Source organism: Sphaerisporangium sp. NPDC051017 (genome assembly GCF_040683095.1).
GTDB lineage: Bacteria > Actinomycetota > Actinomycetes > Streptosporangiales > Streptosporangiaceae > Sphaerisporangium.
This window is the reverse complement of record NZ_JBFBCI010000009.1, coordinates 115343-171044: the sequence shown is the minus strand read 5'-3', so window position 1 is coordinate 171044 and position 55702 is coordinate 115343. Positions and strand designations below refer to the sequence as shown.

The window sequence follows — 55702 nt, the reverse complement described above, 5'->3', positions numbered from 1 at the left end:
GCCGAGGGCCGAACCCAGCGCGCTCCCGTTGGCCACGGCGACGGTGATCGCCGCCCTCCGGTCGTCGCGTACCGGCTCGCGGGGGTCGACTCCGCTCCGCAGCCCCGGGGCGCGCAGGCCGACCGTGAGCGCGGAGACCGGGCCGGCCACGAACCCGGCCACGAGCCCCAGAAGCGGACCGAACGTGAATCCGACCAGGAGCGTGGACACCAGCGCGGGCGTGAGCGTGGAGGGAAGGTGCGTGAACACCTCGCGGGTCAGGAACTGGGCCGGCTTCAGGCGTGCCGGCTCGGGCCACGGCTTGATCCGCGGATGGGTCAGCATTCTGGTGGCGAAGCCGGGGTGGTCGAGGGCCAAAGGCCACAGTTCGTGCAGGACGAGGTCGGTGGTGGAAAGGGTCTTGCCGTACAAAGCCTTCCGCCGTCTGTTGGCGTGCAGGTAGCGGGCCAGGACGTGGAGCCAGCGGTGGATCTGCTCGGGCCGGTACCCGTGGGGGTTCGCCTCGGCGGCGGTGGCGGCGGCGGTGAGTGAGGGGATGAACAGGCTCAGCAGGTGCTCGCTGATCTGTTCGTCGGTGGTGAGGGAGGCCAGGTAGGCGGGATCACGCGGGTGTTCGCCGGTTTCCGGATCCGGCTGGTACACCGTGGTGGCGAGGGTCAGCCGCCAGGGAGTGCTCAGGGCGGCGGTCAGCGGGTGAACCGGGTCGTCCAGCGCGTCGAGCACCGGGCGCCACCGCGGCATCTGATGGGTTCCGGAGACGGACTCGATGAACGATCTCGCCTGGGCGGGGGTGACGGGAGCCAGCTCGACGCGGGCCGCGTCGTGGGCCCAGGCGCCGCCGCCGGTGAGGGTCTCGTACTGGGCGGTGCGGCAGGTCAGGACGAGGCGGGCCTTGGTGTTCCCGTCCTGGTACTTGTTGAGCGCACGCAGGGCCTTACCGGCCTCGGACTTGACGCCGCGGGCCGGGGACTCGTCCATCTCGTCCAGGCCGTCGATCACCGGCAGGATGCGATGCGCGTCGACCAGGGCGCGCGCGGTCACCTCGCTGAGGCGGAAGGTGCCGACGAGATGGCCGACCAGCCAGCGCTTGACCGGCACCTTGCCCGGGTTCCACCCCGCGGCGGGGATGCGGATCGGGACGGGGCCGCCGCCGGCCGAGCCGTGTATCCGGGGTTCGAGCAGGGTGAGGATGAGTTCGAGGGCCAGGACGGTCTTGCCCGAGCCGCCCGCGCCGGTGATGACCAGGCGCTGGGGCCGCAGATCCCGGAAGTAGGCGGTCACCGCCTTCAGGGTGCCCTCCGGCGCGGCGCCGTCGGCGGGGTGACCGGGTGCGGGAGTGAGGACGAAGCGGACGTCGATGCGGCGGCCCTGCCCGGCGAGCAACTGCGTCAGCTGGGTCGTCTCGGCCTGGTAGACGATGACGGCCAGACGCTGGGCCCAGGCGTCGACGTCCGTGTCGGCCATCCACTGGCTGCGCAGCGTCGGCCGGATCGCGACGACGGCCGCGATGGTCCCGATCACCGCGAGGGCCAGCCCGGCCAGGCCGAGCACGACGCCCGAGGGGTCGACGTCGCCCCACTTCGCACCGGGCAGCCCCCGCCACGCGAACACCCCGGCCACCACGAGCAGCGCCACACCCGCGATCCACGCCCATTTCCGCATGCACCGCATCGTCACGCACAGAGAACGCGCATGTACCGAACTCCACCAATCCGTTAGCGACGGCCGAGACGGCACCAGATGGACGGCAAAACCCCACGTCGTCCTGGCTAGAAGTAACGAGCCGCCTCGGTGATCGATCTGTCACTCTCGGTTACGATGGGGAGCGGTGAAGATCAACGGCCGAGGAGAATGCCATGCGACGTGCCCTGACCACCCTCACCGTCCTGCTCGCCGCCGCGCCCATTACCCTCGCGGCCCCGTGGCCGGCCACGGCGTCCGGCGTCGTACCCGGCACCGCGCCCGGCATCGGATCCGTACCCAGGTCCGCGGCCGGCATCGGGTCCGGCACTGTGGCCGGCACCGGGTCCGCGGCCGGACGCGGGGACGACAACACGGCCGGCGAGCTCCTCGTGGAGACCGAGCGCCTGCCCCGCACCAAGCTGGTCCACCCCAAGCCCGGCTGCTACGTCCTGCCCCGGTTCCCGCTGATGAGCCTGGTCACGGTGACCAACGGCACCAACGCCGACGCCATCCTCTACTCCGGCGAGAACTGCAAGCCGGGCTTCCTGCGCGCGGCCTCCCGGGTGCGCGCGGGAACCACCTCCCGGCACACCCTCACAGGGACCTACAGCCTGCTGGTCGACCAGCCCTGACCGGCCCCGGCCGGCGGGGGCCCGGCGGTCAGCTGTCGGCGGCGGGCGGGATGTTGTGGTTGTGGCGCAGGACGTTGCCGGGGTCGTAGGCCTTCTTCACGGCCGCCAGTCGCCGGTGGCGCGCGGTCCCGTACACCTCCAGGACCCTCCCCTCGTTCTCGTCCTGCAGGTGGTTCACGTACCCGCCGCGTGAGGCGAACGGCCTCAGCCGGTCCGCCGTCCGGCGCGCCCAGGCGGTGTTCTCGGCGTCGGCCTCCGGGGCGGTCCACTGCGCCGAGACGGTGCACATGTATGCGGCGTCGCGGCGCGGGAACGCGGAATCCTCGTCGGGGACGTCGGTGACGGCGCCCCGCAGGTACTCGAAGCCGATCGACGAGAGCGGCGAGGGCATCTCGCGAGCCGCGTCGGTGAACCGGATCGCCGCGCCGGGCGGAAGGTCGTCGAGGTAGGACGACCGTATGAAGTACCGGTGCCCGGAGGGCTCGCCGTGGTCGCCGAGGGCCTGCAGTCCGGCGTGGGACATGACCCGGGCGACCGCCCTCGCGGGGGGCGCGGTGGCGAACAGCGGCGTGGTCGCGGCAGGGCCGTCCGCCGGGTCGCCGAACCAGGCGGCGGTGAGGAACAGCGCGGGGGTCCCGCGCAGCCGGGCCGGGATCCAGTCCTGCCGCCCGGCGTACCGGAACGACCCCGTGGTGCGCAGGTCGCGCGGCCGGCGCGGGGCGAACGCGCGGTAGGCGGCCAGCGCGCTCGCCGCCTCCTTCAGCGGGTACACGGCGACCTGGTGGTGCACCGGGCCGGCGGGGCGCAGGCGCAGGGTGAAGCGGGTGACGACGCCGAAGTTGCCGCCGCCGCCGCGCAGCGCCCACAGCAGGTCCGGGTGGCGGTCCTCGGTGGCCTCGACGATCGACCCGTCGGACAGGACGACCTCCGCCGCCTCGATGTGGTCGCAGGTCAGACCCCACCTGCGGGCCAGCCAGCCGTACCCGCCGCCGAGGGCCAGGCCGCCGAGCCCGGTCCGCGAGTGGGTCCCGAGGGGGCAGGCCAGGCCGTGCGGCGCGGTCGCGGCGTCGACGTCGCCCACCAGGCATCCGCCCGCCGCGTGCGCCACCCGGGCCACGGGGTCGACGGTGACCGCGCGCATCGGCGACAGGTCGATCATGAGGGTTCCGTCGGCGACGGCCGTCCCGGCGACGCCGTGTCCGCCTCCCCGGACGGTCACCTCCAGCGTCTCGTCGGCGGCGTGCCGCAGGGCCGCGCTGACGTCGGCGGCGGTGTGGCAGCGGGCGACGAACGCGGGGCGGCGGTCGTACATGCCGTTCCACATGGCGCGGGCCGCGTCGTAGCCGGGGTCGCCGGGGCCCAGCCGGCGTCGGCGGTGGTCGGTCGTGTCCATGGCGTTCCCTAGGCTCGTGGTCCCCGGTCGCGACGTCCGGCGAGGCGACCGGGCGCACCCGCGTTCACTCGTGCATGAGCACATAGGCGCGACGGATGATTACTCGGGTCATGACAGCCCATGCGATCCGCGCGGGATCTCCGGCCGTTTACGGGCCGGTACGCGACTGCCGGCTCTCGCGGTCCGCCGGCACCCCGTATACGCCGCCTGAATGGTCGCCGATCAGGCCGGTGGCCGCCCTCGGCCCCATTCGGCGTGGTCATCCCCGTGATGACATGCGGCCAATCTCTTGGCCCGTTCGGGCCCGTTCCCCGGTTACCGGATCTTTCGGTGGTGGCCACCATAGGACGAGTAAATGGGTGTCCGCAAGGCCTTTCTCGCGGCTGGGCGGGGAACCGGCCGGGAGTGTTCTCGCGGCACGGGCACGGCCGTACGCGGCGATCTTTCTGGGCCCCCTCAATTCCGAACCGAATTCGGATGACGATCCCGCGTCCGCAGACCCGGCACCCGGCGCCTTCAGAAAAGCGCCGTTAATATCGGTCGGCTCGTATTTTCGGTTATGAGGATGATTCGCCTGTGGACCGTGACAGCAGCCTTGACAACCCGTTATTCGCTGGCCGCCACGGCGGCCCGGTGGTCGCGGGGGCTGATCCCGCGCACCCGTTTGAAGGCGGTGCTCAGCGCGAACGAGCTGCCGTACCCGACCCGCCGGGCCACGGCCTCCACGGTCGCGTCCGTCTCGCGCAGCAGGTCGGCGGCGAGGTCGAGCCGCCATCCGGTCAGGTACGCCATGGGCGGCTCGCCGACGAGCCCCGTGAAGCGGCGGGCCAGCGCCGCGCGCGAGACCCCGGCACGCGCGGCCAGTTCGGCGACCGTCCAGGGATGCTCGGGCGCGTTGTGCATGAACCGCAGCGCCCTGCCCACCACGGGGTCGCCGTACGCGCGGTACCAGGCGGGGGCGCCGATGCCCGCACGGGCGAACCACGCGCGCAGGACGGCGATCAGCAGCAGGTCGAGCAGCCGGTCCAGGACCGCCTCCTGCCCCGGCTCGTCCTTGACGATCTCGGCGGCGAGCAGCGGGATGAGCGGGCCGTCCCAGGCGTCGCCCGCCAGGACCAGCAGGCCCGGCAGGGCCGCGAGCAGCCGGCCGCTGATCTCGCCCCGCATCTGGTAGGTGCCGGTGAGCATCATGACCGGCCCGTCGGGGCTGTCCCCCCAGGTGCGGACGCCGAGGTCCATGACGCCGGTCAGCGGCTCCCCCTCGGGGGTGGTGCAGCGCTGCCCCGGATGGATGACGGCCCTCGGCGGCGTGGCCGGGTCCCCCGCCATCGTGTACGGCTCGGGCCCGAGGATGACGGCGGCGTCCCCGGGACGCAGCAGGACCGGCGCGCCCGTACCGGGCGCCACCCAGGCGTCGCCCCGCACCATGGCGACCAGGGTCAGCGGCGCGCGGTCCTGGACGCGGAGCGACCACGGCGGGGTCATGATCGAACGCATGAAGAAGGCTCCCCGGGCCCTCGGCCCGTCCAGCAGGCTCGCGAGCGCGTCCATGGCCACATGGTAGACGCTCGAACATGCCGCCGCGCTTCTCGGCCATGGTCCGTCTCCGGGGACGGCCGCTTGAATGGCAGGGCCGGGCGCCGCGCGGGGCGCGCCCGCGCGGTGAGGAGGCGAAAGTGGACGCGCTACGGCAGGCCGTGCTGATCGCGGCGACGATCACCACAGGGCTGGTCGCGGGCCTGTTCTACGCCTACGCGTGCTCGGTGATGCTCGCGCTGAGACAGGTGGACGACCGCACGTACATCCGGGTGATGCAGCGGATCAACGTCGTCATCCTGAACGGCTGGTTCGCCGCCGGGTTCGCCGGCGCTCCCCTGCTCACCGCTGCGGCCATCGTGGTGCACCTGGACGAGCGGCACCGCGACGCGCTGCCGTGGATCGCGGCGGCGCTGGTGGTGTACGGGGCGATGCTGGCGATCACCTTCGCCATCCACATCCCGCTGAACAACGCGCTGGACGCCGCGGGGGATCCGGCGCGGATCGCCGACCCCGGGGCGGTGCGCGGGCGCTTCGAGCCCAGGTGGGTCCGCTGGAACGTCGTGCGCGCGATGGCGTCCACCGCCGCGCTGGGGTGCCTGTCCTGGGCCCTGATCATGTACGGGTGAGGGGCGCGGCGCCGTCCTTCGCGGGCGCGTCACGCCGCGCGGGGCACGATCGCCGAATCCGGCGGCGCGTTCACACACTTCGTTCAAGAACACCGGTTTCACCACCACACGAGCGGCCGGATCCAGGCAGAACGAGATATTCGACGACCCGGAAGTGGCCTGGAGGGCCGGATAACGGCGCTTCAATTCGCGAATGGCCTTGATCGCGTCGGGCCGCGTCTCCTCCTGACCGGTGACGATCGGGATGGCGAGGCGGTCGATGATGTCCCCGGCGGCCATTCCCTATCGGCTGTCGGATTCTCGATCAACCACGTGGCGACGCGCGGTTTCCACTTCCTGCCCATCCTCGCCGATGGCCATGGCCACCACCGCGCCGCCGTTGCTCCTTCACCAGGCGCGTGATCCCGGTGAATCGGGACTCGGGGTCGTCACCGTCCTCGTGGTTCACCGAATTGACGATCGCGCCGCCGCCGGGCATTTCCAGGCCGGCCTGGAGCACGGCCGGTTCGGTGGAATCCAGGACGATCGGCGGCGCGGTCCGGTCACCGATGGCGAGGTTCGAGGCCGGCGACGAACCCCGCGTGCGCGGCGCCCGGTTCGCCCGGAGAGAGCGGATACCGGGCGCCTCGGGAGGTACATCACGACCCGCCGGCTCCACCGCACGACGCGCCGCCGCCTTCACCTGCGACAGGTCCTGACACGTCTCCACGATCGACGCATTGGTGTCCACGCGGCCGACTCGGCGTGGCGCCCATCGCGTCGCCGGCGATCAGGAAACGCCGGGCCATGTGCTCGCGGAAGCCGGTTGGGGTGCGCTCCTAGACGGCCTGACGCAGTGCCTCGGCGCGGTCGGTGGACTCCCAAGGGAACTCGTCGCGGCCGAAGTGGCCGTAGGCGGCGGTCTGGGAGTAGATCGGGCGAAGCAGGTCAAGGTCACGGATGATCGCGGCCGGGCGCAGGTCGAACACCCGCAGGATGGCATCCTGGATACGCGACACCTCGACCGTCTCGGTGCCGAACGTCTCCACGAACACACCCACCGGCTGCGCCTTGCCGATCGCGTAGGCCACCTGGACCTCGGCCCGGTCGGCCAGCCCCGCCGCCACCACGTTCTTGGCCACCCAGCGCATCGCGTACGCCGCCGAGCGGTCCACCTTGGAGGGGTCCTTGCCCGAGAACGCCCCGCCACCGTGACGGGCCATGCCGCCATAGGTGTCCACGATGATCTTCCGCCCGGTCAGGCCCGCGTCACCCATCGGGCCACCGATCTCGAACTTGCCGGTCGGGTTCACCAGCAGGCGGTACCCCTCGGTGTCGATCTCCAGCTCGGCCAGGACGGGGTCGACCACGTGCTCCTTGATGTCCGGCGTGAGGAGGTCGGCGAGGTCGATGCCGGGGGCGTGCTGGGTGGAGACGACCACGGTGTCCAGCCGGACCGGACGGTCACCGTCGTACTCGATCGTCACCTGGGTCTTGCCGTCGGGACGCAGGTAGGGCACCGTGCCGTTCTTGCGCACCTCCGACAGCCGCCGCGCCATGCGGTGCGCCAGCGTGATCGGCAGCGGCATCAGCTCCGGCGTCTCCCGGCAGGCATAACCGAACATCAGGCCCTGGTCACCGGCGCCCTGCCGGTCCAGCTCGTCCGTGCCCTCGCCCTCACGGACCTCGTAGGCGTCGTCCACGCCCTGGGCGATGTCGGGGGACTGCGCCCCGATGGACACCGACACACCGCATGAGGCGCCGTCGAAGCCCTTGTGCGACGCGTCGTACCCGATCTCCAGGATGGTGTCGCGGATCAGGCCGGGGATGTCGACGTAGGTCTGGGTGGTGACCTCACCGGCGACGTGCACCTGGCCGGTGGTGATCAAGGTCTCGACGGCGACGCGGCTCTTCGGGTCGCCCTTGAGCATGGCGTCGAGAACGGCGTCACTGATCTGGTCGGCGATCTTGTCCGGGTGGCCTTCGGTGACCGACTCGGAGGTGAACAGACGGCGGGGCATCTTCACTCCTCGGGTTTGACGGGTGCGAGCTGCGGTCCTCGCATCGGGAGAGGTGCTGCGGGCGAGGCCGTGCCTTCCGGAGACTCGTTCCTCCTGGGCCTCGCTCGAGAATGGATCGTCACCGCCACGAGCGCGGGCGGTGAAATGGCGCTCGGAGCCCGGCCGCGTCCGGCCGCGTTGATTTCACGACGCCCGTTTCCGTGATATTCACCGCGCGAGGCCGCCCGATCGGAGAAACGGATTCCCGGCCTGTCGACCGGCCGTTACGTCTCCGTTTCCTCATTCCGGCGGCCCCGTTCTCGGTGACGGTGTTCTCACAGTCGCGGTTCGCACGTGAAAAGCAAGGCCACCGCGCGAGTGGCGTTCGCACGATGGCCCTTGCCCGCGTGGGGACTTGCCGCGAATAAACCGCCCAGACACACCACCTCATTCGCCCGGATAAATCCATGCAAGCTCGATCGATCCGATGCTAAGCCGGTGCCGAACCGCCCAGAAACCCCAGCGGAACCCCTACCGTTTCCGACGATCGAATCGGCGGTCAGGGCCTGGAAAGAGGTGGTGGCCGAGGTTTCCCGCCAGGGCAAAGGCTACATCGGGCGATCACCCGCGGGAGCTCTCCCACGCGCCCGGAGTTCCGTGTGGCCCCCGATTTCCGCGTCGCACTTGACAGACGACCCGCCATCGCCTCGCGTCCGGAAGCGCGCGAGGAGGCGGATTACGCAGCGTTTCGGAGCCGACGCGAAACGCGACAACTGGAGCTTCCTCCGGCTTCCCGGTCGCGAACCCGGCTCTTCGTGCGCACGTTCCCCACGGTTATCCGGAAAGCCGCGCTTTCCCCGGTTTAACAGACCATCCCAGATGGGATATCTGGTGCGTAAATACCCCTCCAGTTGCTGTAACGGCAAACTTGTAGTATACGGGATTAAGCGGTAGTGGTTCGGAAGGAGAGGGATAGGGCTTGATCCCTGCGCGCCTCACCAGGCGGTCCTCTCCACGACCCGGCCCGGCCCGCCCTGAGGTGGCGCACCTGATACTTGCCCCAGTAGGCCTGAGAGCGTGAAGACTTCGGGTGGGTCCGTAGGTTTTCTGGCAAGGAGTAAGCAGGTGGAGTTCCGCATTCTGGGACCACTTGAGGTGTTCGCGGGCACGGAACGGCTCGATATCGGAGGGACGCGGCAGAGGATCACCCTGGCCAACCTCCTGCTGGACGCCAACCGGGTGGTCACCGTCGACCGCCTCGCGGAGGCCATCTACGGTGACGACCTGCCGCCGACGTCACGGGCCCAGGTCCAGATCTGCATCTCGTCCCTGAGGCGGCTGTTCGCCGCCAACGGTGATCCGGACATCATCTCCACCCAGTCGCGCGGCTACACCATCCGCGTGGACGAGGGCCGACTGGACATGCGGCGGTTCGAGGAACTGACCTCCCGCGCCCGCCGCGCCCGGGAGGCCGGCGCCGCGGACGAGGCCGTCAACCACTACCGCGAGGCCCTGGCCCTGTGGCGCGGGGAGGCCCTGGAGGGCATCGACAGCAGGCCGGTGCAGGCGGCGGCGAGCCGGCTGAACGAGGAGCGCATCCTCACCAACGAGGACTGCGTCCAGCTGGAACTCGACCTCGGCCGGCACCAGCAGCTCGTCGGCGAGCTCACCCGGCTCGTGGAGGGGTACCCGCTGCGTGAGCGCCTGCGCGGCCAGCTCATGCTCGCCCTCTACCGCTCCGGCCGCAGGGCCGAGGCGCTCCAGGTGTACCGGCTGGCCCGCGAGACGATGATCGAGGAACTCGGCATCGAGCCCAACGAGCAGCTCCAGCGCCTGGAACAGGCGATCCTCACCGCCGACGACAGCCTGGACGCGCCCGCCGAGGTCACCAGCGTCCCCGCCGAACCGCCCCCCGCGCCGTCCTTCCCGGTGCCGGGCCTGCTGCCGAACGCCATCGCCGACTTCACCGGCCGCGCCAAGCAGGTCGACGCCATCCAGCGGGAGCTGGCCCTCGCCTTCGAGGACCCCTCCCGATTCGCCGTCCCGGTCATCGTCATCGCGGGCAAGGCCGGCATCGGCAAGACCACCGTCGCCGTGCACGCCGCGCACGCCGTCGCCGACCGCTTCCCGTTCGGCCAGCTCTTCGCCGACCTGCACGGGGGTGCCTCCCGGCAGGTCAGCCCGATGCACGTGCTGGAGCGGTTCCTGCGCGCGCTCGGCGTCCCGGGCAACTCCATCCCGGACGGGCTGGAGGAGCGCGCCGAGATGTACCGCGCGCTGCTCGCCGACCGCAGGACCCTCATCGTCCTGGACGACGCCGCCGGCGAGAGCCACGTCCTGCCACTGCTTCCGGGCACCCGCAGTTCCGCGGTCGTCATCACCAGCCGCAGCCGCCTGGCGGGGCTGGCGGGCGCCATCCACATCGACATGGACATCTTCGACACCGACCAGTCGATCGAGCTGCTCGGGCGCATCGCCGGCACCACCCGCGTACGGTCGGAGCCCGAGGCCGCGAGGGCGCTGGCCGAACTGTGCGGGCATCTGCCGCTCGCGCTGCGCATCGCCGGGGCCCGGCTGTCGGCCCGCCCGCATTGGCGCATCGAGCAACTCGTCAGCCGCCTGGAGGACGAGACCCGGCGGCTCGACGAGCTCAACCACGGCGAGATGGGCATCCGGGCGAGCATCTCGCTGACCTACGAGAGCGTCGGCGAGGAGGCCAGGCGCCTGTTCCGGCGGCTGGCGATCCTCGACACCGGCACGTTCTCGGCGTGGAACGGCGCCGCCCTGCTGGACCGCTCGTACGACCAGACGGCCGACCTGTTCGACGAGCTGTCCGACGCGCAGCTCATCGACACGGCGGGCGGCAATGGCGTGCACGGCATGTACCGCTTCCACGACCTGATCCGGGTGTTCGCCCGCGAGCGCCTGGCGGCCGAGGAGACGCCCGCCGAACGCAAGGCCGCCCTGGAGCGCGTGCTGCGGGCGCTGCTGTTCCTCGCCGAGGCCGCCCACCGCCGCGAGTACGGCGGCGACTACGTGCAGATCCACAGCGACGCCCCGCGCTGGCCGCTGCCCCCGCGCCTGGTCGCCGCGCTGGTCACCGAACCGCTCCCCTGGTACGAGCGGGAGCGCCAGCTGCTGGTGTCCGGCATCCGACAGGCGGCGCAGGCCGGGTTCGCCGACCTGTGCTGGGATCTGGCGATCAGCGCCGTGACGCTGTTCGAGTCGCGCGCCTACCTAGACGACTGGCGCGAGACCCACGAGACCGCGCTCGCCGCCGCCCGCCACGCGGGCAGCGTCCGGGGGCAGGCCGCGATGCTGTACTCGCGGGGGTCCCTCCACATCACCGAGAAGCGGTTCCCCGAGGCGCGCCGCGACTTCGACGAGGCGATCAGCCTCTTCACCGACATCGGCGACGACCAGGGCACCGCGCTGGTGCTGCGCAACATCGCCTTCCTGGAGAGGATGAGCGGCCACTTCGAGGAGGCGGCGGCCCACTACGAGCGCGCGCTGGCCATGTTCGCCGGCATGGGCGACCAGGTGGCCTCGGCGTACGTGCTGCACAACCTGGCGCAGCTCCGCCTGGAGACCGGCGACCCTGAGGGGGCCAGCAACCTGCTGTCCGAGGCGCTGGCGCTGAGCCGCGAGGGCGGCAGCAGGAGGGTCGAGGCCCAGGTGCTGCACCGGATGGGCGACACCTACCTCGCCTGGCAGGAACCGGCCCTGGCCGCGGAGATCTTCGAGACGGCCCTCACGATGGTGCGGACGATCGGCGACCCCATCGGGGAGGCGTACAGCTTGAACGGGCTCGGCCTGGCCCGGCTGCGGCGGGGCGAGACGGCCCGCGCGGACGAGGCGCTGCGCCATGCGGTGCGGCTGGCCCGGTCCACCGGCGACCGGCTCGCCGAGGCCCGTTCCCTGCTCGGGCTGGGCGAGCTCGCCATGGCCTGCGACGACGCCGAGCACGCCGTCGTCCACCTCGAGCAGGCGCTCACCCTGTTCCGGTCGATGCACGCGCCGGCGTGGGAGGCACGGGCCACGTCCATGCTGGAGAGGGCCGGTGCCGCGCGGTGCGGGGGCGACGACGGGGAGGCGCCGGCGGGGGACGGCCCGGCCGCCGGGGTGCGCCACGGGGAGCGCATGGGCGAGTCGGGCGAGCTCGTCGGCTGAGGAAGGCCGGGAAGGCGGGGACGCCCGCTGACGAAGACGGGCTCCCCGGCCGAGGAGGGCGGCGGCGCGGCTCCGGTCACCCGTTCGGGTGCGTACGACACGCGGATACCGCTTTTCCAGACAATGCGGACGAGCAGTAGGTCCGCGCGGTAAGATGCGGGCACGCCGCGGCGCAGCCGGGGGGACGCCCGCGGCGATTACCCCGCACCGCCGTCTAAATCGCGCGGGCGGCACGGTTCCCCGGCCGGCGGATCCGCCCGGCCGCCATTCGGTCTCGATTTCATTCCGGGCCTTTGTCTCATGGAATACCTGATATACGATGGCGCACGCATCTCGCAGAGAGCTTTTTCCGTGGCGGGCCGAATGCCGGACGGCACGCAAAGGCCCGCACATCGGACGAAGGCCCAGGTCACGGCCATTCGCCGAGGGAAACCGAAACGGCGGCGAGCCTCTCGGGAGCGACGGAATTCCGGCCGCCGATCCCCTGCGAGAACCCTTACCCACCGCCCGCGCCGCCCTAGCGGGACGTGATCGCGCACCCCAAGAAACACGGGTATTGATTTCCGCTGGAACTTCCGCGTCGATACGCTGGGAACGTGAACGCTACCCATGTGAGCATTCAAAGGTCCCCGGGGGCCGCCATTCTCCCTTTACGCGTTTCCCGCGGCCGGGAGACCGCTGAGAGGCCGTCGCTCCGGCCGGGGTTCGGCGGCTTGCGCCAGGGCGATCCGCTCGGGCGGTTCTTCACGGGGTGCGAGATACCATGATCAAGTCTATTCTGCCGGACAGTGTCGTCGCCGTCGACGTGTTCACCGATCCGCCCGATCCGATTCTCTTCCCCGAGGAGGAGATGTCGATCGCGCACGCGGACGAGGTCCGGCGCAAGGAGTTCAGCACCGTACGGGTGTGCGCGCACGACGCGATGCGCAAGCTCGGCATGCGTCCGAGCCCGGTGCTGCCCGGCCTGCGGGGCGAGCCCCAGTGGCCGCCGGGCGTCGTGGGCAGCATGACGCACTGCACCGGCTACCGGGCCGCCGTGGTCGGCGTCTCGGCGAAGGTGACCACCATCGGCATCGACGCCGAGCCCAACGAGCCCCTCGTGGGCGGCGTCCTCGCGGCCATCTCGCTGCCCGAGGAGCGTGAGAGCCTCGCCAAGCTCGCCGCCCGCCATCCCCGCATCCACTGGGACCGGCTGCTGTTCTGCGCCAAAGAGGCCGTGTACAAGGCCTGGTTCCCGCTGACGAAGCGGTGGCTGGACTTCGAGGACATCATGATCAACATCGACCCGCTGCACGGCAACTTCTCGGCGTGGCTGCGCGTGACCGGCCCCCGGGTGCGCGGCCAGCGGCTGACGGCCTTCTCGGGGCGCTGGTCGGCCGAGGGCGGCCTGATCATGACGGCCATCGTGGTTTCCAGCCCCGGACGCGGCGGGCCCTCGCGGCACGGCGCCGAGCGGCCCGCGGCCCACGCGCGCCACCCGCAGACGACGGGCGCGGGCGGGCGCTGAGCGCGACCCGCCACGCCCTCGCCCGGCCGCCCGCCACGCGACCGGGGCATTGATCGAATGTGTGTTTGAATACATGCCGTATGCTGGGCTTATGACCGCACCATTCCAGGCCTCGCTGCTGGACATGTGCGACGAGCCCGGCCCCGGCCCCCTCGGGCCGACGGTGAAGCGCACCCTGCTCGACCACGGCGCGTGGGTCGACGTCCGCCCAGGCTGGATCGCCGGCGCCGACGCGTTGTTCGCCCGGCTGGAGCGGGTCGTGCCGTGGCACGCCGAGCGGCGCCACATGTACGACCGCGTGGTCGACGTCCCCCGGCTGCTGAAGTTCTACGACGAGGACGAGCCCCTGCCCGACCCGGTGCTCGACCAGGCCCGCGACGCGCTCAACGCGCACTACGCGCGGGAGCTCGGCGAGCCGTTCCGCACCGCCGGGCTGTGCCTGTACCGCGACGGGCGCGACAGCGTCGCCTGGCACGGCGACCGCATCGGGCGGGGCGCCGATGAGGACACGATGGTGGCGATCATCTCGGTCGGCGCGCCGCGCGCCCTGCTGCTGCGCCCGAACGGCGGCGGCCACGCGCTGCGTCACGACCTCGGCCACGGCGACCTGATCGTCATGGGCGGCAGTTGCCAGCGCACGTGGGAGCACGCCGTGCCCAAGTCCGCCCGGGCCATCGGCCCCCGCATCAGCGTCCAGTTCCGCCCGCGCGGGGTCCGCTGACCTCGGCCTCCTCAGCAGGACGGCTTCCGCGGCGTAGCCGCGCATCACCTCCTCGTAGGCGGCGAACCCCGCCCGGTGGTCTCCCCCGGCGGCGGCGAGCTCGCCCGCCAGGACGTACGCGCCGACCCGATTCCCACCCGCACGGACCCGATTCCGCCTCAAATATCCGGACATGGCGGGCCGGATGGCGGGTCCGGCGTACCGAACGGACACGCGACGGGACGGGCATCTTCGTCGGACGTTTCCCCGAGGGTCACCCATGATCGGCAGGTTGGCGGATGCACCGAGATCCCGATCAGAACGGATGCGACTCACGATGATCAGATCCCGTACCCTGGCCACCGCCGCCGTCCTGGCCGGCCTGCTCGTCCCCGCCGCCCAGGGAGCGGCGCTCGCCGACCCCGCCACGCCCCCGACCGGCGTCCCGCAGGACACCGCGCCCCTCGCCGGCGGCCAAGGCGACCAGGGCCGGCAGGGCGAGCAGGGCGAGCAGGGCGACCGGGACGAGCAGGGCGACGCGGGCCGTCACGGCGTGCGTAAGCGGTTCGACCTCCAGGCGCACCGCGGCGGGCTCGGGCTCGTGGTGGAGAGCACGCTGGACTCCTTCGCCAACGGGCTGCGCGTCGGCGTCAGCACCCTCGAACTGGACATCCAGATCACCGAGGACGGCAGGGCCGTCGTCACCCACGACCGCAAGGTGGACGGCCGCAAGTGCCAGGACACCGGCCCCGTGACCCCGGGCGACCCGGAGTACCCCTACGTCGGCAAGTACGTCAACACGCTCACCCTCGCGCAGGTCAGGACGCTGGACTGCGGGTCGAGGACGCTGCCGGACTTCCCCGTGCAGCGGCCCGCCCCCGGCGCGCGGATGCCGCTGCTGAGCGAGGTGTTCGACCTGGTCAAGAAGTTCCGCGCGCACGACGTCAAGCTGAACGTCGAGACCAAGGTGGAGGCCGGGGCGCCCGCCGAGACCGCGCCGCGCGAGCAGTTCGTCCAGGTGGCCGTCAAGGAGATCAGGCGGGCCCACATCGAGCGTCAGGTCACCATCCAGAGCTTCGACTGGGGCGCGCTGATGCGGATGCGCCAGGTCGAGCCGCGCCTGCCGCTCGTCGCGCTGACCAACTACGACTTCCTGCAGACCGGGAAGCCGGGGGCCTCGCCGTGGCTCGGCGGCATCGACATCGACGACTTCGGCGGCGACCCGCTGAAGGCGATCAAGTCCTTCGGCGCCTCCGCGTTCTCGCCGGTGCACGGCTTCCCGCAGAACGGCAAGGTCACCGACCCCACGTACGTCCCCTACGTCACCAAGGCCATGGTCGACCAGGCCCACCGGATGGGCATCAAGGTCATCCCGTGGACGATCGACGACGAGCCTACGATGAACAAGCTCATCGACGACGGCGTGGACGGCATCATCACCGACTACCCCGACCGACTGCGCGAGGTGCTCGCCGCCCGCGGTTACGAGCTGCCCCGGCAGTACCCTGGCCCGCGCCACTGGTGACCCCGGAACGGCCGCGCGGCCCTGTCTCGCCGTCGCGGCCGGAAATATCCTCGAACCGACGCGCCCAGGGCGGGCGCGGCGAACGAGGAGCACCGACATGGCACCCCTGGGGCACGACCGGTACTGCGACGAGATCATCGACCAGAGCGGCATGCTCCGGGAACTGGTGAAGGGGTCCGAGCCGTCCGTGCCGGTGCCGACGTGCCCGGGCTGGACGCTCGCCTCGCTCGTCCGGCACATCGGGGGCAACCTGCGCACGGTCGGGACGGCCGTGCGCACCGGCACGCCGGTGAGCGACCCGGCCGCGCAGGTGGCCGGGCTCGCGGGGCCCGGGACCGACGACTGGGCCGAGCTGGACGCCTGGTTCTCCGAGGGCGCCGAGACCTACACCGCCGCCCTGCGCGCGGCGGGCCCGGACGCCGAGGCGACCGTGTGGGGGTTCCAGGGGAACACGACCTTCTGGGTCCGCCGCGCCGTGCACGACATCGTCGTCCACCGCGCCGACGTCGCCCTCGCGGTGGGCGGCGGCTACGCCCTGGCGCCCGAGCTGGCCGCCGACGCGATCGACGAGCTGCTGGAGCTGTTCAAGGGCCAGCAGGCGGGCGGGATGCCGGCGCTCGCGGAGCTGCGCGGCTCCGGGGAGACCATCGGGCTGAAGGCCACGGACGCGGACGCCGCCTGGCTGATCGAGCTGGGCGCGGACGGCTTCACCTTCGGCCGCGCCGGCGGCGGGGAGGCCACCGTCACGATGCTCGGCCCGCTCACCGACGTCCTGCTCACCCTCTACCGCCGTCTGCCCTCCGGCGGCGGCCGGGTGAAGGTCGTCGGCGACTCCGCGCTGCTGGACTTCTGGCTCACCCGCGCGTCCCTGAGCTGACCCTCCGCGTCACGCCGCCCCCGCCCCCGCGCGTCTGGTCATGTCGAGGCGGACGGGGGGCCAGGGACGGCGAGCGACCCGGGCGGGCCGGCGGTGCCCCGCACTTACGCTTCGCGTCGAGCCGGGTGAGGACTGACCTGGTGACCGGGGCTCACAACCGCCGCCCTTCCGGTTGAGATGAGTGCACTCAGGGACGAACGGCTCCAGATGGAACTTCCCGTCATTCGGCCGCATCAGACGGGAGCCGCGACGTGGCGGTGATCACGGGCGCGGGCGGCTTGGGCGTGGCGGTCGCCCGCCGCCTCGGCGATGGCCCGCATGTTGGAGTGCGGGACCGGGTCGGGTGGGGCGATCAGAGGTCGGGGGTGGCGGGGCGGATGAGGCCGCTTTCGTAGGCGAAGACCACCACCTGGGCGCGATCACGCAGCCCGAGCTTGACCAGCACGCGGCTCAGATGCGTCTTGACCGTCGCCTCGGCCAGATGCAACGCCGCGGCGACCTCGGCATTGGACAGCCCGCGCGCCACCTGCACCAGCACCTCGTGCTCGCGCGCGGTCAGCCGCGCCAGCCGTTCGTCCCGCTCGGCGGGCCCCGGCGTCATCTGCGGCGCGAACCTCTCCAGCACGCGGCGGGTGACGCGCGGCGACAACGCCGCCTCTCCCGCCGCGACGCTGCGGATCGCGCTCAGCAGCTCCTGCGGTCGCGTGTTCTTCGGCAGGAACCCGGCCGCTCCGGCCTTCAGCCCGGCGAAGGCGTACTCGTCCAGATCGAAGGTGGTCAGGATGAGCACGCGCGAGCGGGGGCTGTCGCGGACGATCCGGCGGGTGGCCTCGATGCCGTCCAGTCCGGGCATGCGCACGTCCATCAGCACCACGTCCGGGCGCAGGTGCCGCGCCAGCCTGGCCGCCTGCTCACCGTCGTCCGCTTCCCCGGCCACCTCCATGTCCGGCTCTGCCTCGAAGACCATGCGAAAGGCCATCCGCAGCAGCGACTCGTCGTCGGCGATCAGCAGCCGGATCATCGTGGCGCTCCCAGGTCCAGCACGGCCAGCACCCGCCATCCGCCGCCCGTCACCGGCCCGGCGTCCAGGGTCCCGCCGTACGCGGCCACCCGTTCCCGCATGCCCGCGATCCCGCGTCCATCGCCCCGGAGCCCGGAGCGTGGCCCGGACACCCGGGTCTCGGCGTCGAGGGGCCCATGGGCGCCAAGCACGACCGGGTCGCGAACGTCGGTGACCTCCACCTCGGCACGACCCGACGATACGTCGACCCGCACATCGGCGCGAGCCCCGGGCGCGTGCCGCAGCGTGTTCGTCAGCGCCTCCTGAACCAGCCGGTAGATCGTCAGCTGGGCGGCGGCGGGAACCGCCTCGGTGTCACCGGCCACCCGGACACACGTCGCCAGCCCGGCCGCGCGCATCCGCTCGGCCAGCGGACCGAGCTCGGCGATCCCGGGCGCAGGCTGAAGCATCTCGTCGAGGCGGTCCTCGCCCGAGGTGGCGCGGCCGCCGCCGGTGCTCAGGGAACGGCGCATGTCCTGCAGGGCTTGGCGTCCCGTCGCGGCGATGTGCTCCATCGCCGCCGCGGCCCGATCCGGCGCGCTGTGGCGGACGTAGGCGGCGCTGTCGGCCAGCGCCACCATCACCGACAGGTTGTGGGTGACGATGTCGTGCATGTCGCGGGTCATCCGTGCGCGTTCCTGGGCGACGGCCAGCCGTGCCCGCTGCTCGCGGTCGCGTTCCAAGAAGGTCACGTACGCCCGCCGTACCCGCATCCACAGGCCGGTCATGAGGGCGGCGGCCGCCATCGCGCTCAGCGCGCCCGCCGTGAGGGGGAACAGGCCGGGCGGCGCCCAGCGGGCGGCGGCCAGCAGCACCCCGGCCTGCAGCGCGAGCGCCGCCGTCAGGGTGTGGCGCCACGGGCGGCGCGCGGCGACCGTGTACAGGGCCACCAGGAGGGCGGCGTCGGCGGGAAGCTGCACGTCCAGCGCCCACTGGACGGCGGCGGCGAGGCCGATCGCGCCCAGGACCGTCATCGGGGCGCGCCGTCTCCAGGCCAGCGGCGCCACCAGCGCCGTCTGCAGCGCGAGCAGCCATGGGGGGCCGGACAGCACCCGGCCGGGTCCGAGCGTGGCCAGGAACAGCGCGGCGGCCGGCAGCGCGTCGGCGGGCACGGTCGACCATCGGCTCATCGCGGTGAGGCGAGCCACCAGACGGTCGGCTGGTTTCATGCACTTGACCCTAGTTGTGCTGCGGGTTCGCCCCCGCTCCTTCCTGGGGATGACCGTCATCCGAAAGTCGCATGCGCGCGTGCGACCTCCGCCGCTGGCCCGCAGGCGTGCCAGGCTGCCAGCCTCGTCGGACATCCTTTTCCGTTTGAGGAGCTTTCGCATGTCCTTTGTCACGAAAAATACGGATCTGACCATGGGGGCCAGGGCCACCGGTTCGTCCGCCGTCTCCAAGAACCCGGCGTCCACCGTCTCGAAAGCCGCAGGCAAGGTCGCGGGGCTGGCCGTACTGGTGCTTGCGGTCTCCCTGCCCGCGGCCCGCGCCGACGCCGGGAGCCCGATCGGAGTGAACCTGCCCGCGCCCGGCGGCCCGTATCCGATCGGGACCGTGGCCATGCGGCTGGTCGACCGCTCGCGGCCCGATCCGCTGGTGGCGGCCAAGCCGTACCGGGAACTGATGATCAGCCTGTGGTACCCGGCGGTGGCGGACGGCGGGCCGCTCGCGCCGCACATGGCGCCGCTGGCCGCCGCCGACTGGGACCGGCACTCGGCGCCGCCCCTGGGCATCGCCAAGGGCGCCGTCGCCTGGGCCGCCACGCGCACCCATGCCCGCGTGGGCGCGCCGGTCGAGCCGCGTGCGGGCAAGCTGCCGGTGGTGCTGTTCGGTTCGGGGGACGGCGGGCCGCGCACGCTGGGCACCAGCCTGGTCGAGGACCTGGCCTCGCGCGGCTACCTGGTCGTCACCGTCGACCACACCTACGAGGCCGAGCAGGTGGAGTTTCCCGGCCGACGCCTGGTGCGCGCCCTGCCGCTGCCCGCGAAGCTGACGCCGAAGGTCATCGCCAAGCTGCTGGCCGAGCACACGCGGGCGCGCCTGGCCGACATGCGCCACGTCCTGGACCAGGTCACCGCCCTGGCCCACGGCCGCCCGATCGGCGGCAAGCTGCCCGAGGGGATGCTCGGCGCGCCCGACACCTCGCGGGTGGGGGCGCTGGGACAGTCGCTGGGCGGGTCGGTCGCCGCGCAGCTGACCCGCGACGACGCCCGCGTGGACGCGGGCGTCAACCTCGACGGCGCCTATGTCGGCCCGGTGGCCACGCGTGGTGTGACCAGGCCGTTCCTGCAACTGGCGGCCGAGACCCACACGCGTGACAGCGAGCCGAGCTGGAAGTCGTTCTGGCGGGCCTCGACCGGATGGAAGCGGGAACTGCGCTTCAAGGGCGCGGCCCACGGCTCGTTCACCGACCTGCAGCCGCTGCTGCCGCAGATCGCGGCCAAGCTCCCCACGGTGCCGCTCGCGGACTACGTGGGCACCATCGATCCCGGCCGTTCGGTGGCGGCCCAGCGCGCCTACGTCGGGGCCTTCTTCGACCTGCACCTGCGGGGCAAGCCGACCCACCTGTTCGACGACCCCGACACGCGCTTCCCGGAGGTCTCCCTCATCCCCTGACCGGTCCCCGGCTCCCCGCTCACGCGGCCGGCTCCCCGGTCAGGCGTCCGAACACGCGGGGCCCAACGACCCGGGCGTGACCTTAGACCCCCGCGCCCTCGGAGCCGCCCGGGCCGATGCGGTGGATCCCGCTCATGGCCTCGGCCAGGGCGGCGCGGTCCACGTCCGCCATGCGCCCGCTCAGGCGGATGACGTGGCCCTCCCCCGCGGCGGCGTACTCGTGGCGGTCGCCACTGACGCGGTACCAGCCGAGCTCGTCGGCGTCGCACCCGACCGGCCCGGCGAGCCACTCGGCGTCGTGGACGGGACGCTCGGGGCACAGGGCGTCGCTGAAGTCGCCGCGCTCGACTCCGAACCAGACCTGCCGGCCGCCGGGCGCGGCGTAGTACGCCTGGAGGCCCTCCTCGCCGTACACGCTCATCGTCCGCTCGGCGAGCCTGTACCCGGGCAGGTTCACCACGAAGAGCAGATCGGGCGCGACGCCCTGCGCCCGCAGGTCGGCGATGCGTTCCGGGCCGACGACCTCCCCGCCGCCGCACCCCGCCGGCACGAGCAGGCCCAGCAGCCCGAGCAGGCCGAGCAGACCAGCCGGCACGACCGAAACCCCGCGTCGGATCACGGCGAAAACCTCCCTCCCGCCGCACCCCCGCCAAACCTCTTCCACCACCGGGCACTCCAGCCTTCTCGTCCCGCGCGCTCCGGGGAACGCCCTGGAGGGGTGCGGACCTGGTGTGGTTACGGTGAGACGTGACGTTCGCCCTCGAATGCGAGGGTCTCCACGCTCAAGGAGCTTCGATGACGTGCCGGGGGCTGTTCGCGGGGTTGTGCACGCTCGACCTGGTCCAGTCTGTGGACCGGATGCCGGCCGCGAACCGGGCGCGGGCGATGTCCTGCACGGCGCGCTGACCTTCGCCCTGTGCCGCGCTCTCGGGGAAGACCCCGGCGTCGGCCCGCTCACAGGTCCCGCCCCTGGTCCCGGCGGCTGTGGCTCCGTCGCCGAGACCTTCACCGAGGAGGCCTTCGCGGCCGCCCTGGGCTTCGCGATCCCCATCGCCTCGGCGGCCTGCGCGTCCTTCGGTACCCGCGCCTGGATGCGCGTCTGACGCGGGCTCAGCCGGTGTTCTTGGCGTCGTCGTGGGCGGCGCGGGACTTCAGGACCTCGGGCATCTCGCCCTCCAGCCAGTCGATGAGGTCGAGCAGGCGGCGGGCGGCCTCGCAGCCGAGCGGGGTGAGGCTGTACTCGACCTTGGGCGGGATGGTGGGCTGGGCGGCGCGGTGCACCATGCCGTCGCGCTCCAGGGCCTGGAGGGTCTGGGCGAGCATCTTCTCGCTGACGCCGTCCACGCGGCGGCGCAGCGCGTTGAAGCGGTAGGTGCCGTCGGCGAGCGCGGCCAGGGCGAGGATGCCCCAGCGACCGGTGATGTGCTCCATCGTCTCGCGGGAGGGGCACCCACGGGCGAACACATCGAAGATGATCCGCCCGTGCTCGTCCCGCGCGCCCGCGTCGCCCGGGCCGTCCCCGGCGATCGCGTCCCGCTCGCCCTCGGTGACAGGCTCGCGCGCGTCCGAGATGACCGTGCCCTGCTCGTTCATACGCCAAGCGTACGTTCTCAGCGCCACTTTCTTGAAGCACGTACCCACAAACTGGGTAGCACTTTCTGAAAGTTAGTACTAACCTACGGGCGAACCCACTTCTGAGGAGAACCGAATCATGATCGTCGTCACCGCCGCCACCGGACAGCTCGGCCGGCTCGTCGTCGAAGGGCTGCTGGCCGCCGTCCCCGCCGACCAGATCGCGGTCGTCGTACGCGACCCGGGCAAGGCCGCCGACTTCGCGGAACGCGGGGTCCACGTCCGTGAGGCCGACTACGACCGGCCCGCCACGCTGGAGGGCGCCTTCGCCGCCGGGGACCGCGTGCTGCTGATCTCCAGCCCGGATGTGGGCGCGCGACTGGACCAGCACAAGGCCGTCGTGGACGCCGCCGCCGCGGCCGGCGTCGCGCTGCTCGCCTACACCAGCCTGCTGCACGCCGACACCAGCCCGCTCGCGGTCGCCCCCGACCACTTGGCGACCGAGCTGTACATCCGCGCCTCGGGCGTCCCCTTCAGCTTGCTGCGCAATGGCTGGTACACCGAGAACTACGTGTCCGCGGCGCTGAACGGCGCCGAGCACGGCACGGTCGCGGGCAGCGCGGGCGAGGGCCGCGTCGCCGGGGCGACCCGCGCCGACTACGCCGCCGCCGCGGTGGCCGTGCTCACCGGCGAGGGCCACGAGAACACCGTGTACGAGCTGTCGGGCGACACCACGTGGAGCATGCCCGAGTTCGCCGCCGAGGTCTCCGCCCTGGCCGGGCGCCCGGTGACGTACCAGGACCTTCCGCAGGAGGAGTACGCCCGCGTCCTGGCCTCCGCCGGCCTGCCCGAGCCGGTGGCCGCGATGCTCGCCGCGATGGACGCCGACATCGCCAAGGGGGTCCTCGCCGACACCCCGGGCACCCTGTCCAAGCTCATCGGCCGTCCCACGACACCCCTGCACGAGACGCTCGCCACGCTCTTCCCCGGGGACTGAGCGCGGGTAGACGCGCCGAGCGAGCGCGGGCGCGGTCAGTCGAGGGCGCCCAGGGTGATGCCCTCGATGATGTGGCGCTGGGCGGCCACGGCCACGAGCAGGACCGGGACGACGGTGACGAGCGACGCCGCCATGATCAGGTTGTACTGGGTCGTGAACTGGCTCTGGAAGACCGACAGGCCCTGGGACAGGACGGACATGTCCGTCGTGTTCACCACGATCAGAGGGAACAGGAAGTTGTTCCAGTTCTGGAGGAACAGGATGATGGCCAGCGCGGCGATCATCGGACGGGCCAGCGGGGCGTAGACGCTCAGGAACACCCGCGGCTCCGAGGCGCCGTCGAGGCGGGCGGCCTCGCCCAGCTCACGCGGGGTGCCGAGGAAGAACTGGCGGAACAGGAAGGCCCCGAGCGCGGAGGCGATGTTCGGGACGATCAGGCCCTGGTAGGTGTTCAGCCAGCCGAGGTCGCCGAGGAGCTGGGACATCGGGACGATGATCGCGCTGAACGGCACCATCAGGCCGCTCAGCGCGACGAGGAAGAGCAGCCGCCTGCCGGGGAACTCCAGCAGGGCGAAGGCGTACCCGGCGAGCAGCCCGGTGGTGAGCTGCCCGGCGGTGGCGGCGACACCGAAGATCGCGGTGTTCAGGTACCAGCGGCCGAACGGCGCCTGGGACAACGCCTGGCCGATGTTGGACCACTGCGGCTCGGCCGGCCACAGCGGCGCGGCCGGGTTGACGATCTCGGCGTCGGTCTTGAGCGCGCTCACGGCCATCCAGAACAGCGGGAACGCCACGATCAGAACGGCGAGACCGAGGAGCAGGTACACCACCGCGCGGCGGGCGAGCAGGCTAACGGGCACGGTCGGCCCGCCCTGCCAGCCAGAGCTGCGCCATGGTGACGAGCAGGGAGAGCAGGAACAAGGCGACCCCCATGGCGTTGGCCCGGCCGGTGTCGAACTGGACGAACCCCTCGTTGTAGACGTAGTAGAGGGCGGTCGAGGTCGCGCCGTCCGGGCCGCCCTGGGTGAGGACGTAGATCTGGGTGAAGGTCTGCAGGCCGGTGAGCGTGGTCACCACCCAGATCAGCAGGGTCTGGCGGCGCATCATGGGCCACTGGACGTGCCGGAACCGCCGCCAGGCCCCGGCGCCGTCCACGCTGGCCGCGTCGAGGACGTCCCGGGGCACGGACTTCAGCGCGGCGACGTACAGGATCACGTTCTGCCCGAAGAACTGCCACGCGCCGAACGTGAGGACGGCCAGCAGCGCGAGGCCCGGCGAGGACAGGAAGTCGGCCTGCGGCAGGTTCAGGGCGCCGAGCAGCCTGTTGACGAGCCCGAACCGCGGCGCGAACATGTTCGCCCAGATCAGCGCGGTGGCCACCACCGGCACGACCAGCGGGATGACGAACGGGGCCCGCAGCCGGGCCACGCCGGGCGCGCGGGAGTTGAGCAGCAGTCCCAGGCCGAGGCCCGCGCCCATCGTGAGCACGATGAACCCGGCCGTGTAGAGGCCGGTGACGCCGAGCGCGCGGCCGCCGTCCTCGGCCAGCATCGCCGTGTAGTTGTCCAGGCCGACGAAGGTCGGCGCGAAGTCGAACACCCCGCCGCTGTAGAGGCTGCGCCACAGCAGCATCCCGAGCGGGACCAGCGAGAACAGCACCGTGAGGACCACGGTCGGCGCCACGAACGCGTACCCGAGGACCCACGCGCCGCGCCGGCTCGGCCGCCGGACGGGGCCCGCGCCCTCCCCCGGAGGGGCGGCGCGGGTCCCGCGCGCGGTGTCGCGTCCGGTGCGCGTCATGTCAGCCGAGCTTCTTCAGGGCCGCGTCCCCTTCTTTGGCGGCCTGCGTCAGGGCCTCGGCCGGGGTCTTCCGTCCCTTGAGGGCGGCGTTGATCTGGGTCCACAGGCTCTGGGAGATCGCGGTGTAAGCGGGGGTGATCGGGCGCACCTTGCCGGTCTTCTCGGCCTCGGCGAAGACCGCGTAGGTCGGGTCCTTGGCGATGTGCTCCTTGAGCGCCGGCTGGTCGAGCTGGGCGGGGCCGGAGGGCAGGCCGCCGCTCTTGACGGCGAGGTAGGCGCCCTGCGCCGGGGTGGCGAGGAACTTCAGGAACGCCAGGCCCGCCTTCTCGGCCGCGGGGTCGGTCTTGAGCAGGGCTGCCACGCCGATACCGAGGCTCGTCGAGGTGCCGGACGCGCCCGCCGGCATGGGGGCCACGCCGAAGTCGACACCGGCCTTCTGGAAGGTGGGCACGGCCCACTGCCCGTTGACGATCATGGCGACCGTCCCGCTGGCGAACGCCGGGGCGCCGTCGAAGCTGCCCGCCTGGGCGAAGCCGGTGCTCGGGGCCGCCTTGTTCTTGAGCAGGTCGACCCAGGTGGTGAGCGCCTTGACGCCCTGCGGGCCATTGAAGGCGGTGGCGGTGCCGTCGGCGTTGAGGAAGGAGCCTCCCTCGGCGTACAGCAGGGGAGCCCAGGCGAAGGAGATCCACTCGGCCTCGCCGAGCGGCACGTAGAAGCCGTACTTGTTCTTGGCCGGGTCCGACAGCTTCTTGGCATCGGCGGCGAGCTCGTCCCAGGTCTTGGGCGGGCCGTCGATGCCGGCGTCGGCGAAGGCCTTCTTGTTGTAGAAGAGCACGATGTCCCCGACGCCGCCGAGCGCGATGCCGAGCTGGTGTCCCTTGTAGAACAGCGACTCCTTGATGCCCGGGTACAGCGCGTCGGTCTCGGCGGTGAGCTTGCCGTCCAGCGGGATCAGCTTGCCGCTCTGCTGGACGACCGGCAGGTCGGAGGGGTTCTGGGTGAGCAGGACCGTGGGGTGGGTGCCGTTCTTCAGGGCCGCGATGACCTTGGGAAGGTACTGGTCGGAGCTCGCGATGTACTCGCCCTTGGACCGCATGCCGGGGTTGGCCTTGGCGAACGCGGCGTCGACCTCGGCGATCTGGTCCGGCTGCCACGCGCTCGTCCAGTACGTGAACGTGCCCCCGGCCGCGCCCGGCGTGCCCGTGCCGCCGGAGGAGCCGGTCTGTCCCTGCCCTCCGCACGCCGCGGCGGTGAGGACCAGGCCGAACGCGACGGCGCCGGCGGCGGCCTTCTTCCTGATCATAAGCATCCCCGTTCCGCCGCTCCCTGACGGCGCGGCGTGCTCGTCGCGGCGGGTCCCGGATGGAGACCTCCGGCCCCGCCTCCGCTCTCGATCTTGACGCCATAATAACCAAGCGACGCGGTAGGTAAATGGTCTTCCACCGCCGGCCTTCTCTGCGCCGCACGGCTCGACGAGCCGACCTCGCCCGCGGCCCCGGGAGTCGCGCCCGCCTCAGACCTCGACCACGCCGCCGGTGCGCCAGTAGACGTTGTTCTCGCGGCCCAGCAGGCCCTCCACGACCAGGTAGCGGCGCAGGGCCGCGTGGTCGTCGTGGAAGGCGCGCAGGGCCACGTTGACGTCCTTCTCGGGGTAGCGTACGCCGGGTTCGAAGACCTGGGCGATGTACCGCAGGACGGCGAGACGTTTCTCGCGGCGGGTGGGGATCGCCCGCAGGCGGCCCTCGACCAGGAAGGTCTGGACGACGCGGGCGTCGGCGTCCGCGGGCGGCGGATCCGCGGGCGGGGCTGTGGCGTGCAGCAGCTCGCGGAAGCGCTCGGGCCTCGGACGCCAGGCGTCCTCGTCGCGGACGATCAGGCCGCCGCGTTCCAGCCGGTCCAGCGCGCGGCGCAGCGCGTCCCTGCCGAGCCCGGCCTCCTCGGGCGTGCCGTGCAGGACCAGGGCGGAGAAGACCCGCAGCGTGTCGTCCTGGTAGAGCAGGCCGAGCACGCGCCTGGTCTGTTCCTCGCTCATGATCGTCCAAGCCCTCACCGGTGTCCTCGATGGCCATCCGGGCGGACGGCACCGATCATTCTGGCCCATGTGCCGGGGCCGGACGCGACCCGTTTTCCGGACGCGGCGGCGCGGGAGGCGTCCGCTCGCGGGCGGATGTCCGGGATGTCGGCGTCTTCCTCTTGCTAAGCGGCCAGGTGTGGGCAATTATTTTCATCTGATCACTCGGTGATGAAGGGAATAATTTTGGACATCAGCGCCGCCGCCTATGCCCGGACCGCCGAGAGGCTGGTGCACGAGGTCGCCGCGAGCCAGGCGCGGGCCGTCCAGGAGGCCGCCGCCCTGCTCGGCGCCTGCCTGCGCGGCGGCGGGGTGATCCAGGCGTTCGGCTCGGGGCACTCCGAGGCCATCGCGATGGAGATCGCCGGCCGCGCGGGCGGCCTGGTCCCCACCAACCGGCTCGCCCTGCGCGACCTTGTGCTGTACGGCGGGGAGCCCGCGAGCGTGCTCGGCTCGGCCGAGCTGGAACGAGACCCCTTGGTCGCCCGCCGCGTCTACGAGCTCGCCCCCGTGCGACCTGAGGACGCCTTCGTCCTCATCTCCAGCTCGGGGGTCAACGGCTCGGTGGTGGAGCTGGCGTCCATCGTCAAGGAGCGCGGCCACGGCCTGGTCGCGCTGACCTCGGTGCGGCACAGCACCGAGATGAAGTCGCGGCACCCCTCGGGCCTCAAGCTGATGGACCTCGCCGACGTCGTGCTCGACAACGGCGCCCCGTACGGCGACGCGGTGGTCCCGATCCCCGGGGGCGGCACGTTCGGCGCGGTCTCCACCATCACCTCGGCCCTGCTCGCGCAGATGGTCGTCGCCGAGATCGTCCGGGGCCTGCTGGAGGCCGGCGAGACGCCGCCGATCTACCGTTCGGCCAACGTCGTCGGCGGCGACGAGCACAACCGCGCCCTGGAAAGCCGGTACGCGGGCCGCATCCGGCGCGGGGGCTGACGCCCGCCTGCCTGCCACGCGTCACCGACCAGGTTCGACCAGAGACCTCCGCGCCCGGGCGGGCACAACTCGCCGGCGGCGCGGCGACGCTCCAGCCCCCAGGAGGACCAATGGCGGACAATTCCCTATCCCGGCGTGAGTTGCTGCGCAGCGCCGCCGTCACCGGGCTGCTGCTCCCCGGCGCGCTGGCGGCGTGCGCGTCCCCGGGCGGCGGCGGGTCCCGCACGCCCGCCCCCGCGGCCACCGGCGCCACGTCGGCGGCCAACCCGCTCGGCATCGCCGAGACGTCCCCGCTCGAGGTGGTGATCTTCGACGGCGGGTTCGGCGACGCCTACGCCAAGAACATCCACGAGCCGCTGTTCGCGGCCAAGCACCCGAGCGCGCGGATCAGGCACTCGGCCACCAAGGAGATCGCCAAGACGCTCCAGCCCCGGTTCGCCGGCGGGAACCCGCCCGAGTTCGTCAACAACAGCGGCGACAACGCGATGGACTTCGGCGCCCTGGCGCAGGACGGCCAGCTGCAGGACCTCGGCGCGCTGCTGGACGCCCCGAGCTGGGACGACCCCTCCGTGAAGGTGCGCGACACGATCCTGCCCTCGGCCGTCGAGCTCGGCACCTACGACGGCACGTACTGCGTGCTGAACTACGCCAGCACGGTGTGGGGCATCTGGTACTCCACCAAGCTGTTCGGCGACAACGGCTGGCAGGTGCCGAAGACCTGGGACGAGTTCACGGCCCTGTGCGAGACGATCCAGAAGTCGGGAAAGTGCGCGCCGTTCACCTACGCGGGCAAGCACCCGTTCTACATCTACGAGACGATCCTCACCCTGGCCGCCAAGATCGGGGGCGTCCAGGTGCTGAAGAACATCGACAATCTGGCGCCGGACGCCTGGAAGGCCGAGCCGGTCGCCAAGGCGGCGGAGGCGTTCGCCGCGCTCGGCGCGAAGTACCTGCTGCGGGGCACCGAGGGGCTGGACCACATCCAGACCCAGACGGCCCACAACAAGTACCAGGTCGCCATGCTGCCGTGCGGGTCGTGGCTGGAGAACGAGCAGAAGGACACCACTCCGGCGGACTTCGGCTACGCCATGTTCCCGCTGCCCTCGTTCTCGCAGTCCGACGCCCTGCCGTACGGCACGCTGCACTCCCGTCCCGGCGAGGAGTTCTTCGTCGCGGCGAAGTCGGCCAACCCGCGGGCCGGCATGGAGTACATGCGGGCGATGCTGTCCAAGGAGGGCGCGGGGAAGTTCAGCGAGCTGGTCAGCACGCTCACCGTCGTCAAGGGGGCCGCGGACGGCCGCACTTTGAAGCCGGGGCTGCGGAGCGCGGCGGGACGGCTGCAGGAGGCCGGGGAGAACGTCACCTACTTCCGGTTCCGCCAGTGGTACAAGGAACTGCACGACGAGGTCGCCGCGGCCACCGGCCAGCTGATGGCGGGCCGCCTCCAGGTCGCGCAGTGGGCCGACCGGGTCCAGCGGAAGGCGGACGAGATCAAGAACGACACCTCGGTGAAGAAGTTCACCCGCACCTGACCCGTCCGGGGCGCCCCGAACACGCCGTGCCGGAGGCGCGGCAATAGGCACAGAGCTGAAACTACCGCTATTAGACCCCAATTACCTGCGGAAACGCTACCTTTTCGACCCGGGAGGGCACATCGAAGGCACAGTGCTGAAGACAGCCTCGATCGCCGCCCTCGTTGTGTCCTCCTCGTCCGGCCACAGAGGGACCCTTCGGTGAGAGGAGCATTGCCGTCACCAACCTTCGATGACACCGCTCAACCTTCGGCGCGATGCAACAGTGACGGGATCGCTCGCGGATTCCGTCGATCACCGATCGGTGCGTGTGCTACGTTCCGTAGTCCAATCGAAAATAGGCGACCCCGGCGGTGCTGTAACACCCCGGGGTCCGGCACCAGGAGCAGGAACTCCCGATGCGCGTCCATCGTAGCGCCCATGTGCGCAACTTCACCGTGCTGCCCAACTGCGTCTTGCAGTACCGGCAGCTGTCCTACACCGCCCGCGGCCTGCTCGCGGACCTTCTCTCCCGCCCAGACGGCTGGCGCGAGGACGGTCGGCATGAGCCTCGGCGGCCTGGCCACCGCCGGGTAGTCGGATGCCGCCATGGGTCGGGGACGGTACGTTCCGAGCGCTTCCCGTCGATGTCTGGGCGGTGCATGCTTCGTCAGAGTGCCGCAGAGCCGAGTGCCTTCTGCTTGAGGCGGAGGTAGGCCGGTTCGTCGCCGAAGAGGTCAGGCTCGGGGGTCAGCTGGATCCCGGTGGTCTCCTGTACGGTGTCGGCGACGGTCCGGGCTGCTTCCGCGAACGCGCTGGCGGTGGCCTGTCCGTCGGCGACGAGAGTGAAGTGCTTGGTGGACATCCGGATGCCTGGGGCGACGGGTTGGCCGAGGGCGAAGCCGGTGGCCTTGATCAGCCAGCTGGCGCTGACCCTGGTCAGACCGTCGGGGAAGTCGTTCACGGGTGCCTGTTCGGCCCGGAGCTTCTCGGCCTGCTGGTCGTTGACGACGGGGCTGAGGAAGACGCTGCCAACGTTGCGGTTGTCAGCGTCTCCGGGGTCGAGGACCATGCCCTTGCTGCGTCGCACCACCAGCACCGCGGCAGCAGCATCGGACAGGGGGACGGGCGTGCCCTTGGGGACGTCGAGAACCTTGGCGACCATCCCGTACGTGATCGGCGTGCTCAGGTTCGACCGCCGCAGCCGGAACGTCACCGTCAGGAGCGTCCAGCGGGTGGAGTGCTTGAAGATGCTGGTGCGGTGTGCGAGCCGGCAGTCCTCGGCCGACAGCGTGACCTCGCTGCCTGTGGCCCAGTCCCAGGCGGTGACGCGCACGAGGGTGTCCGCCACTTCCTGCCCGTAGGCGCCGACGTTCTGGACCGGAGTGGCGCCAACCGTGCCGGGGATGCCGATCAGCGTCTCCATCCCGGTCAGGCCGCCGTCGACGGTCTGCTCGACAAGGTCCTGAAGGGCGTGCCCGGCCTGGACGGTAACGGTGACCGTCTCGCCGTCCTCACTGTGCTCGAACTCCGCACCCTGGGTGGCCATGCGTACGACAGGCACGCCGCACCCAACGTCGGCAACCAGGATGTTGCTGCCGCCGCCGAGGACCAGGGGCCGAACGCCCTCCCGACGTGCCAGGCCGACAGCGTCGGGGAAGTCGCTGGACTCGGTCAGCTCGGCGAGGATTGCGGCGTTACCGCCGATGCCGAGCGTGGTGAGTGGAGCCAGCGGGACCTGTGTGCGAACGTACATGCGGTTCCTCGGGTGCGTGCGGGAGTCAACGTCTTCGCAACCGAACGCGTGCTGGCCGCCTGCGAGGACGTCCGCGTTCCGCGGCTGGTCTACACCTCCTCCTCGAGCGTCTACGGGACCACCCGCGGCGGCGCGACCGACGAGGAGAACCCGCCGCGCCCCGAGTCGCCGTACGCGATCAGCAAGCTCGCCGGAGAACAGCTGTGCCTGGCCAACGCTCGAAAGGCCGCCTCCGCCGTCACTGCGGTGGCGCTTCGACTGTTCACGGTCTACGGGCCCCGCCAGCGCGGCGACATGCTGATCGGCCGCGCGCTCACGGCGGCGCTCGGCGGACCCACGCTGAACCTCTACGGGAACGGCAGCCAGCGCCGGGACTTCACCTACGTCGGCGACGTGGTCCGTGCCGCCGTCGCCGCCGCGACCGCTCCGATCGGCACAAGGGTCCTCAACATCGGTGCCGGCGTCAGCACCAGCGTGCTGGACGTGCTGAACGCGGTAGAGGAGCTGACGGGCCACCCGGTGCCGCTCAACCGGCTGCCCGCCCAGGCCGGCGACGTGGACGCCACCCTCGCCGACCACTCCCGGGCGGCCGATCTCCTGGGCTGGAAGCCCCGCACCGCGCTCACTCAGGGCATCGCCCGTCAGCTCGCCCACCTCACCGCCAACTCCCCACAGCCCGTGGGCGCCTGAACGATCCGCCCCGCCGTTTCACCGGAGGAATCGTGTTCGTCACCACCGCGGACAGCGCGAACGGGCTGTTCACCCGCGCCAGCAAGGCCATCCTGAGCCAGGGCCGCAGTGTCGCGCCGCGCGGCATGGCCACCGCCGAGCTCATGGGCGCCTACCTCAAGCTGACCCACCCGGCCGCCCGGATGGTCCACCTCGGCCCGTACCGGGTGCTGAACCCGGCGTTCGCCGCCGCCGAGACCGTGTGGATCCTCTCCGGCTCCAGCGCCGACTGGATCCACGACTTCAACAGTCGCCTGGCCTCCCTCACCGACCACGGCGCCCTTCAGGGCGCCTACGGGCCGCGTCTGCGGCGCTGGCGCGGCCGGCTGGACCAGCTCGACTACGTGCGCCAGCAGTTGACCCGGGACGGCGAGAGCCGCCGCGCCGTCGTCCAGATCTTCGACCCCGCCCGCGACACTGCCGGCCACAAGGACGTGCCCTGCACCCTCGGCTACCGCTTCTACCTGCGGGAGGGCCGCCTGGAGATGCACACCAGCATGCGGAGCCAGGACGTATGGCTCGGCCTGCCGTACGACCTAATCACTACCACCGTCCTGCACGAGCTGATGGCCGGCTGGCTCGGTGCCGACATCGGCGTCTACCATCACCACGTCGACTCCCTGCACCTGTACGCCCAGCACCAGGACACGGCTTGGAGCCTCGCCGCCGACGCGCCCGCCTCGCCCGCGTGGCAGCCGCTAGGCATCCCGTGGGAAGACTTCGACCTGGTGTTGAAGCAGGTCACGGTAGGCGAGGCAGTCGGCCAACCGGTCTGGGACGGCTTCGCTGGCGTCCTGGCCAGCTACCGGCTTTGGAAGGCCGGACGCCGCGACGAGGCCCGCGCCAGGGCCGCCGAGGCGGCCGGGCCGCTGCCCGAGGCCCTGGCGCTCTGGTACGACCAGCGCGAGCAGAAGATCCCGCTCGCGGCCATGCCCATCCCGGCGAAGAGGTGACCGAGGTGGACGCGAACCGCAACATCGTGCTGGGCCTGTGCTCCTACACCCACGACTCCGCCGCCGCCCTGCTCATCGACGGCCAGCTCGTCGGGTTCGTCGAGGAGGAGAGGCTCAGCGCGGTCAAGCACGACAAGAGCTACCCGGCCAAGGCCGTCGAGTGGCTCCTCGACGAGGCGGGCCTGGCCAACGCCGAGATCGGCACCGTCGCGTACAACTTCACCCCGCAGCACTACCTGCGGGCGATCCCCTCGGCTCTCGCCCACAGCCTGCGGCCGGTCACGGCCGCCAGGGCCCTGCCCCGGGCCCGCTCGTTCGCTCAGGTCGCCGCCAACACCCGCCAGCGCCTTGCACGTCTGGCCGGCGCCTTCCCGAACGCCGCCGTGCAACCCGTCCTGCACCACCGCGCCCACGGGCTGTACGCCTTCGCAGCCTCCGGCTACGAGCAGGCCGCCGTCCTCGTGGTGGACAGCCTCGGCGAGACCCAGACCACCACCATCGGTCACGCGCGGCAGCGCGCGAGTGGATGCTCGTACCGGATCGTCCACGCGCTCAACGACCCGGCCTCCCTCGGCTACGTGTACGGCGCCGTCACCGAACACCTCGGCTGGCGGCGCGGGGACGAGGAGGGCACCGTCATGGCGCTCGCTGCCCTCGGCGATCCGAAGCGGTTCCGCGCGCTGTTCGCCAAGGCTGTCCGGCTCACCGCCGCCGGCTTCGTCCTCGACCACCGGATGATCGGCCTGCGGGTCATGGACCGCCGCTACCCCCGGCTGACCGCCGCCTTTACCGCACTCACCTGCCCGCCCAGGCTCCCGGACGAGGAGGTCGCCCCGGTCCACGCCGACCTCGCAGCCGCTCTTCAGGAGCGAACTGAGCAGGTGATGCTGCACCTGGCGCGGATCGCCCGCGAACGCACGAGTGCCCGGCTGCTGTGCGTGGGCGGCGGGGTGGCGATGAACTGCGTGAGCATCGGCAAAATCATCGCCTCCGGACTGTTCGACGAGGTCGCCGTACCGCCCGCGCCCGGGGACTCCGGCACCGCGATCGGCGCCGCCGCCGCGGTCCACCTCGACCGGCACGGGGATCTCCCGGCCGGGCTGGGGCGGGCCTGCTACCTCGGCCCGTCCTTCGCCGGCCTGGAGTTGCCGGCCGTGCCGTGGCCGGGGATGACCGCCCGGCGCCTGAACGACCCGGCCGGCTTTGCGGCCCGCGAGCTGGCCAAGGGGACGATCATCGGCCTGTTCCAGGGTGAGCTGGAGGCAGGCCCGCGCGCTCTTGGCCACCGCTCGATCATCGCCTCACCGCTGCTGCCCGGGGTCGCCGACCGGCTCAACGCCACGGTGAAGTTCCGCGAGCCGTTCCGGCCGTTCGCCCCCGTGGTCTTGGCCGACAAGGCCGCGGACTACTTCACGCTCGGCCAGGAGGCCCCGTTCATGTCCATGGCCTCCCCGGTCACCGACCTGGCCCGCGAGACGATTCCGGCGATCGTCCACGCCAACGGCACCGCCCGGGTGCAGACCCTCGCGCCCAGGGACAACCCACTCCTCGCCGACATCCTGACCGCCTTCGCCGAGATCACCGGCGTGCCGGTCCTGATCAACACCTCTCTGAACGTGAAGGGCAAGCCGATCTGCGGCACCCCGGAGATGGCGCTGGACTGTCTGGCCGAGTCCGGGCTGGACGCGCTCCTCATCGAGGACTGGTGGGTGACCAAGGCATGAGGATCGGGTACAGCTTCTGGGGCTTCCTCGGCTCCGGGATCACCGACACCCCTGACGGCGGCCGGAGCCACCGACGCACTCTGGCGGACGGCCTGATCACCGCCGGCCACGAGATCGTCTTCCTCCAGCCCAACCGGGATCTGGCCGAGGCCGGCACAGACCTCACCGGCACCTACCGGTGGGACGAGGGGTTGCCGGGGATCGACGCCCTGTTCCTGGAGTGGCGCTGGCCGATCCCCGGCCGCAACACCACCGCCTGCGGCGCCGACGGGCACACCTGCGACCTCCACCGGCAGCAGGAACTGCTCGACCACTACACCCACCGGCTCGCCATCCGTACGGTGCTGTGGGACAAGGACCAGCAGCTGCCCGCCGACGACCCGCTGCGGACCATTGGACACGCCCAGGTGTGCGAGGCGGCCCTGTATCCGTCGCCGGGGGCGGCCAGCCTGCTCTTCCCGGTCGCCGACGACACCCTCGACCGGGCCGACCCGGCAGCCCTCGCGGCCGAGAAGCGCCTGCTGCCGCTGGTCTACATCGGCAACCAGTACGACCGCGACGCCGCCTTCGGCGAGTTCTTCGCCCCGGCCGCCGCCCAGCTGCCGCACCAGGTGGCCGGGAAGTGGAACGACATCGCCCGCTGGCCTCAGGTGAACTTCACTGGCCGCATCCCCTTCGACGAGGTCACCCTCGCCTACCGCTCCGCTGTGGCCACCGTGCTCCTCGCCCCGCACCGCTACGCGCGAAGCGGCCAGTTCACCCAGCGGCTCTTCGAGGCCGTCCTCGCCGGATGCCTACCGCTGACCCCGCGCACCCTGCGGGGCGCCGAAGCGGTCGCACCGCGCGAGCTGATCGTCACAAGCGCCCCCGACGTGGCGGCCACGGTCACCGCGCTCACCCGGATCGCGGGAAGCCAGGCCCACGCCGACCTGATCGCCCGCTGCATCGACCATCTCGACCCGTTCCGCCTCAGCCGCCAGCTCCGCACCCTCACCGCCGCACTGGCCGGCACCGCCATCCCGCCCCTGCTGATCCAAGGAGCCCGCGCATGACCCAGACCTCAGCCGTGCTTCCCGGCATCCAGCGGGTCGACAAGCTCTACCTGGAGCTGCTGTTCCGTTGCAACTTCTCCTGCACCACCTGCTACCACGGGGAGGAGCTCAAGCGCCCCGACACCGTAACCGTCGAGCAGGCCGCCGCCGCCCTCACCTACTTCGCCGCCGCCTACGACTGCCACTGGGTGTGCCTGCTCGGCGGTGAACCCCTCCTGTTCGAGGGCCTACCGACCGTGCTCCTCACCGCCAAGTCGCTCGGCTACCGCACCGAGATCTGCACCAACGGCTACAAGCGCAGGGCCTTCCTCGCCCAGGCCAGCGAGCACCTCGACATGCTCCGCGTCTCCCTGGACGGCGGCACCGCCGATGCCCATGACCGCATCCGCCGCCCCGGCTCCTTCGACGCCGCCTTCGACACCCTGACCTGGGCCACCAGGCAGCAGCTGCCCATCGGCGCCACCTGCACGCTCACCGGCGAAAACATCGCCACCATCCCCGCCCTGGCCGAGCGGCTGCGCGATCTCGGCGCCAGCGACCTGATGCTGCACCGCGTCCGACTGGTCGGCAATGCCGCCGACAGCGGCATCAGCGCCGTCACCTGGGAACAGACCAAGTACCTCCACGAACAGCTGACCGCCATGGACCTGGGCCAGATGGAGGTCAACACCGACATCCTGTTGCCCGAGCGGTGCCCGCCACCCAGCGATGTCGTCGAGAAGCTGGAGGTCTCGCCCGACGGGCGGGTCTACCTGTCGTGCGCCGAGGTCGCCGGCCCCGGCCGCGAGGTCCGCTACGACTTCGACCAGGCCGCCCTGGTCGCCGTCGCAGCGTGACCGGCGCGAAGCGTCCTGGGCCAGGCCCGGGACACACGCCCTACCACTGCCTCGGCAAGTCGGAATCGAACTCGGTCCGGCCCGTCGCACGGCTCGGTAGCCTGTGACGACATGGACAGGATCGCCATCATCGGCTGCGGCGGCAGCGGCAAAACCACCCTCGGACGCCAGCTCGCAGACAAGATCAACGCCCCCGTCACCCACCTCGACGGCGTTTACTATGACTCCGACTGGAACACCCTGCCGCCGGAGAAGTTCGCCGCCATCCAGGAGGAGCTGGTCGCCGCACCGCGCTGGGTGATCGACGGGAACTTCTCCTCCACGCTCCCCATCCGTCTCAAACGGGCCGACACCGTCGTCTTCCTCGACATCCCCCCGATCGTTTGTCTGTGGGGCATCCTCCAGCGCCGCCGCCGCTACCGCGGCGGCCAGCACACCGAGCAGGGCGTCTTCGATCGCATCCACTGGGGCTTCATCCGCTACGTCCTCGGCTACCGGCGACAGATGCGGCCCAAGGTCCGCGGGCTGATCGCCGAGCACGCCGCCCACGCCCGGGTCGTCACCCTCACCAGCCGCCGGGCCGCCCGCGCTTTCGTGGCCACCGTGCCCCGGCAGACATGACCTGACCCACTTCGCACCGGGAAGGCTCCACCTGTCCATGACCGCCAACCCGTTCCTCGACACCGACCGCGTCCGCCACAGCCTGTACGGCGACGCCGACCGCATCGCCCAGCGCACCAGCGCCCTGGCCCGCGCCAAGACCGCGGGCCCCCACCCCGCCAGTGTCATCGCCGACCTCGCCGCCACCGGCCTGCGCGGCACCGTCATCGACATCGGCTGCGGACGCGGCACCACCACCGTCGCCCTGGCCGAACGGCTCGACCCGCCGAGGCTCGTCGCCTTCGACCAGTCCGCTGCCCTCCTCGCCGAGGCCCAGAGCCGGCTCACCGGCCGCATGGGCGTGGAGTTCCTGCGCGGCGACTTCCACGCCATCGACCTGCCCAACACCTCCGTGGGCGTCGCGGTGGCCGCGTTCTGCCTCTACCACTCGCCTCGGCCCGCTACGGTGATCGCGGAGATCGCCCGCTACCTGGCCCCCGGCGGGCTGTCGATCACGGTCACCAAGTCCCCCGACAGCTACCGCGCCTTGGACGAGCTGATCTCCGCCAGCGGCCTGGACCCCGAGGCCGCCACCCGGCCGAGCCTGTACGAAACCTTCCACAGCCACAACCAGGCCGACATCGTAGCCACCTGCCTCGACGTGCAGCAGATCGTCCACCACGAACACCGCTTCCGCTTCACCGACGCAGACCACATCGCCAAGTACGTGGCGACCAACCCCAAGTACCGACTGCCCAGCGACACACATGAGATCGCCCAGCGGCTGCGGGACACCGTCGGCAACGGCCCGGTGGAGACCACGTCCACCGTCACCTACGTGGTGGCCGCCCGCCGATGAGGACCTTGGTCGTTCAAGTCCGCCCCACCGAGATCGACTTCGAACACCTCGATGGCCGCCACGGCGGCCCCGACGACCTCGCGGCCCTGGCCGACATCCTCGGACACCAGCACACCACCGCCCACGCCCGCCAGCTGCAAGCGGCCCGCCTCGACATGCCGTACACCCACGGCACCGTCACCATAACCGGCTTCGCCGACGGCCGACGCGAGCGCCTCCACCAACTCCTGGCCTCCGGCTCCGTACCAGAGGCGGCTCTGACGCCCGAGGCGGCCGACGACTGGCTGGAGCGGGCCGCCACCATGCCGACCGCCTTCTACAAGGACTCCAACCCCCGCAACTTCCTCATCACCGACGCCGATGTGACCATCATCGACTTCGACTCCCTCACCCTCGCGCCGTTCGGCTACGACCTCGCCAAGCTCGTCGTCAGCACTGCCATGACCACAGGACCGCTGCCCGAGGACACAATCCGGCGGGCCGCGGACGTCTACAACCACCACCCCCGCCAGCGCGGTCTGCCCGGATGCTCCTGGCGCGAGTTCGCCGCGTGGTGCGAGTTCCACCACATTCTCACCGCGCCCTACCTTGGCACCAACGGCTACCGGTTCAGCTGGCACACCGCCAGACCGGCCTGGACCACCGACATCCTCCGGCGCTTCGACAAGGAGTCCACACCGTGACGAACGACAGCGTGATGAACAGCCGGAACTCGGTCTGCGTGATCGTCCACGACAAGAACACCGACACGATCGCCGCCGTGCACTACGCCGCCCGCAACTGGTCCCCACAACCCGCCTGGACCGTCCCGGGCGGCAAGGCAGAGCCCGGCGAAGCCCTCGACGAGGCCGCCACCCGCGAACTCAAGGAGGAAACCGGCCTGGTCGTCGACCCGGCGAACCTCAAGCTCGTCCACGTCATCCACGTCGAACAGGGCTGGGACCAGGCCGGCCAGTTCGTCCTCTTCGTCTTCGCCACCGACAAGTGGACCGGTGACCTCACCAACACCGAGCCCGACAAGCACCTCACCGCCCGTTGGGTTCCCGCCAGCCACCTCCCCGAGTCGGCCTTCCCCACGGCCGCACAGGCGCTCGCCGCCTACCACGCTGGTGGTCCCGCCTTCTCGCGCTACGGCTGGGAGCCGGCAGCAGCATGACGACATCGCCGGGTGGGCTCGTCGAAGGGCTTTCTCGACGAGCCCACCGGGCTATGTCAGCCGAGGAGTCGGCGCGCGAGCAGGTCCGCTACGACTTCATTCCTCGGCACCCGGTGACCACCTTGGTCCGCTGGCTACAGTCGTCACCATGAGCTCCCAGCCCACCGAGGTCGTAGCCCAGCCTCGCACCGCCGCCGGCGTACTGTTCTTCGACGAGGACGACCGCGTCCTCCTCGTGAAGCCGACCTACAAGCCTGGCTGGGAGATCCCTGGCGGCTACCTGCACGCCGGCGAGACCCCGAGCGAGGGCGCGGCCCGCGAGGTCAAAGAGGAGCTCGGCATCAACCCGCCGATCGGCCGACTCCTCGTCGCCGACTGGGCACCGCACCCGACCGAGGGCGACAAACTCCTCTTCGTCTTCGACGGAGGCATCCTCCCGCCCGACGAACTCGACCGCATCGCCGTCGACCAGGTCGAGATCAGCGAGTACGCCTTCCACCCCGGCGACCAGCTCGACGCACTCCTCATCCCGCGACTCGCCCGCCGCGTCCACGCCGCCTGCGCCGCTCGGACGCAGTCCGAGACTGTCTACCTGGAGCACGGGGCGCCCTAGCCGTATGCGCACAGCCTCACGGGAGGTAACCATGGGCCCCACCGATCTGCCGATATCCGGCAACGTGCTCGTGGCACGAGCGGTCGGCTGACCCGGATGTGGGAACGAGCTGATGCATCACCGGTATGAAGACCGCAGTCGGTGGTACAGCCGGGCGAGCCGTCCGCGAGGAGCTTCATCGAGGTGCTGTTGAAGGATCTTGCGGTCGCGTTCGATTGTCGGCGATCTCGCGGGCGATGTAGCGGCGGCTCCAGCACACCGCGCCCTCACTGATCCATTAGTGGGAGCGGCAGGGCAGCCCCCAGTTCCCTATCGAGGGGTCATGGCCGGCGAGCTGCTCATCCCGCACGTAGCAGCGAAACGCATGGCCTTTGACGGCTGGGACAATGCGCGTCGCGGCAGCGTACGGGGTGAGCACCCAGTGCGCCCAGATGCAGATGAAGGGGCAACGCGTGCACGCCCAGCGAGTCGCCCTCAAATGCGGCTTCAACTCGCCCGCCTTACGCCCCTCACATTGAACCCATCCTGTGGGCACACTGGTCTCCAACTACCCATGGTGTGCACGACGCGGAGACGCAGGTCGTCCAGCAGTGCTGAAACGACCGGAAAGCGGGAACTATGGTGTTGAAAGGCGCGAAACGGCCCTTCTTCGTGAACCGCGCCGCCTTCACCCGGGCGCGGTTCATCATCGGATTCCTCGCCGTCCCGGTGCTGCTCTACCTCGTCTACGTGATCTCGCCCTACGCCCAGGCGTTCTCCATCGCGACGACCGACTGGCGCGGGGTCAACGCCGAGCCGGGCTTCGTCGGCCTGGCGAACTTCCGGCGGCTCCTGGACGACAATGTGTTCTGGACCGCGGTGCGCCACAACGGCCTGCTGCTGATCCTCATGCCGCTGGGCACGCTCGTGATCGCGCTCTTCTTCGCGTTCCTGCTGCACGCCGGGCACGCAGGGGGCGCCGGCGGCGTGTCCGGCGTGCGCGGAGCGCGGTTCTACCGCGTGGTCTTCTTCTTTCCCCAGGTGCTCGCCGTCGCGATCGTCGCCGTCCTGTTCCAGCAGGTCTTCCGCCCGGACGAGAGCGGGATGCTGAACGCCCCGCTCATGGCGCTCGGGCTGGAGCCGGTCGGGTTCCTGTCCGACCCGGGCGTCGCGTTCTGGTCGATCCTCGGTGTGCTGGTCTGGCAGGCGGTCGGCTTCTACGTCGTGCTGTTCTCGGCGGGCATGGCGTCCATCCCCCGCGACCTGTACGAGGCGGCGCAGATCGACGGCGCGACGCGCGGGCGGCTGTTCTTCCGCGTCACGCTGCCCCTGCTGTGGGACACCGTGCAGGTCGGGTGGATCTACCTCGGCATCGCCGCCCTGGACGTCTTCGCGATCGTGTGGGTGATGACGGCCGAGCACGGCGGCCCCGACCACTCGACGACCGTCATGGCCGCCGAGATCTACCGCAACGCCTTCCAGTACTTCAAGTTCGGCTACGCCTCGGCCATGGGCGTGGTGCTGTTCTTCTTCACGGTCGCCTTCGCGGTGGTGGCGCTTCGCCTGTCCCGCCGCGAGCGGGTCGAGTTCTGAGGGGGCCGGCGATGGTCTCACAGGCGGGGGCACAGGCGGGGGCACAGGCGGGCGACGTCACCGGGCTCGGCCGCCGGCAGGTCCGCGAGCGGCGGCGGCTCCGGCTCGGCCCCCTTTCGGGGCTGTCCCACGTGGCGCTGGTGGTGTGGACGGTGCTGGTCGTGGTGCCGATCGTGTGGACGTTCCTGGCGTCGGTGAAGAGCGAGGACGAGATCTTCGGCAGCGCCTGGTCGCTGCCGGCCACCCCCCGCTGGGACAACTGGGCCCGCGCCTGGGACCAGGCGCACGTCGGCCGGTACATGCTGAACAGCGTCGTGGTGGTGTCCCTGGGCACGGCCGGCACCATGCTGTTCGGCTCGATGGCGGCGTACGTGCTGGCGCGCTACCGGTTCCGCGGGAACCGGGCCATCTACCTGCTGTTCGTGTCCGGGCTGGCCTTCCCGGTCTACCTGGCGCTCACGCCGCTGTTCTTCGTCGTGCGCAACATGGGGGACCTGCCGCTGGTCGGCCCGCTCATCGGCCTGGACACCTACGGCGGGCTCGTGCTGGTCTACATCGCCTACTCGCTGCCGTTCACGGTGTTCTTCCTGTCGGCGTTCTTCCGCACGCTGCCGCAGGCGGTGGCCGAGGCGGCGTTCGTGGACGGGGCCTCGCACAGCAGGGTGTTCTTCCAGATCATGCTGCCCCTGGCCAGGCCGGGCATCGTGAGCATCACGATCTTCAACGTCCTCGGCCAGTGGAACCAGTACCAGATCCCGCTGGTGCTGCTCAGCGGCCAGGCCAAGGACAAGTGGGTGCTCACCCAGGGCATCGCGGACATCTCCACGGCGGCGGGCTACGACGCGGACTGGGCGGCGCTGTTCGCGGCGCTGAGCATGGCGATCCTGCCCATGCTGATCGTCTACACGATCTTCCAGCGGCAGATCCAGGCAGGTCTGACCGCGGGCGCACTGAAGTGACCCGGCCGCCGGTCTCCGGGCTCAGCCGTGCAGCCGCCGCTTCATCTCGGCCTCGTAGATGTGGCGCCTGCCCTGGGCCAGGTCGTTCCTGACGCGCGCCTCGATGCCGGTGAAGCAGCGGTAGTAGCCGTCGTCGTACTCCTCGACCACCTGGAACGTCCACCGGCCCTCCAGCACGTCACGGCCCAGCAGCTGGGACGTCACCGCGTCGGCGTGGGCGGTGTGGCCGGCCCGGCGCAGCAGGTCCACGGCGTCCTGGAGTTGCAGGTGGGCGTGCCCGGTGAGCTGGTGGAAGCTGTACAGATGGCCCCGGGCGCGCTCGGCCGTCTCCAGGGCCTCCGACAGTTTGCCCAGCGCCTCGACGGTGGTGTCGTCCATGCCGTCGGGCCGCCGGTGCCCGGGATCGCCGAGGTCCTCGCTCATGTCCGCGCTCATGCCCCCTCCTACCCCGCGCTAACGCGCCGGTCCAGCTCACGCCGGGCGCGCGCCCGGCGCTCGTCGGGGTCGGTGCCACCCCAGATCCCGTGCTCCTGGCCGGTGCGCAAGGCGTAGTCCAGGCACGGCCGGCGGACCGGGCACCGGCGGCACACCGCCTTGGCACGCTCGTGCTGCAGGTGGCCCGGGCCCTTCGCCGATATCGGGAAGAACAGCTCCGGATCCTCGACTCGGCAGGCGGCGCGGCGCAGCCAGGAGACGGCAGGGAGGATCGTGTTCTGGGTGATCATGGCAGTCCAATGCGAGTGACCGATATCCAATGGCTGCCGGGTCGCGTGCCCGCTGGTGATGCCTTGACACCTGTTTGCGGATAAATCAGCCATCCGATGCCAATATCGGGCACCACCCATTACTTCCGTTTTGACCTGTGCTGCGGCCCGCTACCCGTGGTCTTCCAGGCGAATCGACCGCCCTGCCGCTCCTCACCGGCCGCATTCACTCCGGATCGGGCAACAGCACGGAAGGGAGAGGGCTGTCGGGGTGCATCCGGAGCAACTGGTACACCATGCCGCCCACACCCGAGAGCAGACCCGGCGAGAAGGCGTCGCGGGCCAGGCCGCTGATCGGCCCGTACTCCTCGATTCCGCCGATCACCTGCGCCGTGAGGGACTCCCGGGTCAGACCCTCCGGCCCGAGTCCCGCGGCGATCGCCCGGTCCAGGGTCTCCCAGATGCCGAGGTCCCCGTGGCAGAGCGTGTGATTCCATCCGATGCTGCCGGGCCAGCTCGACACCGCGGCGCGGCGGAGCACGTCCCGCCAGTGCCGGCCGCCCTGGCGTGCCAGCAGGTCGGCCGCGACGATGCCGATGCCGGCCGCTCCATGGCACCACGCGCTGGACGTCACGCGAGGGTCGGCCTCGCGCAGGTCGCGCCAGCCGCCCCCGACCGGGTCGTACAGCGACTCCTCGAACAGGAACGCCCTGTCGGCGAGGGCGCCGAACTCGGCGCCCTCGCGCGTGGCGGCGCGGGAGAGCCGGGCCAGTGCCCAGCCGATCCCGGTCGCGCCGTGCGAGACCCCGCCCATCCCCTGCGGGTACAGGGCGCCGGGCCAGCTCGCTCCCCCGTCCTCGTCCCGGGCGAGCGAGATCAGCCGCTCCCCGATCAGGCGGGCCGCCTTGGACCACCGCGGGTCGCCGGTTCGTTCGGCCAGGCGGAGCAGCGGCACCACGGCGCCGGCCATTCCGGTGAGCAGGTCGTAGGTCTCGTCGGCGGCCACCGCCTCGGGCATGGTCTCGGCCGCCGCGCACGCCCGGGCGAGCGCCTCCCCGGAGGAGACGGCCCCGAGCCCGCACAGGAGCAGCCAGCTCCAGATCCGCGAGCCGATGCCGACGTAGCCGCCCGGAGGTTCGGGGCGACGCCGCGTCCCGTCGCGCCGGAGTTCGGCGTCCCGGTCCTCGGCCATCCTGATCGCGCGGAGCAGGGACGCCAGCAGCGGCTCCAGTCCCGGCACCGCCTCGGCCCTGCCGTGCCCCGCCTCGCTCTCGTAGGCGGCCAGCACGATCGCGACCCCGTACGAGCCGCCGTACAGGTCGGGGGACAGCGGCTGCACCGACCAGCCGGTGGCGGTGAGCACCGGCGCGATCCAGGTGACCGTGCCGTCGTCCCCGCGTACCGCCGCCTCCAGCATGTCGCGGGCCATGCCGGCCGCCACCCGCCGCCGGCGCCCGTCGAGGTCGTGGTGCCGCAGGAGAGACGGGCCCATCGGTTTCGTCTGCGGCGTCCACCCCTCGTTGAGGTAGGCGCTGACCAGCGCGGCGCGGATCACGTCGCGGTCCAGGGCCGGCTCGCGGTCACGCCAGCGCCGCAGCGCGTCCTCGATGAGATCCTGTTCGTCTCCCCATGTGGTGCCGCCGGGGCCGGAAAGGCGGCCGTGGCGGGGCGACGTGCTGAAGAAGGGGATGTCGCCGTCCAGCAGCTCGGCCACCTCGGCGTCGATCACGGTGGGGTCCGACGGTGCTCCGGGCAGGTTCTCGGCCTGCTCGGCCAGCAGGTGTGCCGCCTTGCGGGTGGCGGTGGCCTCGTCGTGGAGCGAGGCGGGGTGCCACAGCATGCGGCTGAGCTCGGAGTACGCCTCGGTGGCGCGGAGTACGACCCGGATGGGGCGGTCGGCGAAGTCCGCGAGCAGCGCGGCCAGCTCTCCTCGCCGGTCGAGGGCGTCGAGATGCCCGGTCAGGTCGGTGAATCCCGACAGCACCAGATCCCAGTAGCGGGCGAGAACGGGATCGGGGCTCGGATGGTTGCCCGCGGTTCTCATCTCGATCCGCTCCATGCCCAGCCTGGCCGTGTCCGTGCCCGCGTCGACGACGACGGGCATCCGTATGTACGGCTGCTGCCCGGGCAGGCCGCCGAGGGCGGACATGTCGACGCCGCGCCAGCCGAGAGAGACGCCTCGTCCGGGAAGGAGCCCGGTGCGCAGCACCGATCCCTCGAGCAGGTCGATCGCCCGGTCGAAGGCCGCGCCGTAACCCGAGGGCTTGGCGGCGGCGTGCGGGGTGAACAGCGTCTCGCAGTCGACGACGACGGGAACGGGCCCGGCCGCGATGAGGTTCTCCCCGTGCAGGTCGCTGCCGCCGATCAGGCGCATCAGCGCCAGCCAGTGCCCGACCCCCCGGTAGAAGGACCGCAGTTCCGCGTCGCCGTCGCAGTAGCGGTGCCCGATGTGCTCCGCCCAGCCGTACTCCCGGCGGACGAGCACGCCGGGTACGCGGATGCCGATCCCGCCGGGGACTCCGGGCGCAAGGCGGGCGATCAGCCGCGCCAGCTCCCGGTCCACGCCGAGGGAACGCGGCTTGTAGACGACGCGGCCCTCCGCGCCGTGCAGGAGGGCGACGGTGCGCCCGCCGCGATGGCTGTCGCCCGCGCCGAACTCGACCCGCGCCAGGTCGCCGCGCGGGCCGCCCGGCAGCGTGGCCAGTTCCGTCCGGTCGGCGGCGAATCTGCGGGCCAGTTCCCCGGCCGCGGCGCACCTGTTGGCGATGATCGTGCCGAGCCTGGACGCCATCGTGGGGTAGTGCGGGGTCAGAGACGGCCAGAACTCCGGCGACGCGGCCATCGCCTTCCATTCCCGCCATCGGAGCGGCGGCGTCTCCGCGGTCAGCCGGCCGCTGATCCGGGCCGCGTTGAGTTCCAGCAGCAGGACCCGGTTGACCTTGAGGCGGACGGTCTCCTCCAGCGCTTCGGCGGCTCCCCGCCGGATCACCCCGGCCTCCGCCTCCGTGAGGCCGGGGACCGACCTCAGCGTGGCCGACAACCTGTCCAGCGCGGGTGCGGTCAGGGCTTCCAACGGCGGGTCGAAGTCCCCGGCCACGCGTCTCTCCCTTTCCCGGTCAGCAGCAGAGGCTGCCGCCGGCGGTGCACGAGCTCGGCCGGCGCGTCTCGATGAGGCTCATCGTGATCTCCTCCTCGGTGTACTCGCCGAGGAGCACCGGTCCGGCCGGGTTCTCCCAGCCCTCGGCGGACGCCGCTCCGCTTCGCCACGCGGCGATGATCTCCTCAGCATGTTCCAGTACGACCGGCATCATTACTCCTTTCTCCGCAGGTATCTGAATCCACGTTAACCACCCGTTTCAGAAAAGCAATAGTCGCGACATAGGTCGGCAATTATCCGCATTAATGGCAACGCCGGAAATTACGCCATCTGCGGTGAATGGTGCGCCGAGCGGCGCGGGACGGGCCGGACGCGGCCGCGCGTGGCCTGTCAGGTGGCGGGGGTGTCCCGGCCCCTTCCTGTACCACTCGTGCGCCGGAGGGCGTCCCCCGTCCCGGGCGGGTTCCTCACGGCCTGTACCAAGATCGTCCGCCGTCCGCGTGCCACGGCGGACGGGTGTCGTGCCCGCCGCCACGCGGACACGCGGGCTTTCCCGCGGAACCCGGCCGCAGGCCGACAACCGTAGCGAAATCAGGGCCTCTAGCGTGAAATTTCACTACTTGCGGCGGTTCGAACCGGAGTCTCGGCTCTCAACTCTCGCGCGGCCGCACGGCGGAGGGAGATGATGCGGGAAGGCATCCGTACTCGCCGACGGCCGACCCCGGGAGCCGCATCCATGGTGGACGCCTTCCACAGCCCGCGCGGGCGGCGGGGCCTGTTCCGCCGCGCGCGTCCGCGGCAGCCGGAGGACGAGGCGATCGTCTCCGAGCTGTACCGCATCTACCACCGGCCGCTGCTCGCGTTCACGGTGCGGCTGACCGGCGGCGATCTGCAGTGGGCCGAGGACGTCGTCCAGGAGACCATGATCAGGGCCTGGCGCAGCGCGGCGGGGCTGGAGTCCGGGGCGTCGTCGCTGATGCCGTGGCTGGCGACCGTCGCCCGGCGCATCGTGATCGACGACACGCGCCGCAGGGACGCGCGGCCGCGCGAGGCGGGCGACCTGCCCCTTGACCACGCGCCGGAGCCCGACCGCACCGACGACCTGCTGCGGCAGGTGGTCGTCTCGGAGGCGCTGAAGTCCCTGTCACGCGCCCACCGGGAGATCCTCGACGAGACGATCCTGCGGGACCGGTCGGCGAACGAGGCCGCCGCGGTGCTCGGCATCCCGCTCGGCACGGCGAAGTCGCGGGTGTACTACGCCCTCCGCGCGCTGCGCGCCGCGCTGGAGGAACGAGGCCTGACCGCCTGACACCGGACCCGGCACGGCCCTGCGGGCGCCCACGTGCGGGGACCGCCACGGACGGAACCGCTTCGCTCACGCTGGGTACCTGACCTGGCATTTTAACGGCCGGCTCCGGCGCGGGCCACGTTTCTTACTGTGTACTTTTACCGGTTCACGGATTGAACCTTTCTCCCCCCGCGCGCCGTACTAAGGCCGGAAGGCACGAACGGGCGCCCCGGCGCCCGTAGTCGCCGACCCCGCCCGCCCCGCGCGGCCGCCCGCCGACGACCGCCCGGCGCGAGGCCCGTTGACGGCGCCCGCCGCACCGGCCGTGACCCGGTGCGGCGGGCGCCTTGCCGTTCCCGGGCGACCCGGCACCCGGCAGCCGTCCGCTAACCGGGAGAAACACCCTCACAAACGCGCAAGGTGAGCGGTTAGTGGCGTTCCGGAGTGTTGACCGGGCGGTCAATCAGCGTGACCGTCGAAGAACCACGACACCTCTCTCATCCCGGAGGCAAGGATGGACCTCTCCAAATCGTGGGCCGACGTCGTCGCGTTCCTCGCAGGCGTGGTGACGGTACTCGCGCCGTTCTTCTGGGCGGACGGCTCGAAGGCCGCCGGCCAGCCGCTGCTGCTGCTCGGCGGCCTCCTGCTCGTGTCCGCGCTCTGGGCGCTCCTCGGGGCGGGCGGCGCGAGCTCCTGGGTCACGGCGGCGTTCGGGGCGCTGCTCGTCCTCTCCCCGTGGGCGTTCGGCTTCGACGGCGACGGCGCCGCCGCCTGGACGGCGTGGATCGCCGGGGGCGTGACGGTTATCGTCGGGCTGTGGACGGCCCTTCAGACTCGCGGCCGCGTTCTGACGAACGCGTGATCAAATCGGTCATGTGGTCCCGGGCCGCCCGGCGGCGGTCCGGGATCGGCGAAACATGGCCGGACGCCCGCACCCGCATATTGGACGCCGCCGAGGAGCTGTTCGCCGGCGGAGGCTACGACGCCACCGCGACGGCGGAGATCGCCAAACGCGCCGACGTGCCCAAGGGGCTGGTCTTCCACTACTTCCCGCGCAAGATCGACGTACTGGTCACGCTCGTCGGGGAGCGCACGGGCATCGACGACATGGGCGACGAGCCCGTCGAGGAGGTCCCCGCCGACCCGGCGGGCGCGCTGGCCAGGCTCGCGAGGCGCGTGCCCCTGCGCGCCTCGCCGGCCATGCGGCGCATCCTGTTCCGCGAGGCCGACACCCACGGTTCGGTGCGCGAGCGGCTGCGCCACCTCAACGCCGAGATAATCCGCCGCGCCAGCTTCGTCCTGGAGCTCACGCTTCCCGGCGGCCGGGGCGACGCCGCCCGTCTGGAGGCCGCGGCCGCCACCTTCGCCGCCGTCCTGCTCTACCAGGAGAGCCTGTGCCTGCTGACCGGGCACCACATCGACCCCGAGATGGTGGCCGACCTCATCGTCAGGGCCCTGGCCTGAGACTCAGCCGTCCTGACGCGCGGGCGCGACGACCGCGAACGCGTCCACGGCCAGCACACCGCCCGGCGCGGCGCGCAGCGGGTTGACCTCGCACTCCAGGACATCAGGCCGCTCGGCGACCAGCCGGGACAGCGCCGCGACGACCTCGGCGGGGCCGTCCGCAGACTCCCGGCGCGGAATGGTCAACTGACCGGTCAGTTGTCCACGGACTCTCGCGTGTGACCCCATTCACTGTCAATGGATGACTTTCCGGACACATCTCCGTAGACGGATCTTCCTGGCGACACCGGCGACGCTCGGCGCCGCCGGGGCCGGGATCGTTCCAAACGCTCCCGGCGATCACGCCGGCCCCGAACCCCCTGACAGGCGAGTGAATGTCTCGTCACCAGTACTTTTACCCTTAGGAAAGTTTCCTACAGACTTGGAGGTCCCCCAGCGTAAGGAGAAGACATGCGAAGAGCGATCACTCTCCTCTCCGCCCTGGTGATGGCCATCGGCGTCACGGTGTTCGTCACCACACCCGCCTACGCGCACGGCTACATCTCCTCGCCGCCGAGCCGTCAGGCCAACTGCGCGCAGGGCAAGGTGCCCAACTGCGGCGAAATCATCTGGGAGCCGCAGAGCGTCGAAGGGCCGAAGGGCCTGCGCAACTGCCACGGCAACGTCGGCCGCTTCGCGCAGCTCAGCGACGAGAGCAAGCCCTGGCCCGTCACCCGCGTCGGCAAGACCGTCACCTTCAACTGGGTGCTCACCGCCCGCCACGCCACCAGCACGTGGGAGTACTACATCGGCGGCACCCGCGTCGCGCTGTTCAACGACGGCGGCCGCCAGCCCGGCGCCACCGTGTCGCACACCGTGAACCTCGGCAGCGCGACCGGCCGGCAGAAACTCCTGGCGATCTGGAACATCGCCGACACCGCGAACGCCTTCTACTCCTGCGTCGACCTGCAGATCAGCTGACCCGTCGCCGCCGGCCGGCCCGCCCGCGCCGGCGGCCCGAGACGTCCGGTCCTGCCACCGCCACGGCAGGACCGGATCGCCGGGCCCGCGGGACGCCATGGGCGGAAGCCTGTGGAGACCCGGTAAGACCATTTCGGTGGCGCGGGCCGGTGAAGCAGGAAGCCGCATTGGTGCGGCACGGGCTGAATCTTCGGCATTCATACCGAAGAGCACGTCAAAGGACCCGCCCGACCCCGCACAGGAAGTACGCGGAGACCTTCTCCAGCGCGGGTGCGGTCACGGGGATGTCCGAGCGCCACTGGTGCAGGTTCACCAGGCCCGGCTCGACCAGGTCGAGCCCGTCGTAGAACGGCTCGATCTCGCGGGACCTCCGGGCGACGAACTGCGCGGAGGCGCCGTTGTAGACGCGCTCCACGCCGGCGGCCGACTGCGGGCGCTCGTCGATCGCGACGTGGGAGATGGCCATGTAGCTGCCCGGGGGAAGCTCGCCACGGATCTTCGCGATGATGCCGGCCGGGTCGTCGGAGTCCTCGATGAAGTGGACGATGGCCAGCATGAGCACGGCGATGGGCTGGTCGAAGTCGAGGTGCTCGCGCACCTGGGGGTCGCCCATGATCTCCATCGGGCGGCGCAGGTCGCCCTCGACCACCAGCACCTGGGGGCTGTCCTGCAGCAGGGCGCGGGCGTGGACGAGCACCTGCGGGTCGTTGTCGACGTACACCGTGCGCGCGCCGGGGGCGTACTCGGCGGCCACCTGGTGCACGTTGCGCTGCGTCGGCAGGCCGGCGCCGATGTCGAGGAACTGGCGGACGCCCTGTTCGGCGAGGAAGCGCACGGCCCGGATGAGGAACGCCCGGTTCTCGCGGATGCCGACGGGAATCTCCGGGACGAACTTCAGCACCTTCTCGGCGGCTTCCCGGTCGGCGGGCAAGTTGTCCTTACCGCCCAGCCAGTAATCGTACATACGCGCCGCGTTCGGGACATTTGGGTCGAAACCTTTGCCGAACTGCGCCGGGTTCATCACTGGCCTCCACAGGTCCGCTTCACAGGGGGGATCTTAACAAGCCGCCTTGAATGTCCGTGTATGTAGATAAAAGCCACGACACGGTGCCATGATCTTCCCATGGCCGCACCCCCCACGCGCCGTGTGCTGGGCGCACAACTCGCCGACGGCATCACCAAGGGCAACATGTGGGCGCTGCTGTCCATGGCGACGGTGAGCACCGCGGTCATCTCCTTCCTCCCGTCTGCCCAGCCGCACATCCTCACCACGATCCTCGGCGTGCCCGAGTCCTCCCAGGGCACCACCGTGGGGGTGCTCGGCTTCGCCGCGGAACTCGCGATGATCCTCAGCCTGGCCTGGTACGGCGCGCTCGCCGACCGCTTCGGGCGGCGGCTCATCGTGATAGCCGGGATGCTGCTGTGCGCCGCGGGCACGGCCCTGTTCCCGTTCGCGGGGAACACCGCCGTGCTGATCGCGCTGCGCGTGGTGTTCGGCCTCGGCGTGGCGGCGCTCAACGCGATGCTCTCGACCATCGCGATCGACTACGTCCGCACCCGATCGCGCGGCAAGTCCTACGGGCTCACCGGCGTCTTCAGCGGCGTGGGCGCCGTGATCGCCGTGCTGGTGCTCGTCAAGCTGCCGCGGACTCTGGAGGGAAGCGGCCTGTCCCCGGTCGCGGCGACCCGGCTGGCGTTCCTGCTCATCGCCGCCGGCATCCTGCTCGTCGCCGGGCTGCTCTGGCTCACGCTCTCCTCCGTGAAGGTGAGCGAGACGGCCGAGCGCACCCCGCTCCCCCGCCTGGTACGCGAGGGCGTCGCACTCGCGCGCGACCCCGGCGTGGCGCTGTCGTACGCGGCCTCGTTCGTCGCGCGCGCCGACCTCGCCATCGTCGTCAGCTTCATGACGCTGTGGATCTCCGACTACGCGACCTCGGAACGCGGGATGACCAGCGCGGAGGCGCTGGCCAAGGCGGGGGCCGTCGTCGGCGTCTCCCAGACCGTCGCGCTGCTCTGCGCCCCGGTGTTCGGCTGGCTGGGCGACCGGATGCCCCGCCAGAACCTCGTCGTCCTCGCCCAGGCCCTCGCGGCGGTGGCGTATCTGTCGACGCTGCTGGTCGAGGACCCGCTCGGCGGCGGCATGATGCTCGTGGCGGTGCTCATCGGCGTCGGCGAGATCGCGGGCATCACCACCGCGGGCCCGCTGCTGGCCCAGCAGGTGCCGGCGGAGGTACGCGGGGCGGCCTTCGGCGTGCACACGCTGTGCGGGGCCGCGGGCATCATGATCATTTCTGCGCTCGGGGGCGTGCTGTACGACACCTGGCGGCCCGCGGGGCCGTTCGTCGTGGCCGGCGTCGCCGGGCTGCTGGTCGCGACGCTCGGGCTGGTGGTACGGCGGCGGGTCGTGCCCCGGGCGGAGGCCGACCCGGCGCGCGAGGCCATGCCGGCCGGCTGAGCCGCCCCCCGGTTGCTCGGCCCCCCGACTGCTCGGCTGCTCGGCGACCCTGGCCGGCGTGCCGACACCCGCCGCACCAACGGGTACCGGCACGCCGGGGTCGCTAGGCCGCCGCGGTCATGCCACGCATGTCACGGCGGCGCGGGATCGCGTGCATCATGGCCACCAGGCGAGCCCCAGGAGGAACGACCGGCCCGACTCCTGACGCTCCGGCCCGGCGTCCTGCGTCCCGGCATCGCCGGTACCGTGCCCGGTGTGCTCCGGGTCCGCCGTGGCGGGCACGGCTCCCCCGGTGGTCGTCCCCATATCGATCACGTCGTCCATCCCGTCCTCGGTCGTGCCGCCCCCGCGGACCGGGCCGCCCTCGCCGGCGGCCGGGTCCTTGGGTTGGGCACTCGTATCGGCATCAGCGCTCGTCATGTGGATCCCCATGGCCGAACACGCCGGCGAGCCAGTCCAGCCATGCCCGCTCGTTGTCCGCGGGGTCGATGTCGTCAGAGAAGATGTGGTGACCGATCACGATCGTCGCCTTGGAGCCCTCGATGAACCTGTAGAGCCCGTCACCGGTGCGCACGCCCAGGAAGTGCGGCGCCACGTAGTCGGCGACCCCCTCGATCGCGCCGAACCCCTCCGGGGTGAGCCGCACGCGGTCTCCCCGGACGACCGGGCCGTTCAGCCCGAGGCCGCGCTCCAGCGCCGCCCACAACGGTTCCTCCCCGGGGGAACGCGGGGGCGGGGTGTAGACGACGAGCGCGAACCGGCCGGGGAAGCGGGTGAGGTACTGGTCGAGGGTGTGCAGATACATGTCCCAGCCTCTGCTCGCCACCGTTACCCCGTCCACTCGGCACCGTGCGCGTCGTACGGGGGCCGTGGCCCTGGCTGAGTCCGGTTGTGTCCGATGAACCGCGAATCGACGGCGATTGTGGTGGCGATCCCCGCCCGCGCCGGAGCCCGCAGCTCGATCTCCTCGCGTGACGCGAATGGGTGGGTCACATCGCACCTCCTTGATCGCGATCTCGGACGTCGCGGTACTCACGCGACGACTGGAGAGGCGGGATCCGCCGAGGTCGGGATCCGCGGGCGAGCGGCCCGGCCGGCGGTGTCACCAGCGGCGCGGGGCCGATCTCGTCATGCGCTGGTCCCCCTGACGCCGAGGCGATTGGTACTCCCACGAACAACTCTGTGGGACCGCGCCCCCAGGGACCATGCGCACCGATGACAGCAAGTTGCAGCGGCCTGTCCACTTCCTGCCACCCGAGGATCGGACGCCCGCGCTTCATCGCCGGACGTGGAGTCGAGACACGTCGCGCCCTCCGGATTCGATCCGAGATACGCCTTACCTTTTCCTCCCGTCCAAACGACCGATCAGAGGCGCCCGCCCATGCGGGACCGTTTCCGCCACCTTCGCCCACCGCGATATCCGGGCTCAAGGATGGACGGCGCGATGCAGCATTTAACGTAAAGTCGGCGCGCGACCCGCCCGGGACACGCCTCCGGGGTCCGGTGCCCGGCGGCGTCGGACGGGGGATAGTGATGCCATGACGACCGAGACCGGCGAGCCGGACGCGATGCTGAGGGTGGCACTGGAGGAGGCCAGGAAGGGGTACGCCGAGGGCGGCATCCCGATCGGCGCCGCGCTGTTCGCCTCCGACGGCCGGCTGCTCGGCCGGGGGCGCAACCGCCGCGTGCAGGACGGCGACCCGTCCGTCCACGGCGAGACGGCGGCCTTCCGCGACGCGGGCCGCCAGCGCACCTACCGAGGCACCACCATGGTCACCACCCTGTCGCCGTGCTGGTACTGCAGCGGGTTGATCCGCCAGTTCGGCATCACCGGGCTGATCGTCGGCGAGAGCCGCACGTTCGCCGGGCAGCACGAGTGGCTCGCCGCGCACGGGGTGGAGGTGCTGGTCCTGGACTCCGAGGAGTGCGCCGCGCTGATGACCGCCTTCATCGCCGCCAACCCCGCCCTGTGGAACGAGGACATCGGCGAGGACGCCTGAAGACGGCCCTCCGCTCACTCGGACGGCGGCCCAGGTGATTGGAATACGGGTGATTGGAATATCCGCGGCCGATCCGCGTTCAGATGCTTGAAACTTCAATGAAGTCCCCGCCGCCCCAGGACTTTGGAGAGAGATGACCCCGCTGAAGCTCGTGGCCGTGTCCGCCGGCCTGGGCCTGCCCTCGTCGACGCGCCTGCTCGCCGACCGGCTCGCCGAGGCGGCCCGATCCTTCCTCGCCGAGGACCGCGAGGCCGAGGTCGCCGTCGTCGACCTGCGCGACCTCGCCGCCGACATCGCGAACGCCATGGTGAACGGGTTCCCCGGCGCCCGGCTGCGCGAGGCGATCCGGACGGTGACGGAGGCGGACGGCCTCATCGCCGTGACGCCCATCTTCAACGCGTCCTACAGCGGGCTGTTCAAGTCGTTCTTCGACGTGATCGACAACACCGCGCTCGCCGGAAAGCCCGTGCTGATCGCCGCGACCGGCGGCTCGGCGCGCCACTCGCTGGCGCTGGAGCACGCGATGCGCCCGATGTTCGCCTATCTGCGGGCGATCGTCGTCCCCACGGCGGTGTACGCGGCGTCCGAGGACTGGGGCGGGGGCGGGGACGGATCCGCCGACGCCCTGGCCGACCGCGTGGACCGTGCCGCGCGGGAGCTGGCCGATCTGGTCGCGGCCCGCCCGGCCTCCGCGCGCCCGGCCGTTGAGGTCCTCGTCCCGTTCGAGCAGCGACTCGCGGCGCTGCGCCCGTGACGCCCCGCGGGGCTCCGGCGCGCGAACGGGGGTGAAAGGGGATACGCCTGTGACAAAAAAGATTTCGGCGTAATAAGAGTCCACACGCGGAACGGCGGCCATAGCCCGTCAGAAGCGCGCGGATAGGGACCGGATAGTGGCAGCGAATACCTTGGCGATGCGAGCAGGGAAACAGCGCCGGACGCGAATCCGCCGCCTCAGACAAGGGGACCGCAGTCATGAAGCCCGACCTCTCGAAGTTCGCCGCCCGCCTCCTCCTCGTCACCGCCGTGACCGCCGGAGGCGTGATGGCGGCCGGCACCATGGCATCGGCCCACAGCACGTCGAAGCACGCGGTGCGCGTCTCGACGACCTCCACCCACACCCACGTCGGCGCGACGACGCACTCGGTGTGGCGCGGCAACACGCCCTGGGGATGATCCAGGCGGCGCGGACACGAACGCGGCGGGAGTCAACGGGCTCCTGCCGCGTTCTCCATTTCACGGCGATTTCTTTTCCCGCATGTTCCCGGTTGTTCCCCCGCGTTCCCCTGCGTTTCCCGTGCGCCCCTCGCGTTCACCTGTGTTAGCGCGCGTTCGCGAGTACATTTCCGGGCCGCCCCAACATCGCCCGCAATCGGCGTGAGCCCCGCGATATACCCGGCGTCGGCTCCCGGCCGGCCGAGTCCGCCATGACGCCCAGGCCCCCCGCGCCTCCCTATTGACAGGCCGCCCCCGCACTCCCCAGACTCTGAGACCTGAACCACCTGTCATGTTCGATGAGGTGGGCGTCCCCGACGAGGAGTTCGCGAGCCCATGAGCACCGCTCACCTGGTCGGCCGCTTCGTCGCCGACCGGGCGCGGGCGGTCCCCTCCGCCGTGGCGATCGACGGCGGCGGAGTGCCCGTCACCTACGGCGAGCTCCACGAACGCTCCGCCGCGCTCGCCGCGCGGCTCAGGGCGGCCGGCTACAGCGTGGGCGACGTCGTCACGCGT

General features: G+C 71.4%; 55 protein-coding genes (2 of these 55 cut by a window edge). 33 read left to right on the top strand and 22 right to left on the bottom strand.

All coding sequences use genetic code 11. The features are described from left to right. A protein-coding gene (locus AB0M95_RS11270; protein ID WP_363762152.1) for an NACHT domain-containing protein crosses the window boundary here: on the bottom strand, nucleotides 1–1662 show its 5' portion. The gene continues 309 nt to the left of window position 1, outside the view; the window shows 1662 of its 1971 coding nt (coding positions 1–1662); it begins with the start codon at nucleotides 1660–1662; its stop codon lies off the left edge, out of view. 194 nt (nucleotides 1663–1856) lie between these two features. Here AB0M95_RS11270 and AB0M95_RS11265 point away from each other — a divergent pair, with 194 nt between their 5' ends. Continuing rightward, nucleotides 1857–2315: a hypothetical protein gene (locus tag AB0M95_RS11265; RefSeq protein ID WP_363762150.1), complete on the top strand. Its 459-nt coding sequence runs from the start codon at nucleotides 1857–1859 to the stop codon at nucleotides 2313–2315. Nucleotides 2316–2343: 28 nt separating this feature from the next. On the opposite strand, the gene AB0M95_RS11260 is transcribed toward AB0M95_RS11265, so the two are convergent. Both AB0M95_RS11260 and AB0M95_RS11255 read right to left on the bottom strand, forming a co-directional pair. Continuing rightward, the gene (locus AB0M95_RS11260; protein ID WP_363762148.1) at nucleotides 2344–3708 is read right to left on the bottom strand and encodes an FAD-binding oxidoreductase; all 1365 of its coding nucleotides are present in this window, start codon (nucleotides 3706–3708) and stop codon (nucleotides 2344–2346) included. A gap of 606 nt (nucleotides 3709–4314) precedes the next feature. Continuing rightward, entirely contained in the window at nucleotides 4315–5259 is a 945-nt protein-coding gene (locus AB0M95_RS11255) for an AraC family transcriptional regulator (protein ID WP_363762146.1), read from the bottom strand. A 125-nt stretch (nucleotides 5260–5384) separates the two neighbouring features. On the opposite strand from AB0M95_RS11255, the gene AB0M95_RS11250 reads away from it, so the two are divergent. Then, nucleotides 5385–5873: an anthrone oxygenase family protein gene (locus tag AB0M95_RS11250; protein WP_363762141.1), complete on the top strand. Its 489-nt coding sequence runs from the start codon at nucleotides 5385–5387 to the stop codon at nucleotides 5871–5873. Between the two features lie 304 nt (nucleotides 5874–6177). On the opposite strand, the gene AB0M95_RS11245 is transcribed toward AB0M95_RS11250, so the two are convergent. Together AB0M95_RS11245 and metK are read right to left on the bottom strand one after the other, a co-directional pair. Continuing rightward, nucleotides 6178–6603: a hypothetical protein gene (locus tag AB0M95_RS11245; protein WP_363762139.1), complete on the bottom strand. Its 426-nt coding sequence runs from the start codon at nucleotides 6601–6603 to the stop codon at nucleotides 6178–6180. Nucleotides 6604–6691: 88 nt separating this feature from the next. Further along, a complete protein-coding gene (gene metK / locus AB0M95_RS11240) occupies nucleotides 6692–7873 on the bottom strand; it encodes a methionine adenosyltransferase (RefSeq protein ID WP_358515135.1) in 1182 nt (393 codons plus the stop codon). A gap of 1104 nt (nucleotides 7874–8977) precedes the next feature. Between metK and AB0M95_RS11235 the strand changes: the two genes are divergently transcribed. The 5 genes from AB0M95_RS11235 (at nucleotide 8978) to AB0M95_RS11215 (ending at nucleotide 16631) form a co-directional block, all read left to right on the top strand. Beyond that, a complete protein-coding gene (locus AB0M95_RS11235) occupies nucleotides 8978–12022 on the top strand; it encodes a BTAD domain-containing putative transcriptional regulator (protein ID WP_363762137.1) in 3045 nt (1014 codons plus the stop codon). A 763-nt stretch (nucleotides 12023–12785) separates the two neighbouring features. Beyond that, nucleotides 12786–13529 carry a 4'-phosphopantetheinyl transferase superfamily protein gene (locus AB0M95_RS11230; protein ID WP_363762135.1) on the top strand — a complete coding sequence of 248 codons (744 nt, stop codon included), beginning with the start codon at nucleotides 12786–12788 and terminating at the stop codon, nucleotides 13527–13529. Nucleotides 13530–13620: 91 nt separating this feature from the next. Then, nucleotides 13621–14250, top strand: a complete 630-nt coding sequence (locus AB0M95_RS11225) for an alpha-ketoglutarate-dependent dioxygenase AlkB (protein ID WP_358515127.1) — start codon at nucleotides 13621–13623, stop codon at nucleotides 14248–14250. A gap of 316 nt (nucleotides 14251–14566) precedes the next feature. Then, complete coding sequence (locus tag AB0M95_RS11220) at nucleotides 14567–15754, top strand: glycerophosphodiester phosphodiesterase family protein (RefSeq protein WP_363762133.1); 1188 nt, start codon at nucleotides 14567–14569, stop codon at nucleotides 15752–15754. 97 nt (nucleotides 15755–15851) lie between these two features. Next, nucleotides 15852–16631: a maleylpyruvate isomerase family mycothiol-dependent enzyme gene (locus AB0M95_RS11215; RefSeq protein WP_363762131.1), complete on the top strand. Its 780-nt coding sequence runs from the start codon at nucleotides 15852–15854 to the stop codon at nucleotides 16629–16631. 352 nt (nucleotides 16632–16983) lie between these two features. On the opposite strand, the gene AB0M95_RS11210 is transcribed toward AB0M95_RS11215, so the two are convergent. Together AB0M95_RS11210 and AB0M95_RS11205 are read right to left on the bottom strand one after the other, a co-directional pair. Then, nucleotides 16984–17652: a response regulator transcription factor gene (locus AB0M95_RS11210; RefSeq protein ID WP_358515117.1), complete on the bottom strand. Its 669-nt coding sequence runs from the start codon at nucleotides 17650–17652 to the stop codon at nucleotides 16984–16986. Beyond that, nucleotides 17649–18860 (bottom strand): histidine kinase, encoded by a 1212-nt coding sequence (locus AB0M95_RS11205; protein ID WP_363762129.1) that lies wholly within the window; start codon nucleotides 18858–18860, stop codon nucleotides 17649–17651. Before AB0M95_RS11205 ends, AB0M95_RS11210 begins: the two co-directional genes overlap by 4 nt. A gap of 160 nt (nucleotides 18861–19020) precedes the next feature. Here AB0M95_RS11205 and AB0M95_RS11200 point away from each other — a divergent pair, with 160 nt between their 5' ends. Further along, nucleotides 19021–20307 carry a lipase gene (locus tag AB0M95_RS11200; RefSeq protein WP_363762127.1) on the top strand — a complete coding sequence of 429 codons (1287 nt, stop codon included), beginning with the start codon at nucleotides 19021–19023 and terminating at the stop codon, nucleotides 20305–20307. A gap of 82 nt (nucleotides 20308–20389) precedes the next feature. Here the strand turns inward: AB0M95_RS11200 and AB0M95_RS11195 are convergent, their stop codons facing one another. After that, nucleotides 20390–20926: a hypothetical protein gene (locus tag AB0M95_RS11195; protein WP_363762126.1), complete on the bottom strand. Its 537-nt coding sequence runs from the start codon at nucleotides 20924–20926 to the stop codon at nucleotides 20390–20392. A 181-nt stretch (nucleotides 20927–21107) separates the two neighbouring features. Between AB0M95_RS11195 and AB0M95_RS11190 the strand changes: the two genes are divergently transcribed. Further along, nucleotides 21108–21410, top strand: a complete 303-nt coding sequence (locus tag AB0M95_RS11190; protein ID WP_363762124.1) for a hypothetical protein — start codon at nucleotides 21108–21110, stop codon at nucleotides 21408–21410. A 7-nt stretch (nucleotides 21411–21417) separates the two neighbouring features. Here AB0M95_RS11190 and AB0M95_RS11185 read toward each other — a convergent pair whose 3' ends face one another. Further along, nucleotides 21418–21900, bottom strand: coding sequence for a helix-turn-helix domain-containing protein (locus AB0M95_RS11185; protein ID WP_363762121.1), 483 nt, complete (start codon nucleotides 21898–21900; stop codon nucleotides 21418–21420). 118 nt (nucleotides 21901–22018) lie between these two features. Between AB0M95_RS11185 and AB0M95_RS11180 the strand changes: the two genes are divergently transcribed. Then, a complete protein-coding gene (locus AB0M95_RS11180; RefSeq protein WP_363762119.1) occupies nucleotides 22019–22876 on the top strand; it encodes an SDR family oxidoreductase in 858 nt (285 codons plus the stop codon). A 35-nt stretch (nucleotides 22877–22911) separates the two neighbouring features. Here AB0M95_RS11180 and AB0M95_RS11175 read toward each other — a convergent pair whose 3' ends face one another. From AB0M95_RS11175 to AB0M95_RS11160, 4 genes are all read right to left on the bottom strand, one after another. Continuing rightward, nucleotides 22912–23736, bottom strand: coding sequence for a carbohydrate ABC transporter permease (locus AB0M95_RS11175; RefSeq protein WP_363762117.1), 825 nt, complete (start codon nucleotides 23734–23736; stop codon nucleotides 22912–22914). Then, nucleotides 23726–24676, bottom strand: a complete 951-nt coding sequence (locus tag AB0M95_RS11170) for a sugar ABC transporter permease (protein ID WP_363762115.1) — start codon at nucleotides 24674–24676, stop codon at nucleotides 23726–23728. Before AB0M95_RS11170 ends, AB0M95_RS11175 begins: the two co-directional genes overlap by 11 nt. 1 nt (nucleotide 24677) lies before the next feature. Beyond that, nucleotides 24678–25979 (bottom strand): ABC transporter substrate-binding protein, encoded by a 1302-nt coding sequence (locus AB0M95_RS11165; RefSeq protein WP_363762113.1) that lies wholly within the window; start codon nucleotides 25977–25979, stop codon nucleotides 24678–24680. A 210-nt stretch (nucleotides 25980–26189) separates the two neighbouring features. Beyond that, a complete protein-coding gene (locus AB0M95_RS11160; RefSeq protein WP_358515083.1) occupies nucleotides 26190–26708 on the bottom strand; it encodes a DUF2087 domain-containing protein in 519 nt (172 codons plus the stop codon). A 210-nt stretch (nucleotides 26709–26918) separates the two neighbouring features. Between AB0M95_RS11160 and AB0M95_RS11155 the strand changes: the two genes are divergently transcribed. Together AB0M95_RS11155 and ngcE are read left to right on the top strand one after the other, a co-directional pair. After that, nucleotides 26919–27686 (top strand): SIS domain-containing protein, encoded by a 768-nt coding sequence (locus AB0M95_RS11155; RefSeq protein WP_358515422.1) that lies wholly within the window; start codon nucleotides 26919–26921, stop codon nucleotides 27684–27686. 110 nt (nucleotides 27687–27796) lie between these two features. Next, nucleotides 27797–29218 (top strand): N-acetylglucosamine/diacetylchitobiose ABC transporter substrate-binding protein, encoded by a 1422-nt coding sequence (gene ngcE, locus AB0M95_RS11150; protein WP_363762111.1) that lies wholly within the window; start codon nucleotides 27797–27799, stop codon nucleotides 29216–29218. 649 nt (nucleotides 29219–29867) lie between these two features. Here the strand turns inward: ngcE and AB0M95_RS11145 are convergent. Continuing rightward, nucleotides 29868–30953: a UDP-N-acetylmuramate dehydrogenase gene (locus AB0M95_RS11145; RefSeq protein ID WP_363762109.1), complete on the bottom strand. Its 1086-nt coding sequence runs from the start codon at nucleotides 30951–30953 to the stop codon at nucleotides 29868–29870. A gap of 12 nt (nucleotides 30954–30965) precedes the next feature. Between AB0M95_RS11145 and AB0M95_RS11140 the strand changes: the two genes are divergently transcribed. The 12 genes from AB0M95_RS11140 (at nucleotide 30966) to AB0M95_RS11085 (ending at nucleotide 42006) form a co-directional block, all read left to right on the top strand. Then, nucleotides 30966–31643 carry an NAD-dependent epimerase/dehydratase family protein gene (locus tag AB0M95_RS11140; protein WP_363762107.1) on the top strand — a complete coding sequence of 226 codons (678 nt, stop codon included), beginning with the start codon at nucleotides 30966–30968 and terminating at the stop codon, nucleotides 31641–31643. Nucleotides 31644–31675: 32 nt separating this feature from the next. Further along, nucleotides 31676–32635, top strand: coding sequence for a thymidylate synthase (locus AB0M95_RS11135; RefSeq protein ID WP_363762105.1), 960 nt, complete (start codon nucleotides 31676–31678; stop codon nucleotides 32633–32635). Nucleotides 32636–32640: 5 nt separating this feature from the next. Further along, the gene (locus AB0M95_RS11130) at nucleotides 32641–34359 is read left to right on the top strand and encodes a carbamoyltransferase C-terminal domain-containing protein (protein WP_363762103.1); all 1719 of its coding nucleotides are present in this window, start codon (nucleotides 32641–32643) and stop codon (nucleotides 34357–34359) included. Beyond that, nucleotides 34356–35411 carry a hypothetical protein gene (locus tag AB0M95_RS11125; protein WP_363762101.1) on the top strand — a complete coding sequence of 352 codons (1056 nt, stop codon included), beginning with the start codon at nucleotides 34356–34358 and terminating at the stop codon, nucleotides 35409–35411. Before AB0M95_RS11130 ends, AB0M95_RS11125 begins: the two co-directional genes overlap by 4 nt. Then, nucleotides 35408–36247 (top strand): radical SAM protein, encoded by an 840-nt coding sequence (locus AB0M95_RS11120; protein ID WP_363762099.1) that lies wholly within the window; start codon nucleotides 35408–35410, stop codon nucleotides 36245–36247. Before AB0M95_RS11125 ends, AB0M95_RS11120 begins: the two co-directional genes overlap by 4 nt. A gap of 111 nt (nucleotides 36248–36358) precedes the next feature. Then, a complete protein-coding gene (locus tag AB0M95_RS11115) occupies nucleotides 36359–36868 on the top strand; it encodes a topology modulation protein (protein ID WP_363762097.1) in 510 nt (169 codons plus the stop codon). Between the two features lie 37 nt (nucleotides 36869–36905). Then, nucleotides 36906–37706: a class I SAM-dependent methyltransferase gene (locus AB0M95_RS11110; protein WP_363762095.1), complete on the top strand. Its 801-nt coding sequence runs from the start codon at nucleotides 36906–36908 to the stop codon at nucleotides 37704–37706. Further along, entirely contained in the window at nucleotides 37703–38389 is a 687-nt protein-coding gene (locus AB0M95_RS11105; RefSeq protein ID WP_363762093.1) for a phosphotransferase, read from the top strand. The genes AB0M95_RS11110 and AB0M95_RS11105 overlap by 4 nt, the downstream gene beginning before the upstream one ends. Beyond that, the gene (locus tag AB0M95_RS11100; RefSeq protein WP_363762091.1) at nucleotides 38386–38862 is read left to right on the top strand and encodes an NUDIX hydrolase; all 477 of its coding nucleotides are present in this window, start codon (nucleotides 38386–38388) and stop codon (nucleotides 38860–38862) included. Before AB0M95_RS11105 ends, AB0M95_RS11100 begins: the two co-directional genes overlap by 4 nt. A 148-nt stretch (nucleotides 38863–39010) precedes the next feature. Then, nucleotides 39011–39475: an NUDIX hydrolase gene (locus tag AB0M95_RS11095; RefSeq protein WP_363762089.1), complete on the top strand. Its 465-nt coding sequence runs from the start codon at nucleotides 39011–39013 to the stop codon at nucleotides 39473–39475. A gap of 618 nt (nucleotides 39476–40093) precedes the next feature. Beyond that, on the top strand, nucleotides 40094–41047 hold the full coding sequence (locus AB0M95_RS11090) for a sugar ABC transporter permease (RefSeq protein WP_363762087.1): 954 nt from the start codon (nucleotides 40094–40096) through the stop codon (nucleotides 41045–41047). Nucleotides 41048–41058: 11 nt separating this feature from the next. Then, nucleotides 41059–42006, top strand: coding sequence for a carbohydrate ABC transporter permease (locus AB0M95_RS11085; RefSeq protein WP_363762085.1), 948 nt, complete (start codon nucleotides 41059–41061; stop codon nucleotides 42004–42006). Nucleotides 42007–42027: 21 nt separating this feature from the next. Here the strand turns inward: AB0M95_RS11085 and AB0M95_RS11080 are convergent, their stop codons facing one another. From AB0M95_RS11080 to AB0M95_RS11065, 4 genes are all read right to left on the bottom strand, one after another. Next, complete coding sequence (locus AB0M95_RS11080; protein WP_363762083.1) at nucleotides 42028–42441, bottom strand: hypothetical protein; 414 nt, start codon at nucleotides 42439–42441, stop codon at nucleotides 42028–42030. An 8-nt stretch (nucleotides 42442–42449) separates the two neighbouring features. Next, nucleotides 42450–42731: a WhiB family transcriptional regulator gene (locus AB0M95_RS11075; RefSeq protein WP_358515070.1), complete on the bottom strand. Its 282-nt coding sequence runs from the start codon at nucleotides 42729–42731 to the stop codon at nucleotides 42450–42452. Nucleotides 42732–42936: 205 nt separating this feature from the next. Continuing rightward, the gene (locus AB0M95_RS11070; RefSeq protein ID WP_363762080.1) at nucleotides 42937–45807 is read right to left on the bottom strand and encodes a type 2 lanthipeptide synthetase LanM family protein; all 2871 of its coding nucleotides are present in this window, start codon (nucleotides 45805–45807) and stop codon (nucleotides 42937–42939) included. Between the two features lie 19 nt (nucleotides 45808–45826). Continuing rightward, the gene (locus AB0M95_RS11065; RefSeq protein ID WP_363762078.1) at nucleotides 45827–46021 is read right to left on the bottom strand and encodes a DUF6229 family protein; all 195 of its coding nucleotides are present in this window, start codon (nucleotides 46019–46021) and stop codon (nucleotides 45827–45829) included. Between the two features lie 522 nt (nucleotides 46022–46543). Between AB0M95_RS11065 and AB0M95_RS11060 the strand changes: the two genes are divergently transcribed. The 3 genes from AB0M95_RS11060 to AB0M95_RS11050 all read left to right on the top strand — a co-directional run bounded on the left by AB0M95_RS11060 (nucleotide 46544) and on the right by AB0M95_RS11050 (nucleotide 48559). Next, a complete protein-coding gene (locus tag AB0M95_RS11060; RefSeq protein WP_363762076.1) occupies nucleotides 46544–47116 on the top strand; it encodes a sigma-70 family RNA polymerase sigma factor in 573 nt (190 codons plus the stop codon). Nucleotides 47117–47609: 493 nt separating this feature from the next. Then, on the top strand, nucleotides 47610–47957 hold the full coding sequence (locus AB0M95_RS11055; protein WP_358515061.1) for an SPW repeat protein: 348 nt from the start codon (nucleotides 47610–47612) through the stop codon (nucleotides 47955–47957). Then, nucleotides 47954–48559, top strand: coding sequence for a helix-turn-helix domain-containing protein (locus AB0M95_RS11050; protein WP_363762074.1), 606 nt, complete (start codon nucleotides 47954–47956; stop codon nucleotides 48557–48559). The genes AB0M95_RS11055 and AB0M95_RS11050 overlap by 4 nt, the downstream gene beginning before the upstream one ends. 3 nt (nucleotides 48560–48562) lie before the next feature. On the opposite strand, the gene AB0M95_RS11045 is transcribed toward AB0M95_RS11050, so the two are convergent. After that, nucleotides 48563–48745 carry an acetate--CoA ligase family protein gene (locus AB0M95_RS11045; protein ID WP_363762072.1) on the bottom strand — a complete coding sequence of 61 codons (183 nt, stop codon included), beginning with the start codon at nucleotides 48743–48745 and terminating at the stop codon, nucleotides 48563–48565. A 300-nt stretch (nucleotides 48746–49045) separates the two neighbouring features. Here AB0M95_RS11045 and AB0M95_RS11040 point away from each other — a divergent pair, with 300 nt between their 5' ends. Continuing rightward, the gene (locus AB0M95_RS11040) at nucleotides 49046–49519 is read left to right on the top strand and encodes a lytic polysaccharide monooxygenase auxiliary activity family 9 protein (RefSeq protein WP_363762216.1); all 474 of its coding nucleotides are present in this window, start codon (nucleotides 49046–49048) and stop codon (nucleotides 49517–49519) included. A 214-nt stretch (nucleotides 49520–49733) separates the two neighbouring features. Here AB0M95_RS11040 and AB0M95_RS11035 read toward each other — a convergent pair whose 3' ends face one another. Beyond that, nucleotides 49734–50540: an SAM-dependent methyltransferase gene (locus tag AB0M95_RS11035; RefSeq protein ID WP_363762070.1), complete on the bottom strand. Its 807-nt coding sequence runs from the start codon at nucleotides 50538–50540 to the stop codon at nucleotides 49734–49736. A 102-nt stretch (nucleotides 50541–50642) separates the two neighbouring features. Here AB0M95_RS11035 and AB0M95_RS11030 point away from each other — a divergent pair, with 102 nt between their 5' ends. Beyond that, the gene (locus tag AB0M95_RS11030; protein WP_363762068.1) at nucleotides 50643–51974 is read left to right on the top strand and encodes an MFS transporter; all 1332 of its coding nucleotides are present in this window, start codon (nucleotides 50643–50645) and stop codon (nucleotides 51972–51974) included. 156 nt (nucleotides 51975–52130) lie between these two features. Here AB0M95_RS11030 and AB0M95_RS11025 read toward each other — a convergent pair whose 3' ends face one another. Then, nucleotides 52131–52394, bottom strand: a complete 264-nt coding sequence (locus AB0M95_RS11025; protein ID WP_363762066.1) for a hypothetical protein — start codon at nucleotides 52392–52394, stop codon at nucleotides 52131–52133. Beyond that, the gene (locus tag AB0M95_RS11020; protein ID WP_363762064.1) at nucleotides 52381–52779 is read right to left on the bottom strand and encodes a hypothetical protein; all 399 of its coding nucleotides are present in this window, start codon (nucleotides 52777–52779) and stop codon (nucleotides 52381–52383) included. The genes AB0M95_RS11025 and AB0M95_RS11020 overlap by 14 nt, the downstream gene beginning before the upstream one ends. Before the next feature lie 733 nt (nucleotides 52780–53512). Between AB0M95_RS11020 and AB0M95_RS11015 the strand changes: the two genes are divergently transcribed. From AB0M95_RS11015 to AB0M95_RS11000, 4 genes are all read left to right on the top strand, one after another. Continuing rightward, nucleotides 53513–53974: a nucleoside deaminase gene (locus AB0M95_RS11015; RefSeq protein WP_363762062.1), complete on the top strand. Its 462-nt coding sequence runs from the start codon at nucleotides 53513–53515 to the stop codon at nucleotides 53972–53974. A 133-nt stretch (nucleotides 53975–54107) separates the two neighbouring features. Next, nucleotides 54108–54728, top strand: coding sequence for an FMN reductase (locus AB0M95_RS11010; protein WP_363762060.1), 621 nt, complete (start codon nucleotides 54108–54110; stop codon nucleotides 54726–54728). A gap of 218 nt (nucleotides 54729–54946) precedes the next feature. Next, nucleotides 54947–55147, top strand: coding sequence for a hypothetical protein (locus tag AB0M95_RS11005; RefSeq protein WP_358515041.1), 201 nt, complete (start codon nucleotides 54947–54949; stop codon nucleotides 55145–55147). Between the two features lie 375 nt (nucleotides 55148–55522). Then, nucleotides 55523–55702: the 5' end (the start) of a hypothetical protein gene (locus tag AB0M95_RS11000; protein WP_363762058.1), read on the top strand. Its footprint extends 201 nt past the window's final position; only the first 180 of its 381 coding nucleotides appear in the window; its start codon is at nucleotides 55523–55525; its stop codon lies beyond the right edge, outside the window.

Coding starts and splice junctions, on each gene's coding strand:
- AB0M95_RS11265 (WP_363762150.1), top strand. CDS start 1,857: ATGCGACGTGCCCTGACCACCCTCACCGTCCTGCTCGCCGCCGCGCCC.
- AB0M95_RS11260 (WP_363762148.1), bottom strand. CDS start 3,708: ATGGACACGACCGACCACCGCCGACGCCGGCTGGGCCCCGGCGACCCC.
- AB0M95_RS11255 (WP_363762146.1), bottom strand. CDS start 5,259: ATGGACGCGCTCGCGAGCCTGCTGGACGGGCCGAGGGCCCGGGGAGCC.
- metK (WP_358515135.1), bottom strand. CDS start 7,873: ATGCCCCGCCGTCTGTTCACCTCCGAGTCGGTCACCGAAGGCCACCCG.
- AB0M95_RS11230 (WP_363762135.1), top strand. CDS start 12,786: ATGATCAAGTCTATTCTGCCGGACAGTGTCGTCGCCGTCGACGTGTTC.
- AB0M95_RS11225 (WP_358515127.1), top strand. CDS start 13,621: ATGACCGCACCATTCCAGGCCTCGCTGCTGGACATGTGCGACGAGCCC.
- AB0M95_RS11220 (WP_363762133.1), top strand. CDS start 14,567: ATGATCAGATCCCGTACCCTGGCCACCGCCGCCGTCCTGGCCGGCCTG.
- AB0M95_RS11215 (WP_363762131.1), top strand. CDS start 15,852: ATGGCACCCCTGGGGCACGACCGGTACTGCGACGAGATCATCGACCAG.
- AB0M95_RS11210 (WP_358515117.1), bottom strand. CDS start 17,652: ATGATCCGGCTGCTGATCGCCGACGACGAGTCGCTGCTGCGGATGGCC.
- AB0M95_RS11205 (WP_363762129.1), bottom strand. CDS start 18,860: ATGAAACCAGCCGACCGTCTGGTGGCTCGCCTCACCGCGATGAGCCGA.
- AB0M95_RS11200 (WP_363762127.1), top strand. CDS start 19,021: ATGTCCTTTGTCACGAAAAATACGGATCTGACCATGGGGGCCAGGGCC.
- AB0M95_RS11185 (WP_363762121.1), bottom strand. CDS start 21,900: ATGAACGAGCAGGGCACGGTCATCTCGGACGCGCGCGAGCCTGTCACC.
- AB0M95_RS11180 (WP_363762119.1), top strand. CDS start 22,019: ATGATCGTCGTCACCGCCGCCACCGGACAGCTCGGCCGGCTCGTCGTC.
- AB0M95_RS11170 (WP_363762115.1), bottom strand. CDS start 24,676: ATGACGCGCACCGGACGCGACACCGCGCGCGGGACCCGCGCCGCCCCT.
- AB0M95_RS11165 (WP_363762113.1), bottom strand. CDS start 25,979: ATGATCAGGAAGAAGGCCGCCGCCGGCGCCGTCGCGTTCGGCCTGGTC.
- AB0M95_RS11160 (WP_358515083.1), bottom strand. CDS start 26,708: ATGAGCGAGGAACAGACCAGGCGCGTGCTCGGCCTGCTCTACCAGGAC.
- AB0M95_RS11155 (WP_358515422.1), top strand. CDS start 26,919: ATGAAGGGAATAATTTTGGACATCAGCGCCGCCGCCTATGCCCGGACC.
- ngcE (WP_363762111.1), top strand. CDS start 27,797: ATGGCGGACAATTCCCTATCCCGGCGTGAGTTGCTGCGCAGCGCCGCC.
- AB0M95_RS11145 (WP_363762109.1), bottom strand. CDS start 30,953: ATGTACGTTCGCACACAGGTCCCGCTGGCTCCACTCACCACGCTCGGC.
- AB0M95_RS11125 (WP_363762101.1), top strand. CDS start 34,356: ATGAGGATCGGGTACAGCTTCTGGGGCTTCCTCGGCTCCGGGATCACC.
- AB0M95_RS11120 (WP_363762099.1), top strand. CDS start 35,408: ATGACCCAGACCTCAGCCGTGCTTCCCGGCATCCAGCGGGTCGACAAG.
- AB0M95_RS11115 (WP_363762097.1), top strand. CDS start 36,359: ATGGACAGGATCGCCATCATCGGCTGCGGCGGCAGCGGCAAAACCACC.
- AB0M95_RS11110 (WP_363762095.1), top strand. CDS start 36,906: ATGACCGCCAACCCGTTCCTCGACACCGACCGCGTCCGCCACAGCCTG.
- AB0M95_RS11105 (WP_363762093.1), top strand. CDS start 37,703: ATGAGGACCTTGGTCGTTCAAGTCCGCCCCACCGAGATCGACTTCGAA.
- AB0M95_RS11095 (WP_363762089.1), top strand. CDS start 39,011: ATGAGCTCCCAGCCCACCGAGGTCGTAGCCCAGCCTCGCACCGCCGCC.
- AB0M95_RS11090 (WP_363762087.1), top strand. CDS start 40,094: ATGGTGTTGAAAGGCGCGAAACGGCCCTTCTTCGTGAACCGCGCCGCC.
- AB0M95_RS11085 (WP_363762085.1), top strand. CDS start 41,059: ATGGTCTCACAGGCGGGGGCACAGGCGGGGGCACAGGCGGGCGACGTC.
- AB0M95_RS11080 (WP_363762083.1), bottom strand. CDS start 42,441: ATGAGCGCGGACATGAGCGAGGACCTCGGCGATCCCGGGCACCGGCGG.
- AB0M95_RS11075 (WP_358515070.1), bottom strand. CDS start 42,731: ATGATCACCCAGAACACGATCCTCCCTGCCGTCTCCTGGCTGCGCCGC.
- AB0M95_RS11065 (WP_363762078.1), bottom strand. CDS start 46,021: ATGATGCCGGTCGTACTGGAACATGCTGAGGAGATCATCGCCGCGTGG.
- AB0M95_RS11060 (WP_363762076.1), top strand. CDS start 46,544: ATGGTGGACGCCTTCCACAGCCCGCGCGGGCGGCGGGGCCTGTTCCGC.
- AB0M95_RS11055 (WP_358515061.1), top strand. CDS start 47,610: ATGGACCTCTCCAAATCGTGGGCCGACGTCGTCGCGTTCCTCGCAGGC.
- AB0M95_RS11040 (WP_363762216.1), top strand. CDS start 49,046: ATGGCCATCGGCGTCACGGTGTTCGTCACCACACCCGCCTACGCGCAC.
- AB0M95_RS11035 (WP_363762070.1), bottom strand. CDS start 50,540: ATGAACCCGGCGCAGTTCGGCAAAGGTTTCGACCCAAATGTCCCGAAC.
- AB0M95_RS11030 (WP_363762068.1), top strand. CDS start 50,643: ATGGCCGCACCCCCCACGCGCCGTGTGCTGGGCGCACAACTCGCCGAC.
- AB0M95_RS11025 (WP_363762066.1), bottom strand. CDS start 52,394: ATGACGAGCGCTGATGCCGATACGAGTGCCCAACCCAAGGACCCGGCC.
- AB0M95_RS11020 (WP_363762064.1), bottom strand. CDS start 52,779: ATGTATCTGCACACCCTCGACCAGTACCTCACCCGCTTCCCCGGCCGG.
- AB0M95_RS11015 (WP_363762062.1), top strand. CDS start 53,513: ATGACGACCGAGACCGGCGAGCCGGACGCGATGCTGAGGGTGGCACTG.
- AB0M95_RS11010 (WP_363762060.1), top strand. CDS start 54,108: ATGACCCCGCTGAAGCTCGTGGCCGTGTCCGCCGGCCTGGGCCTGCCC.
- AB0M95_RS11005 (WP_358515041.1), top strand. CDS start 54,947: ATGAAGCCCGACCTCTCGAAGTTCGCCGCCCGCCTCCTCCTCGTCACC.